At 70.2% G+C, this 57,671-nt stretch carries 38 protein-coding genes and 3 pseudogenes (1 of these 41 running past the window's edge); 22 read left to right on the top strand and 19 right to left on the bottom strand.

The genetic code is table 11. The annotated features are described in order from the left end of the window. Window positions 1-165 precede the first annotated feature (165 nt). The 3 genes from ACH4YL_RS13990 to ACH4YL_RS13980 are packed head-to-tail and all read left to right on the top strand — an operon-like array spanning window position 166 to window position 4,813. Complete coding sequence (locus ACH4YL_RS13990; protein ID WP_398507538.1) at window positions 166-1,860, top strand: ABC transporter ATP-binding protein; 1,695 nt, start codon at window positions 166-168, stop codon at window positions 1,858-1,860. After that, complete coding sequence (locus ACH4YL_RS13985) at window positions 1,857-3,689, top strand: ABC transporter ATP-binding protein (RefSeq protein WP_398507537.1); 1,833 nt, start codon at window positions 1,857-1,859, stop codon at window positions 3,687-3,689. The genes ACH4YL_RS13990 and ACH4YL_RS13985 overlap by 4 nt, the downstream gene beginning before the upstream one ends. Window positions 3,690-3,742: 53 nt before the next feature. Continuing rightward, entirely contained in the window at window positions 3,743-4,813 is a 1,071-nt protein-coding gene (locus tag ACH4YL_RS13980; RefSeq protein ID WP_398507536.1) for an iron-siderophore ABC transporter substrate-binding protein, read from the top strand. Window positions 4,814-4,878: 65 nt separating this feature from the next. On the opposite strand, the gene ACH4YL_RS13975 is transcribed toward ACH4YL_RS13980, so the two are convergent. Together ACH4YL_RS13975 and ACH4YL_RS13970 are read right to left on the bottom strand one after the other, a co-directional pair. After that, complete coding sequence (locus ACH4YL_RS13975) at window positions 4,879-5,088, bottom strand: MbtH family protein (RefSeq protein WP_398507535.1); 210 nt, start codon at window positions 5,086-5,088, stop codon at window positions 4,879-4,881. 57 nt (window positions 5,089-5,145) lie between these two features. After that, complete coding sequence (locus ACH4YL_RS13970; protein ID WP_398507534.1) at window positions 5,146-24,018, bottom strand: amino acid adenylation domain-containing protein; 18,873 nt, start codon at window positions 24,016-24,018, stop codon at window positions 5,146-5,148. A gap of 265 nt (window positions 24,019-24,283) precedes the next feature. Here ACH4YL_RS13970 and ACH4YL_RS13965 point away from each other — a divergent pair, with 265 nt between their 5' ends. From ACH4YL_RS13965 to ACH4YL_RS13955, 3 genes are read left to right on the top strand one after another with little or no spacing between them, the layout of a single operon-like run. Then, the gene (locus ACH4YL_RS13965) at window positions 24,284-25,228 is read left to right on the top strand and encodes a FecCD family ABC transporter permease (RefSeq protein WP_398507872.1); all 945 of its coding nucleotides are present in this window, start codon (window positions 24,284-24,286) and stop codon (window positions 25,226-25,228) included. 2 nt (window positions 25,229-25,230) lie between these two features. Then, window positions 25,231-26,298, top strand: coding sequence for a FecCD family ABC transporter permease (locus ACH4YL_RS13960; RefSeq protein ID WP_398507533.1), 1,068 nt, complete (start codon window positions 25,231-25,233; stop codon window positions 26,296-26,298). A 4-nt stretch (window positions 26,299-26,302) separates the two neighbouring features. Next, on the top strand, window positions 26,303-27,175 hold the full coding sequence (locus ACH4YL_RS13955) for an ABC transporter ATP-binding protein (RefSeq protein ID WP_398507532.1): 873 nt from the start codon (window positions 26,303-26,305) through the stop codon (window positions 27,173-27,175). Window positions 27,176-27,218: 43 nt separating this feature from the next. Here ACH4YL_RS13955 and ACH4YL_RS13950 read toward each other — a convergent pair whose 3' ends face one another. Further along, entirely contained in the window at window positions 27,219-28,160 is a 942-nt protein-coding gene (locus ACH4YL_RS13950) for a methionyl-tRNA formyltransferase (RefSeq protein WP_398507531.1), read from the bottom strand. 75 nt (window positions 28,161-28,235) lie between these two features. Here ACH4YL_RS13950 and ACH4YL_RS13945 point away from each other — a divergent pair, with 75 nt between their 5' ends. Continuing rightward, complete coding sequence (locus ACH4YL_RS13945; protein ID WP_398507530.1) at window positions 28,236-29,546, top strand: lysine N(6)-hydroxylase/L-ornithine N(5)-oxygenase family protein; 1,311 nt, start codon at window positions 28,236-28,238, stop codon at window positions 29,544-29,546. Window positions 29,547-29,617: 71 nt separating this feature from the next. Here ACH4YL_RS13945 and ACH4YL_RS13940 read toward each other — a convergent pair whose 3' ends face one another. Genes ACH4YL_RS13940 through ACH4YL_RS13905 form a run of 8 tightly spaced genes read right to left on the bottom strand, consistent with a single transcriptional unit; the run spans window position 29,618 to window position 38,807 of the window. Continuing rightward, window positions 29,618-31,129, bottom strand: a complete 1,512-nt coding sequence (locus tag ACH4YL_RS13940; protein WP_398507529.1) for an amidohydrolase — start codon at window positions 31,127-31,129, stop codon at window positions 29,618-29,620. After that, entirely contained in the window at window positions 31,126-31,761 is a 636-nt protein-coding gene (locus tag ACH4YL_RS13935; RefSeq protein WP_398507528.1) for an FMN-binding negative transcriptional regulator, read from the bottom strand. Before ACH4YL_RS13935 ends, ACH4YL_RS13940 begins: the two co-directional genes overlap by 4 nt. Before the next feature lie 27 nt (window positions 31,762-31,788). After that, window positions 31,789-32,796 (bottom strand): ABC transporter ATP-binding protein, encoded by a 1,008-nt coding sequence (locus ACH4YL_RS13930; protein ID WP_398507527.1) that lies wholly within the window; start codon window positions 32,794-32,796, stop codon window positions 31,789-31,791. Beyond that, a complete protein-coding gene (locus tag ACH4YL_RS13925) occupies window positions 32,786-33,823 on the bottom strand; it encodes an ABC transporter ATP-binding protein (RefSeq protein ID WP_398507526.1) in 1,038 nt (345 codons plus the stop codon). The genes ACH4YL_RS13930 and ACH4YL_RS13925 overlap by 11 nt, the downstream gene beginning before the upstream one ends. 2 nt (window positions 33,824-33,825) lie before the next feature. Beyond that, window positions 33,826-34,737, bottom strand: a complete 912-nt coding sequence (locus ACH4YL_RS13920; protein WP_398507525.1) for an ABC transporter permease — start codon at window positions 34,735-34,737, stop codon at window positions 33,826-33,828. Continuing rightward, on the bottom strand, window positions 34,730-35,656 hold the full coding sequence (locus ACH4YL_RS13915) for an ABC transporter permease (RefSeq protein WP_398507524.1): 927 nt from the start codon (window positions 35,654-35,656) through the stop codon (window positions 34,730-34,732). Before ACH4YL_RS13915 ends, ACH4YL_RS13920 begins: the two co-directional genes overlap by 8 nt. Further along, window positions 35,653-37,149, bottom strand: coding sequence for a M14 family zinc carboxypeptidase (locus ACH4YL_RS13910; protein ID WP_398507523.1), 1,497 nt, complete (start codon window positions 37,147-37,149; stop codon window positions 35,653-35,655). The genes ACH4YL_RS13915 and ACH4YL_RS13910 overlap by 4 nt, the downstream gene beginning before the upstream one ends. A 50-nt stretch (window positions 37,150-37,199) precedes the next feature. Further along, the gene (locus ACH4YL_RS13905; protein ID WP_398507522.1) at window positions 37,200-38,807 is read right to left on the bottom strand and encodes an ABC transporter substrate-binding protein; all 1,608 of its coding nucleotides are present in this window, start codon (window positions 38,805-38,807) and stop codon (window positions 37,200-37,202) included. Window positions 38,808-38,982: 175 nt separating this feature from the next. On the opposite strand from ACH4YL_RS13905, the gene ACH4YL_RS13900 reads away from it, so the two are divergent. Beyond that, complete coding sequence (locus ACH4YL_RS13900; RefSeq protein ID WP_398507521.1) at window positions 38,983-39,936, top strand: transposase; 954 nt, start codon at window positions 38,983-38,985, stop codon at window positions 39,934-39,936. A 22-nt stretch (window positions 39,937-39,958) separates the two neighbouring features. Here the strand turns inward: ACH4YL_RS13900 and ACH4YL_RS13895 are convergent, their stop codons facing one another. Further along, on the bottom strand, window positions 39,959-40,258 hold the full coding sequence (locus ACH4YL_RS13895) for a hypothetical protein (protein ID WP_398507520.1): 300 nt from the start codon (window positions 40,256-40,258) through the stop codon (window positions 39,959-39,961). 142 nt (window positions 40,259-40,400) lie between these two features. On the opposite strand from ACH4YL_RS13895, the gene ACH4YL_RS13890 reads away from it, so the two are divergent. Continuing rightward, window positions 40,401-41,615, top strand: coding sequence for an RNA-guided endonuclease InsQ/TnpB family protein (locus tag ACH4YL_RS13890; RefSeq protein WP_398507519.1), 1,215 nt, complete (start codon window positions 40,401-40,403; stop codon window positions 41,613-41,615). Window positions 41,616-41,627: 12 nt separating this feature from the next. Here ACH4YL_RS13890 and ACH4YL_RS13885 read toward each other — a convergent pair. Beyond that, window positions 41,628-41,825 (bottom strand): annotated as a pseudogene (locus ACH4YL_RS13885) (DUF2785 domain-containing protein); the annotation flags it as partial. Between the two features lie 199 nt (window positions 41,826-42,024). Between ACH4YL_RS13885 and ACH4YL_RS13880 the strand changes: the two are divergent. From ACH4YL_RS13880 to ACH4YL_RS13870, 3 genes are all read left to right on the top strand, one after another. Beyond that, a complete protein-coding gene (locus ACH4YL_RS13880; RefSeq protein WP_398507518.1) occupies window positions 42,025-42,201 on the top strand; it encodes a CsbD family protein in 177 nt (58 codons plus the stop codon). 38 nt (window positions 42,202-42,239) lie between these two features. After that, window positions 42,240-42,608 carry a low affinity iron permease family protein gene (locus ACH4YL_RS13875; RefSeq protein ID WP_398507517.1) on the top strand — a complete coding sequence of 123 codons (369 nt, stop codon included), beginning with the start codon at window positions 42,240-42,242 and terminating at the stop codon, window positions 42,606-42,608. A gap of 132 nt (window positions 42,609-42,740) precedes the next feature. Next, on the top strand, window positions 42,741-42,932 hold the full coding sequence (locus tag ACH4YL_RS13870) for a DUF6381 family protein (RefSeq protein ID WP_398507516.1): 192 nt from the start codon (window positions 42,741-42,743) through the stop codon (window positions 42,930-42,932). 34 nt (window positions 42,933-42,966) lie between these two features. On the opposite strand, the pseudogene ACH4YL_RS13865 reads toward ACH4YL_RS13870, so the two are convergent. Next, window positions 42,967-43,185: pseudogene (locus ACH4YL_RS13865) on the bottom strand (aldo/keto reductase); the annotation flags it as partial. A gap of 162 nt (window positions 43,186-43,347) precedes the next feature. Between ACH4YL_RS13865 and ACH4YL_RS13860 the strand changes: the two are divergent. From ACH4YL_RS13860 to ACH4YL_RS13815, 10 genes and pseudogenes are all read left to right on the top strand, one after another. Continuing rightward, window positions 43,348-44,430, top strand: coding sequence for a dihydrodipicolinate reductase (locus ACH4YL_RS13860; RefSeq protein ID WP_398507515.1), 1,083 nt, complete (start codon window positions 43,348-43,350; stop codon window positions 44,428-44,430). Next, on the top strand, window positions 44,427-44,906 hold the full coding sequence (locus tag ACH4YL_RS13855) for a carboxymuconolactone decarboxylase family protein (RefSeq protein WP_398507514.1): 480 nt from the start codon (window positions 44,427-44,429) through the stop codon (window positions 44,904-44,906). The genes ACH4YL_RS13860 and ACH4YL_RS13855 overlap by 4 nt, the downstream gene beginning before the upstream one ends. Before the next feature lie 120 nt (window positions 44,907-45,026). Beyond that, a complete protein-coding gene (locus ACH4YL_RS13850; protein ID WP_398507513.1) occupies window positions 45,027-45,848 on the top strand; it encodes a DUF427 domain-containing protein in 822 nt (273 codons plus the stop codon). Window positions 45,849-45,942: 94 nt separating this feature from the next. Next, a pseudogene (locus ACH4YL_RS13845) lies at window positions 45,943-46,776 on the top strand (alpha/beta fold hydrolase); the annotation flags it as partial. A gap of 393 nt (window positions 46,777-47,169) precedes the next feature. After that, a complete protein-coding gene (locus ACH4YL_RS13840; RefSeq protein WP_398507512.1) occupies window positions 47,170-47,772 on the top strand; it encodes a DUF5994 family protein in 603 nt (200 codons plus the stop codon). Between the two features lie 5 nt (window positions 47,773-47,777). Next, window positions 47,778-48,047 (top strand): hypothetical protein, encoded by a 270-nt coding sequence (locus ACH4YL_RS13835; protein ID WP_398507511.1) that lies wholly within the window; start codon window positions 47,778-47,780, stop codon window positions 48,045-48,047. After that, the gene (locus ACH4YL_RS13830) at window positions 48,044-48,514 is read left to right on the top strand and encodes a DUF5994 family protein (RefSeq protein ID WP_398507510.1); all 471 of its coding nucleotides are present in this window, start codon (window positions 48,044-48,046) and stop codon (window positions 48,512-48,514) included. The genes ACH4YL_RS13835 and ACH4YL_RS13830 overlap by 4 nt, the downstream gene beginning before the upstream one ends. A 433-nt stretch (window positions 48,515-48,947) precedes the next feature. Then, complete coding sequence (locus ACH4YL_RS13825; RefSeq protein WP_398507509.1) at window positions 48,948-49,361, top strand: STAS domain-containing protein; 414 nt, start codon at window positions 48,948-48,950, stop codon at window positions 49,359-49,361. 41 nt (window positions 49,362-49,402) lie between these two features. Beyond that, window positions 49,403-50,002 carry a hypothetical protein gene (locus ACH4YL_RS13820; RefSeq protein ID WP_398507508.1) on the top strand — a complete coding sequence of 200 codons (600 nt, stop codon included), beginning with the start codon at window positions 49,403-49,405 and terminating at the stop codon, window positions 50,000-50,002. A gap of 358 nt (window positions 50,003-50,360) precedes the next feature. Then, window positions 50,361-50,633 (top strand): hypothetical protein, encoded by a 273-nt coding sequence (locus tag ACH4YL_RS13815; RefSeq protein WP_398507871.1) that lies wholly within the window; start codon window positions 50,361-50,363, stop codon window positions 50,631-50,633. 225 nt (window positions 50,634-50,858) lie between these two features. Here ACH4YL_RS13815 and ACH4YL_RS13810 read toward each other — a convergent pair whose 3' ends face one another. The 5 genes from ACH4YL_RS13810 to ACH4YL_RS13790 all read right to left on the bottom strand — a co-directional run. Next, the gene (locus ACH4YL_RS13810; protein WP_398507507.1) at window positions 50,859-51,578 is read right to left on the bottom strand and encodes a heparin lyase I family protein; all 720 of its coding nucleotides are present in this window, start codon (window positions 51,576-51,578) and stop codon (window positions 50,859-50,861) included. Between the two features lie 32 nt (window positions 51,579-51,610). Continuing rightward, on the bottom strand, window positions 51,611-52,336 hold the full coding sequence (locus ACH4YL_RS13805; protein WP_398507506.1) for a heparin lyase I family protein: 726 nt from the start codon (window positions 52,334-52,336) through the stop codon (window positions 51,611-51,613). Window positions 52,337-52,420: 84 nt separating this feature from the next. Further along, window positions 52,421-54,841 carry a polysaccharide lyase 8 family protein gene (locus tag ACH4YL_RS13800; RefSeq protein WP_398507505.1) on the bottom strand — a complete coding sequence of 807 codons (2,421 nt, stop codon included), beginning with the start codon at window positions 54,839-54,841 and terminating at the stop codon, window positions 52,421-52,423. Between the two features lie 157 nt (window positions 54,842-54,998). After that, window positions 54,999-56,099 carry a substrate-binding domain-containing protein gene (locus tag ACH4YL_RS13795; RefSeq protein WP_398507504.1) on the bottom strand — a complete coding sequence of 367 codons (1,101 nt, stop codon included), beginning with the start codon at window positions 56,097-56,099 and terminating at the stop codon, window positions 54,999-55,001. 220 nt (window positions 56,100-56,319) lie between these two features. Beyond that, window positions 56,320-57,671 carry the 3' portion of a GMC oxidoreductase gene (locus tag ACH4YL_RS13790; protein ID WP_398507503.1) on the bottom strand. Its footprint extends 283 nt past the window's final position, so 1,352 of the gene's 1,635 nt are visible here — the last part of the coding sequence; the start codon falls outside the window, past its right edge — the gene reads right to left on this strand; its stop codon occupies window positions 56,320-56,322.

Genomic DNA, 57,671 nt, shown 5'->3' with positions numbered 1-57,671 from the left:
CTGCTGTAGCGGCACGATCCGCCTGGACGAACTTGTCACCTGGGACGAGGCGTTGTCGCTTCCGGTTGCTCGGCGGGGTAGCTCGACAGGGCGAACTTAGTCTAGCCTTACCTAAGTTTTCGTGCTTGGTCCGTGGGTGCTGCCAGGCGGGTCCGGAGGGGTGCGGTGGGTGCTGGAGGCCTGTCGGGGCGGGATGTCCTGCGGCGTGCGATCAGAGGGCAGCGACGCGACGTCGCGCTCGGCTCGGTGCTCGGAGCCGGGCACCAGGCGGGCGAGGCGCTCGTTCCCGTCGTCATCGGATACGTGATCGACCGTGCCGTCTCCCGCGGCGACGGCGGCCAACTCCTGCTGTGGATCGCGGCCTTGGCCGTCGCGTATCTCGGGCTCTCCTTCAGCTTCCGCTTCGGCGCCCGTGCGGGCGAGCGCGCCTCCGAAGTGGCCGCCCACGAACTCAGGACCGAAGTGGTCGAGCGGATCCTGGATCCGGCGGGTGGAGCCGACGACGGACGTCTGCCCGGCGCCCTGACGAACATCGCAACCGAGGACGCCAGACGCGTCGGCGCCGTCAACATGGCGCTGGTGCTCGGGATTTCGGCCCTGACCGCCCTGTTCGTCGGCGCACTGTTTTTGCTGCGGATCTCCGTGCTGCTGGGACTGGTGGTCCTGCTCGGCACGCCCCTCCTGCTGTGGCTGGGCCATCTGCTCAGCAAGCCGCTGGAGCGGCGCAGCGAAGCCGAACAGGAGCGGGCCGCCCACGCATCGGGCATCGCCGCCGACCTCGTGGCCGGACTGCGGGTACTGAAGGGCATCGGGGCCGAATCGGCAGCGGTGGCGCGCTATCGCCGTACGAGCCGTGACTCGCTGACCGCGACCCTGCGCGCGGCCCGGGCACAGGCATGGCAGAACGGCGTCGTCCTCACGCTCACCGGCGTGTTCATCGCCCTCGTCGTCCTCGTGGGCGGACGCCTGGCGGCACAAGGGGACATCAGCCTCGGTGAGTTGGTCTCGGCGGTCGGACTGGCCCTGTTCCTGCTCGGACCGCTCTCCGAATTCCCCTGGCTGAACTCCGAGTACGCACAGGCCCGCGCCTCCGCCGCGCGGATCGCCGACGTCCTGGCCGCCCCGCCCGCCGTACTGCCGGGCCCCGGCCGGATGCCCCGGCCGGTCGAAGGTCACATCCGGCTCCGCCGCGTCTCGTACCGGACGCTGATCGACGTCGAACTCGAAGCGGGGCCGGGCGAGGTGATCGGAGTCGTCGCACCCGACGCCGCCGACGCCGAGGCACTGCTGCGCTGCCTGAGCCGCCGGAGCGACCCCGAGAGCGGCTCGGTCGAACTGGACGGCGTCGACCTCGCCACCCTCGACCCGGCGGACATCCGTACCGCGGTCCTCGTGGCCGAGCACGACGCGGACCTCTTCGAAGGCACACTCGCCGACAACATCTCGGCCGCCGCGCCCCCTTCGGCCGACATCGGCCGCGCGATGGCCGCGTCGGGCGCCGACGAGGTCGCCCTGACCCTGCCGCACGGCGTCGCATCGACGGTCACCGAACGAGGACGCTCGCTCTCCGGCGGCCAGCGCCAGCGTGTCGCGCTGGCCCGCGCCCTGGCCGCGGATCCACCGGTCCTGGTGGTCCACGACCCGGCGACCGCCGTCGACGCGGTGACCGAGGCGAGGATCGCCGCCGGGATCCGGGACACCCGGCGGGAACGGACGACGGTGCTGGTGACCACCAGTCCAGCGCTGCTCGCCGTGACGGACCGGGTGGTGCTCGTCGAAGGCGGACGGGTGACCGACACGGCCGGCCACGCCGACCTCGTCCACCGGCGCGCGAACTACCGTACGGCGGTGCTCTCATGACGTACGAAATGGGCGCCGACGCCCACGACGCAGGCACTGAAGCCCACGACGAAGGCGCCGGACGGCAGTTGCTGCCGATCGCCACCGCCGCCCGCACCCGGGGCGCCGTCGGCGAGGTTCTGCGCGGCTACCGGCCGCTCGCCCTCGGCGGGTTCGGGACCATCGTCGTCGCCACCGCCATCGGCCTGCTGACCCAGCCGCTGCTCGGCCGCATCGTCGACCTGGTCGCCGACCGCAGGCCGCCCGACGCGATCACCCTGACCGTGGTCCTGCTCGTCGCCGTCGCCGTCGCGCAGGGTGTCACCACGGGGCTCGGCCTGTCCCTGGTCTCCCGGCTCGGCGAGTCCGTACTCGCCCAGCTGCGCGAGCGGTTCGTCGAGCGGGCTCTCGGTCTGCCGCTGGAGCAGGTGGAGAAGGCGGGCTCGGGCGATCTGACCGTGCGGGTCACCGGCGACGTCTCACTGATCGCCGGCGCCGTGCGCAACGCGCTGCCCGAGCTGGCCCGTTCCATGGTGGCGATCGTGCTCACGCTGGGCGCGCTGGCCGTGCTCGACTGGCGCTTTCTGCTGGCGGCGCTGCTCGCGGTACCCGTGCAGGTGCACACCGCGCGCTGGTATCTCCGAGGAGCGGTGCCGCTCTACGCCGAGCAGCGCGTCGCCACCGGCGCGCAGCAGCAGCAACTGCTCGGCACGATCGGAGGCAGCTCCACCGTTCGGGCGCTGCGGCTGGAGAAGGACCACGCCGCCCGGGTCGGGCAGCGGTCCGCGGCCGCGGTCGATGTGACGATGCGCGGCGTACGGCTGGTGCTGAGCTTCTACTGCCGGCTCCACCTGGGGGAGTTCATCGGCCTTGCCGCGGTCCTGGCCACCGGTTTCTGGCTGGTACGCGGCGGTTCGGCGTCACTGGGCACCGCAACGGCAGCGGCCCTGTACTTCCACAGTCTGTTCACCCCCATCAACTCCGCGCTCGTCCTGCTCGACGACGCGCAGAAGGCGACCGCGGGTCTCGCCAGGATCGTCGGCGTGGCCGATCTGCCGCTGCCCGTCCAGCCGGAGCGGCCCGCCACCCCGCGCGACGCGTCCGTCACGGTGACCGGCGTCGGCCACTCCTACCAGCCCGGCCACCCCGTCCTGCACGAGATCGACCTGGACCTGAAGCCCGGCGAGCGCGTCGCCCTCGTCGGCGCGAGCGGCGCGGGCAAGACCACGCTGGCCAAGCTCATCGCGGGCATCCACCGGCCGGCCACTGGCGCCGTGCGGCTCGGCGGCGCCGGCCTCGACGCACTCGGCCCCGACGCGACCCGACGAACGGTCGCCCTCATCACCCAGGAGGTCCATGTCTTCGCCGGCCCGCTCGCCGACGACCTGCGGCTCGCCCGGCCCCGGGCGACCGACGCCGAACTGCGCGAAGCCCTCGACCGTGTCGACGCGCTGTCCTGGGCCGAGGCACTGCCCGAGGGACTTGCCACCGTCGTCGGCGACGGCGGCCACCGGCTCACCAGCGCACAAACACAGGCGCTGGCGCTGGCCCGGCTGATCCTGGCCGACCCACCGGTCGCGGTCCTCGACGAAGCCACCGCCGAGGCCGGAAGCACCGGCGCCCGCGCTCTGGAGAAAGCCGCCGCCCGCGCGGTGGACGGCCGGACCGCACTGATCGTCGCGCACCGGCTGACCCAGGCCGCCAGTGCCGACCGCATCGTCGTGATGGACGCCGGACGCATCGTCGAAACCGGCACGCACGACGAACTCCTGGCCGCCGGGGGGCGCTACGCCGCCCTGTGGGAGGCGTGGTCCGACACCCGCAACGACACCCGTAACGCCGACTCGTAGCCCGCCCCCCACATCACGTCCGCTGTACAGGAACCCGAACCGAAGGACCACCGATGGCCCGTACCTCCAGAGCCCCCAGGCTCGCCGCCGCGCTCGCCTCCGGCCTGCTGCTCCTCGGCACAGCCGCCTGCGGCGGTGACTCCGGCTCCGGGAGCGACTCCGGATCGGACGCGGCCGGATCCGCGAAGAAGGACTCGTCGGCCTATCCGGTGAGCATCCAGCACAAGTACGGCACCACCACCATCAAGGCCGAGCCGAAGCGGATCGTCACCGTCGGGCTCACCGACCAGGACGCCGTGCTGGCACTCGGCAAGGTCCCGGTCGGCACGACCGAATGGCTCGGCGGCTATCCCGGCGCGATCGGCCCCTGGGCCAAGGACAAGCTGGGCGGCGCCGCGGCGCCGACCGTGCTGAAGGACACCGGCACCGGACCGCAGGTGGAGAAGATCGCGGCGCTGAAGCCGGATCTGATCCTGGCGCTGTACGGCGGGCTCACCAAGGAGCAGTACGCGACGCTGTCCAAGTTCGCTCCGGTCGTCGCCCAGCCCAAGGAGTACAACGACTTCGGCATCCCGTGGCAGGAGCTGACGAAGAAGGTCGGCACCGCGCTCGGCAAGTCGGACGAGGCCGCCAAGGCGGTGGCGGACACCGAGGCGAAGATCGCGGCCGCGGCCGCGGCGCACCCGGAGTTCAAGAACGCGAGCGGCGTGATGGCGACCCCGTACGAAGGCATGTTCGTCTTCGGCAGCCAGGACGCACGCTCCCGTATCCTGACGGGCCTCGGCTTCAAGCTGCCGACGGATCTGGACAAGGCCATCGGCGACCAGTTCGGCGCGAACATCAGCAAGGAGCGCACCGATCTGCTCGACCAGGACGCGATCGTGTGGATCGTCGGCGATGTCGCCAAGGACACGGCGAAGCTGCACAAGGACGCCTCGTACCGTGATCTGGGCGTGGTGAAGGACGCCCGCGAGGTCTTCGTCCACGAGACCGGCGACTACGGCAATGCCACGTCGTTCGTCTCGGTCCTGAGCCTGCCGTACGTCATCGAGCGACTGGTTCCGCAGCTCGCGGCGGCCGTCGACGGCAAGCCGGCGACGAAGGTGGAGCAGCCCGCCGCCTGAGCACGGTTCGCAAGAAGGGGCCGGTCCGCGCGTCGCGGACCGGCCCCCTTTGCGTTGCGCGGATGTCAGCCCTTCATCGACTCCTGAAGGCTCTTGGGACGCATGTCCGTCCAGTTGGCCTCGATGTACTCCATGCAGGACTGACGCGTGGCGGGTCCATGGGCCACGTGCCAGCCCGCCGGCACGTCGGCGAAGTCGGGCCACAGGCTGTGCTGGTCCTCGTCGTTGACCAGCACCGAGTAGACGCCTTCAGGGTTCTCGAACGGGTTGCTCATCGTGGACTCTCCTCGGTACGTAGGTCGGCAAGCAGGTTCGGTACGCGGGTGTGGGGACTAGTCGGTGGCGGTACGGGAAGCGGCGCGGCGCACCAAGGCCTCCAGGGCGCGGAACCAGGTCTCGGCAAGGTCCTGCACCGCCGCCTCGGACAGCACGCCTGCCGGGTAGGACCAGTGCGCGGACATGACCGGCCCGCCGGGACGGTCCTCGGTCACCACGTTGATGCTCAGTGCATGGCCCGCGCGCATCGCGGGTTCCGAGCCGATGTCGGACACGTCCTCCTCCGGCGCGTAGGACCAGTCGGTCTCCTCCGGGATCCCGAACCGGCCCAGGTAGTTGAACTCGATCTGCGGTGCGTCCAGCGCCGCGAGCACGGCGCTCGTACGGGGGTTGAGGTGCCGCAGCATGCCGTAGCCGACGCCGTTCGCGGGCAGCGAGGCCAGATGCTCCTTCACCCGCTCCACCGCCTCCTCGACGGCCGCGCCGCCGGTGAGCGCGTCGCCGAGGTCGACCGGGCCCGGGTCCAGGCGTACCGGGTAGACGCTGGTGAACCAGCCGACCGTACGGGACAGATCCGCGCCCGGGGCATCTGCTGCGAGTTCCTCCTCGCGGCCGTGGCCTTCGAGGTCGACCAGCACCGAGGCGTCCGAGCAGCCCTGACGTTGCTTCCAGTCGGCCACGGCCAGCCCGAGTCCGGTCAGCAGCACGTCGTTGACGGTCGCGCCGAAGGCGGCGGGCACCGCGGACAGCAGCGGGCCTGTCCGCTCCGGCTCCATCCGCAGCACCAGCTCGCGCACCGTGCCGGCCGTGTCGCGTGCCGTGTCCAGCGGCCGCTCCAGCGGCAGCGGCGCCGCGCCGTCGAGGACCGCCGTCCACAGCGGCAGCTCCGCCTCGCGGGCCGGGTCCTGCGCCAGTTCGGTGAGCAGCCGCGACCAGCGGGCGAACGACGTGTCCACGGGCGGGAGTTCGGCGGCTTCCGCGATGGACACGTGCTGCCAGGCGGCCGCCAGATCAGGCAGCAGAATCCGCCAGGACACGCCGTCGACGACCAGATGGTGCGCCATCAGCAGCAGTCGACCGGGCTCGTCTCCGGCGTCGAACCAGACTGCCTTGACCATGGTCCCGGCATCCGGGTCCAGCGCCGCACGGGTGGTGTGCGCGTAGTGCGAGACCGCGCCGCGCAGCGCGTCGCCGTCAATTCCGGCCACGTCGACCCGCTCGACCCACGCACCGGCGTCCACCGCACCGGCCGCCGGAACCTCGAGAGACCACTGCCCACCGTCCGTACGCACGAGCCGGGCCCGCAGCAGGTCGTGCCGGTCGGCCAGCGCCTGGAGCACGGCAGCCAGCTTGAGGCCGTCCAGCGTTGCGGGCGTCTGGACGAGCGCCGCCTGGTGGTAGCTCCGGAACGGGCCGCCGAGTTCGCGCAGCCAGTGCATGACCGGCGTCAGCGGCACGGTGCCCGTGCCGTCGTCCGGCGTACGGGCCGCGCCCACCGCTTCGGCCGCCTCGACGGCGACCGCGGCCAGGCCCGCGACCGTACGGTGCCGGAACACCAGCCTCGGCGTGATCCGCAGGCCCGCGGCCCGGGCGCGGCTCACCAGCTGCATGGCCACGATGCTGTCGCCGCCGAGCGCGAAGAAGTCGTCGTCGACGCCGACCTGTTCGAGACGCAGCACCTCGGCGAAGACACCGCTGAGCGTCTTCTCCACCGGAGTGCCGGGTGCCCGGCCCGAGGAGATCGCGGTGAAGTCGGGTGCGGGCAGCGCTTTCCGGTCGAGCTTGCCGTTGGCGAGCTTCGGCAGCTCGGCGAGGACGACCACCGCCGCCGGCACCATGTAGTCCGGCAGCTGCGCGCCGACATGGGCGCGCAGCGTCCCGGCGTCCGCCGACGTGCCGGCGGCCGGGACGACATACGCCACGAGCTGCTTGCGCGGACCGTCCTGACGTGCCGTCACCACGACCTGTGCGACAGCCGGATGGCCTGCCAGTACGGACTCGATCTCGGCCAGTTCGATGCGGAAACCGCGGATCTTCACCTGGTCGTCGGCGCGTCCGAGATAGTCGATCCGTCCGTCGGCGGTCCAGCGCGCCAGGTCACCGGTCCGGTACAGCCGTGAGCCCGGCGCGCCGAACGGATCGGCGACGAACCGCTCGGCCGTCAGCGCCGGTTGGCCGAGGTAGCCGCGGGCCAGGCCGCCGCCCGCCAGATACAGCTCACCCGTCACTCCGGGCGGCACCGGTTGCAGCAGGCCGTCCAGCACATAGGCCCGCGTACCGGCCACTGGGCGGCCGACGAGCGGCCGCTCGCTGTCCGCCACGCGCGCCACCAGCGCGTCGACCGTCGACTCGGTGGGTCCGTACAGATTGAAGGCCTCGGTGCCGCGCAGCCCGCCGAGCCGCTCCCACAGCGCGGCGGGCACGGCCTCCCCGCCGACGCCGACCACCGCGAGCGGGCACGCTTCGTCCTGTACGAGCCCGGTCTCGGCCATCTGCGCGAAGAACGAGGGCGTGACTTCGAGGAAGTCGAAACCGTGCTCCACGACGGCCGCCGCCAGCAGCTCCGGGTCGCGCTGGAGCTCCTCGGACACCACATGGACGCAGTGCCCGTCCAGCAGCCACAGCTGCGGCTGCCAGGACGCGTCGAACGAGAACGACCAGGCGTGTCCGGCGCGCAGATGACGCCGTCCCGTGGCCGCCATCGCCGGCGTGTACAGCGTCTCGCGATGGCTGTGGAAGAGATTGCCGACCGTCTCGTGAGTGACGACGACGCCCTTGGGCCGGCCCGTGGAGCCGGAGGTGTAGATGACATACGCCGGGTGCTGCGGGGTGAGCGCGGCGTTGCGTTCGGCGTCGGTGAGATCGGTCGCGACCTGGCCGATCAGCCGGACGAGGGTGTCCGGCGCGTCGATCGCCAGGACCGGCGCACCGGGGGTGTCGGGGAGGACGTGGGCGAGTTCGGCGGTGGTGAGGATCAGCACCGGGCGGGCGTCGTCGAGCATGTCGGCCGTACGGCCCTGCGGGCTCTCGGGGTCGAGCGGAAGATACGCGGCACCCGCCTTCTGCACCGCGAGGATGGCGAGCAGGGTGTGGGCCGTACGCGGCAGCGCCAGCGCGACGATCCGCTCGGGACCGGCGCCGTGCGCCACGAGCAGCCGGGCCAGCCGGTTGGCCGCGGCGTTGAGCTGGCTGTAGGACAGCTCGACACCGTCGGATGCGACCGCCGGTGCTCCGGGCGAGCGGCGTACCTGGTGCTCGAAGAGCGCCGGGACGGTGGTCGGCGTGGCCGTCAGCGGCCGGGCGTTCCACCCGTCCACGATCCGGCTGCGCTCGGACTCGCCGAGGATGTCGAGCCGGCCGAGCGGAGTGTCCGGATCCGCGGCCACGGCCCGCAGGATGCGCAGCAGCCGCTCGGCGAACGACTGGGCCGTCGCGGTGTCGAAGAGATCGGTGCTGTACTCCAGCACCCCGTCCACGCCGTTGCCGTCGGCCCGCTCCACGAAGTCGAAGGACAGGTCGAACTTGGCCGAGCTCTGGCCGACGTCCTCGCGGCGGGCCTGCAGTCCGGACAGGCCGACATCGTCTCCACCCGCCGCCAGATAGACGACCATCACCTGGAACAGCGGATGCCGGGCCAGCGAGCGCGCCGGATTCAGCACCTCCACAAGCCGCTCGAACGGCACGTCCTGGTGGTCGAAGGCCGCCAGATCGGCCTCCCGTACCCGGCCGAGCAGTTCGCGGAACGTCGGGTCGCCCGACGTGTCGGTGCGCAGCACCAGCGTGTTGAGGAAGAAGCCGACAAGATCCTCCAGCGCCTGGTCGGTGCGGCCGGAGATCGGTGAGCCGAGCGGGATGTCGGTGCCCGCTCCGAGCCGGGTCAGCAGCGCGGCCACGGCGGACTGGATGACCATGAACATGCTGACGCCGCCGGCCCGGGCCAGCCGGTGCAGCTCCTGCGCCAGTTCCTCGTCGATCGACAGGTCGGCCGCGCCGCCGCGGTAGCTCGTCTCGAGCGGACGCGGACGGTCGACGGGCAGCACCAGCTCCTCGGGCAGACCGGCCAGAGCCTGCTGCCAGAAGGCGATCTGACGAGCCGCCAGGCTCTCGGGATCCTTCTCGTCCCCGAGCACCTCGCGCTGCCACAGCGTGTAGTCGGCGTACTGCACCGGCAGTGGCGACCAGTGCGGCGCGCGGCCGGCCGAGCGTGCCGCGTACGCGGTGGCCAGGTCGCGGCTGAGCGGCAGATCCGACCACTCGTCACCGGCGATGTGGTGCAGCAGCACCAGTAGCGCGTACTCGTCGTCGGCGATCCGGAACACCTGCACTCGCAGCGGCGGTTCGCGGTCCAGCTGGAAGCCGTACGCGGCGGCCTCGGCCAGCCGCTCCGCGAGTGAGTCCTCGTCGGCCGGCGCCACCTCCACCGGGATCCGTATCTCCTGCATGTCCAGGACCAGCTGGCGCGCCCGGCCGCCTTCCTCGGGGAAGACCGTGCGCAGCGTCTCGTGCCGCTCGGCGAGATCGTGCACGGCTGCGCGCAGCGCGTCGATGTCCAGGCTCCCGGAAAGCCGCCAGGCCGCAGGGATGTTGTACGTCGCGCTCGGGCCCTCCACCTGGTAGAGGACCCACAGCCGTTGCTGCGCGGAGGACAGCGGAAGCTGCCCGGGCCGGGGACGGGTGGTGAGCGCGGGCCGGGCGGTGCGGGCGGCACCGTCCAGCCGCTCCGCAAGACCGGCCACCGTCGGCGCGTCGAACACGTCGCGCAGCGACACCTCCGCGGCGAGCGCGGCACGGATCCGGCTCACCAGGCGCATCGCCAGCAGCGAATGGCCGCCGAGCGCGAAGAAGTCGTCGTCGACGCCGACCCGCGGCAGACCGAGGACGGCGGCGAACTCCTCGCAGAGGATCTCCTCGCGCGGGGTGCGGGGCCTGCGCTCCGATGCCGCAGCGGAGAAGTCCGGTGCGGGCAGCGCGCGACGGTCGAGCTTGCCGTTGGGGGTCAGCGGCAGCGTGTCGAGAGTGATGAAGGCCGCGGGGACCATGTGGGCGGGGAGCGCGGCTGCGACGTGCCGGCGCAGTTCTGCTCCGTCGGCGGCGTGCCCGGCGGCGGGCACCACATATGCCACGAGTCGCTGGTCGTGCGCGACGACGACGGCGTGGGCGACGCTCTCGTGCCGGGCGAGCGCCGTCTCGACCTCGCCGGGCTCGACGCGGAAGCCACGGATCTTGACCTGGTCGTCGGTACGGCCCAGATACTCCAGCACGCCGTCATGGGTCCACCGCGCCAGGTCGCCCGTGCGGTACATCCGGCTGCCGGGCGGGCCGTAAGGATCGGCCGTGAACCGCTCGGCGGTCAGCACGGGGCGCGCCAGATAGCCGCGGGCGAGCTGCACCCCGGCGAGATACAACTCGCCCGCCACGCCCGGCGGTACGGGTCGCAGCGCGCCGTCGAGCACGTACACCCGGGTGTTCCAGACCGGCCGGCCGATCGGGACGGCTGCCGCGCCCGCCGGAATGCGGACGGCGGTGACGTCGACCGATGCCTCCGTGGGCCCGTACAGATTGTGCAGCTCGGCGGAGAGGACCTGGTGGAAGCGGTCGGCCAGCGGAGCGGGCAGGGTCTCGCCGCTGCAAATCACCCGGCGCAGCCCGCTGCAGTCCGCCGCGGACGGCTCCTCCAGGAACGCCTGGAGCATCGACGGCACGAAGTGCGCGGTGGTGACGCGCTGGTGCCGGATGAGCCGCGCCAGATACGCGGGGTCCCGGTGCCCGTCAGGCCTGGCGAGCACCAGCGTGGCACCGGTGATCAGTGGCCAGAAGAACTCCCACACCGAGACGTCGAAGCTGAGCGGAGTCTTCTGCAGCACGCGGTCACCGGAGTCGAGATCATAGGCGCCCTGCATCCACAGCAGTCGGTTGACGATGCCTTCCTGCGGCACCACGACGCCCTTCGGGCGGCCCGTGGAACCGGAGGTGTAGATGACATACGCCGGATGCTGCGGGTCGTATGCGGTGGGCAGTTCGCCCGCGGGTCCCTCGGGCAGCCGGTCCCGGATGACGCAGACAGGTTCGGCGTCCGCCAGCATGAAGGCGATCCGCTCCGCCGGGTACTGCGCGTCGAGAGGAAGATACGCGGCCCCGGCGCGATGCACCGCGAGCAGCGCCACGACCAGGTCGGCCGAGCGCGGCAGAGCGACGGCGACCGTGTGCTCCGGGCCGACACCCATTCCCGCGAGCACCCGTGCAAGCTGCTCGACACGGGCGTCCAGCTCGGCGTAGCTGAGCTCCTCCGCGGCCTCTTCGGCGCCGTCGTGGCCGCCGACGACGAGCGCGGTGGCGTCCGGCGTGCGGGCGGCCTGGGCGCGGAACAGTTCGGGCAGCGTCGTCGCCACCACATCGTGCGCGGTGTCGTTCCACGCCTCGACGACGGTGCGACGCTCGTCGTCGACGAGCAGATCGAGCATGCCCACGGGCCGTTCCGGAGCGGCGGCGATCCGGCCGAGCAGGGCGATCAGGCGTCCGGCCATCCGCTCGGCGGTGGCGGCTTCGACCAGATCGGCCGCGTACTCCAGCAGCAGCACCAGCTCATCGCCGGCCGGATCCACAAAGGTGAAGTGGAGGTCGAACTTGGCCATGCCCGTGTCCATGTCGAACCACTCGGTCGGCAGACCGAACACGTCCGGGTCGCCGTCAGGCCGGTAGTGATAGCCCAGCATCACCTGGAACAGCGGATTGCGGCCCGGCACCCGCACCGGATTGACCGCCTCCACCAGCCGGTCGAACGGCAGGTCCTGGTGCTCGAAAGCCTCCAGCGCGGACTCCCGCACGCGGGCGAGCAGTTCGTCGAACGTCGGCTCGCCGGACAGATCCGTACGCAGCACCAGCGTGTTGACGAAGAAGCCGACCAGATCGTCCGCCGCGCCGTCCGTGCGCCCGGCGACCGGGGCGCCGAGCGGGATGTCGTCACCTGCCCCGAGCCGGTGCAGCAGTACCGCCGTCGCCGCCTGGACCAGCATGAACATGCTGACACCGCGCTCGGCGGACAGCTCACGCAGCGCGCTGCTCACCTCGGCACTCAGCTCCCGGCGCACGGTGCCGCCGCGGCCCGTCGGCTGCGCCGGACGCGGCCGGTCCAGCGGCAGTTCCAGGCTCTCCGGCAGGTCGCGCAGAGCCTCGGTCCAGTACGCGAGCTGCCGGTCGCCGACTTCATCGAGGAGCTGTTCCTGCCACAGCGTGTAGTCGGCGTACTGCACCGGCAGCGGATCCCACTGCGGAGCCCGGCCCGCCGCGCGCGCCGCGTACGCGGCGTTGAGATCGGCGAGGAAGGGCCGGTCCGACCACTCGTCCGTGGTGATGTGGTGCAGCACCACCGCGACCACCTGGTCGGCCGGGCCGAGCCTGAACACCTCGGCCCGCAAAGGAAGTTCGCGGCTCAGGTCGAACGGACGGCGCTGCGCCTCCTCGACACGCCCGGCCAGCTCGCCCTCGGTGCAGTGCGACACGCCGAACGCCGGATCGGCCTCGTCGGCCGCGACGATCCACTGGTACGGCTCGCCGTCGAACTCCACGAACCGCGTACGCAGCGCCTCGTGCCGTCCCGCGACATCGCGCAGCGCAGTGCGCAGAGCGTCCAGGTCCAGCTCGCCGCGGAGCCGGAAGACGAGCGGGAAGTTGTAGGCGACACCGCCGCCGGTGATCCGCTCCACCAGCCACAGCCGCCGCTGCGCCGCCGACAGCGGAATGCGCTCGGGCCGCACCGCCGCCCGCTCCAGCGCGGGCCGTGCGGGCCTGCCGCTGCCGGCCCGTCCGGCCAGCAGCTCCGGTGTCGGGGCCTCGAACAGATCGCGGATGGCCAGTTCGGCGCCGAGTTCGGTGCGGGCCCGGCTGATCAGCCGGGTGGCCAGCAACGAGTGACCGCCGAGGTCGAAGAAGTTGTCCTCGGCTCCCGCCCTGGGCAGTCCCAGCACTTCGGCGAAGAGCCGGCACAGGACCTCTTCCTGCGGCGTCTCGGGGCCGCGGCCGGCCGTCAGCGCGACGGCCGGTTCGGCGTCGGGCAGCGCCCGGACGTCGAGCTTGCCGTTGTCGTTCATAGGCAGCCGCGGCAGGACGACAAACGCCGCGGGCACCATGTAGCCGGGCAGCCGCCTGCCCAGGTCCTCGCGCAGCTGCCGCACCAGAGCACCGGTGCCGCGTGCCGTCGTCGGCGTGTTGGCGTACGCGGCCTTCTCCTCGCCGCATCGGTACAGACCGGCCGTGAACCGGAGGCCGGAGGACAGCGCGTCGCGAAGGAACACGGCGTCAAAGGTGCCGAGTTCGTCGGACCAGGTGGTCAGTGTCCGGTAGCCCAGTCCCTTCGCCAGCTCGCGCAGCGCGTCGGGCTCGACTCCGCTCGCCTCACCGCGGTGCAGCCGGCCTTCCTCCAGGGCGCGCAGGGCGGCCAGTTCGCCCGCCGTACGGGCGTCCGGGACACGCCGGACCCGCAGCCGCTCCGGACGCCGCTCCTCCAGGAGGGCCGCGAGCGCATCGGCACCGGCCCAGTCGACGACCGTCGAGTCGCCGGCCTCGATCGCCTGCGCCCGGTCCTGGTACAGGACCACGTCGTACCGGTGCTGCGTCAGCTCGTTCTGGTGCTTCCCGGCCTTCGTCCGCAGATCGACCTCGAAGCCGAGAGTGGTGAAGTAGTCCGGGTCGACGAGGAGTTCCTTCTCCAGCGCGATGCCGCGGTCCACGGCGCGGCGCAGCTGCTGCGGATCCGCGTCCGCACCCGCCCGGGCCAGTTGGATACCCGTCTGGAAGGCACGGGCCAGCCGCAGGTTGCGTACATCGCCGACGAACAGCGCTCCGCCCGGTGCGAGCAGATCCATCGCACCGGTGATGACCTCGGTCAGATGGTCCAGGCTCGGGAAGTACTGGACGACCGAGTTGACGACGATCGTGTCGAAGTAGCCGGCCGGCAGACCGTCCGCCACATCGGCCGGTTGGCAGCGCAGTTCGACCTTGGCCGCCAGCTCCGGCGCGCGTCGCAGATCCTCGCCGATCTTGCGGATGACGGGCTCGGCGAAGTCGGTGGCCCAGTACGCCTCGGCGTCCGGAGCCAGCTGAGACAGCAGCAGACCGGATCCGACACCGATCTCCAGGATCCGGCGCGGCCGCAGCTCGCGGATCCGCTCGACGGTCGCGGACCGCCACTCGCGCATGTGCTCCAGCGGAATGGGCTCGCCGTCGTAGGAGCTGTCCCAGCCGGCGAAGTCCTCGGTGAACACGGCGGTGCTGATCTCGGTGTACTCGGCGGAGTAGATCTCCTGCCATTCGCCGATCTGCTCGCGCTCCGCCGCCTGACGCGCCTCGCCGGTGAGTTCGGCCGGCACGACATAGCCCACCAGACGCCGGGTGCCGGGCGCGGAGAGGTCGTCGCGGGCCACGACCGCCGCCTGGGAGACCTGCGGGTGCTGGGCCAGCGCGGTCTCGATCTCGCCGAGTTCGACGCGGTGGCCGCGGATCTTGACCTGGTCGTCGGTGCGGCCGAGGAAGTCCAGATTGCCGTCGGGACGCCGCCGTACGAGATCCCCGGTGCGGTACATCCGTTCACCGGGCTCGCCGTCCGGGTCGGCCACGAACCGCTCGGCGGTGAGGCCGGGCCGGTCGAGATAGCCGCGGGCGAGGCCGACACCGGCGATGTACAGCTCACCGGGCACCCCGTCCGGGACCGGCCGCAGCCAGGTGTCCAGGATGTGCGCGCGGGTGGAGCGGATCGGGCGGCCGACGGTCGGCGTCGCGCTGTCGTGCGTGCCGCCGCCGAGCGTGTTGATGGTGTACTCGGTCGGCCCGTACAGGTTGTAGCCGTACGTGCCGTCGGTGTCCCGCAGTCGGTTCCACACGGCCTCCGTGACCGCCTCGCCGCCGAGCAGCACCAGCGGCGGACGGTGTCCCTCCAGCAGGCCCTCCTCGATCAGCACATGGGCGTACGTCGGCGTGACGTTGACGACGTCGATGAGATGGGCCTGGCAGTACGCCACCAGCGCCGTGGCGTCGCGGCGCAGCTCCTCGTCGCAGACATGCACCTCATGCCCTTCGACGAGCCACAGCAGCTCCTCCCAGGACATGTCGAAGGCGAACGACACGGTGTGGGCGATCCGCAGGCGCCGGCCGCCGGCCGAGGCGATCGCCGGGGCGAAGATCTCCGTCTGATGGTTGAGCTGCATGTTCGTCAGCCCTCGGTAGGGCGTGACCACGCCCTTGGGGCGGCCCGTGGAGCCGGAGGTGTAGATGACGTACGCCGGGTGCTCCAGGCTGAAGGTGACCTGCACCGGCTCGTCCGGCAGCGCGGCCAGCTCCGCAGCGACCGCCGGATCGTCCAGCAGGACCCGTGGCACCTCACTGTCCAAGGTCTCCGACACCGCAGCCGTGGACAGCAGGAGCAGCGGCCGGGCGTCGTCGAGCATCAGCGCGAGCCGCTCGGCCGGATGGTCCAGCTCCAGCGGCAGATAGGCGGCGCCGGTGCGCAGCACCGCGAACAGCGCCACCACCATGTCGATGGAGCGCGGCAGCCCGAGCGCTACCACCTTCTCGGGCGCGGCACCGCGTGCGAGCAGCAGACGGGCCATGCGGTTGCAGCGGGCGTCGAGTTCGGCGTATGTCAGCGACTGCGCGCCGAAGACGAGCGCCGTCGCGTCGGGCGTACGGGCGGCCTGCGCGGCGAGCATGTCGGCGACGGTCTCGTGCGGAACGGGTGCACGGCTGGTGGCGTTCTCGCGTGCCAGCGCCTCGTGTTCGGCGGGCAGCAGCGGATCGAGCGAGCCGATACGGGCGGCGGGATCGGCGATCAGCCGCTCCAGCAGCAGCGTGAACCGGTCCAACAGGCGTTCCGCGAAGACACCGCTGATCAGGTCCTGGCGGTGGGCCAGCGTGATCCTGACCCGCTCGCCCGGAGTGACGACAAGGTTGACCGGGTAGTGGGTGGCGTCGACATTGGCGACCGCGGTCGCGCCGTGCCGGTCGCGCAGTTCGGCGAGCCGCTCGTCCGTGTCGGCGTTGCGCAGCACGAACAGCGTGTCGAAGAGCCGCCGGTGACCGGTCTCGGCCTGAAGCACACCGAGACCCAGATACTCGTGCGGCATCAGCTCCAGACGCTCGGACTGGATGCGGCGCAGCAGACCCAGCACCGGCTCGTCCGGATCGAAGGCGATACGGGCAGGCACGGTGTTGAGGAACATGCCGATAACGTTCTCGACGTCCGGGACCTCGCTCGGCCGGCCGGCCACGGTGGTGCCGAAGACGACGTCGGTGCGGCCGGTCGCACTCGCCAGCGCCAGACCCCAGGCGGCGTTGAGCACGGTGTTGAGCGTCAGACCGTGACGGCGCGCGGTGTCCCGCAGCCGCTCGCCGGTCTCGGCGGGAAGCACGGCGTCGAGGCTTTGCGGGATGACCGGCTCAAGCCCTTCGCCCGCCGCGTCCGGCACCAGCAGCGTGGGCTCGTCAAGACCGTCGAGCGCGGCGCGCCACGCCCGGGTCGCGTCACCGGTGTTCTGCCGGTCAAGCCAGTGCAGGTAGTCGCGGTAGGAGCCGGGCTGCGGCAGCTCGCGCGCGTCGCCGCCTGTCTCGTACAGAGCGAAGAGCTCGTCGAGGAACAGCCAGGCGGACCAGCCGTCCCAGAGGATCAGATGGCGGCCGATGACCAGCCGGTCGCCGCGCTCCTCACCGAGCCGGACCAGCAGCAGCCGGAACAGCAGCGGCCGGGTCAGGTCGAACCGCCGGGTCCGCTCCTCGTCCATCAACTCCCGCAGCCGGATGTCCTGTTCGTCGCGTGTGAGCGCCGAAAGGTCCGCCTCTTCGAGCGGGATCTGCGGGTCGCGGACGATGAACTGGACCGGCTGGCGCAGGCCTTCGCTGGTGAACCCGGCGCGCAGGCCGGGGTTGCGGGCGAGAAGCGATGTCGCGGCGGCACGCAGCCGGTCGGCGTCGACACGCGTGGCGAAGTCGAAGGACTCATGGACGGTGTAGACGTCGAGGCCGCTGTCGTCGTACGTGGAGTGGAAGAACAGGCCCTCCTGGAGCGGAGCGAGCGGCCAGATGTCCTCGATCCGGCCGGGCGCGAGCCGCTCGACGTGCGCTGTTTCCTCCGCCGTCAACGCGAATGACGCCGGTGGAGTCTCGTGTGACGAGGGCTCGGCGGCGACGGTCGCGGAGGCGGCCAGCGCGGCCGGTGTCCGGTGCTCGAAGATGTCCCGCGGGCTCAGCTCCAGGCCCGCGCGGCGGGCTCGGCTGGAGACGCTGATGGAGCTGATGCTGTCGCCGCCGAGCAGGAAGAAGTCGTCGTCGATGCTGACCTCGTCGAGCTTCAGGACGGCGGCGAAGACCTCGGTGAGCAGCTGTTCGCGGGCATCGCGTGGTGCGCGGGCGGTGGCGCGTACGGCTTCGGGCGCGGGCAGGGCGGCGCGGTCGAGCTTGCCGCTCGGCGTGAGGGGCAGGGCGTCGAGCACGACAAACGCGGTGGGGATCACGGACGCCGGAAGGACGCCGGTGAGGGCGGCCTGGAGCGAGAGGGAGTCGGGACGGGCCTCGTTGGCCGGCACGACATACGCGACGAGTGCGTTGTCCCGGACCGTGACGGCCGCCTGCGCGACCGACGGCTGACGCACCAAGCCGGCCTCGATCTCGCCGAGTTCGATGCGGTTGCCGCGCAGTTTGACCTGTCGGTCGGTGCGGCCGAGGTACTCCAGCGACCCGTCCGCGCGTCGCCGCACGAGATCGCCGGTCCGGTACATCCGGCTGCCGGGCGGACCGTACGGGTCGGCGGTGAACCGCTCGGCGGTCAGCGCCGGGCGCGTGTGATAGCCGCGGGCCAGCTGGACGCCGGTCAGATACAGCTCACCGGGCACGCCGGAAGGAACCGGCCGAAGACAGGAGTCGAGCACGTGCAGCCCGGTGTTCCACACCGGACGGCCGATGGGCACGGTGAGGCCGGTGTCTGCTTCGTAGGGGTGGTGGGTGACGTCGACGGCGGCCTCGGTGGGGCCGTACAGGTTGTGCAGCGGCACACCGGTGAGAGCGTGCCAACGGGCGGCGGCGGAGCCGGTCAGCGCCTCGCCGCTGCTGAAGACATGCCGCAGCGACGCGGCCCAGCCGGGATCGTCGGTGACCTCGGGGGCCTGGAGGAACGCTTCGAGCATGGACGGCACGAAGTGCATCGTGGTGATCCGCTGCTCACGGACGAGCCCGGCGAGATAGGCCGGGTCGCGGTGCCCGTCGGGCTTGGCGAGAACGACGGCCGCGCCCTCGATGAGGGGCCAGAAGAACTCCCAGACGGAGACGTCGAAGCTGGACGGCGTCTTCTGCAGGACCCGGTTGCCGGCGCCGATGCGGTACTCGTGCTGCATCCAGGCAAGCCGGTTGACGATGGCCCGGTGTGTGACGAGCACACCCTTGGGCTGTCCGGTGGACCCGGAGGTGTAGATCAGGTAGGCGGGACGGTCCGGCCCGCTGTCTGGAGTCCGGGACGGAGCCGCCGTTTCGGCATGGGGCGGGGTGGGTGAGTTCTCCGGGTCGTCGAGCACCAGCACGTCGAGGCCCTCGGCCTCGGGCAGCCGCTCCACCGCGGCCCCGACGGTCAGCACCACTTGCGCACCCGAGTCACGCAGCATGTACGCGACCCGCTCGACCGGATAGTCCACATCGACCGGCAGATACGCCGCGCCGGACTTCAGCACACCGAGCAGCGCCACCATCAGCTCGGCCGAGCGCGGCACGGCGACCGCAACGACGGACTCGGCGCCCGCGCCGCGCGCCCGCAGCCGAGCCGCCAGCGCATCCGCTCTCGCGTCCAACTCCGCGTAGGTCAGCGCCTCGTCGCCGTACACAACGGCGACGGCATCCGGCGTACGGGCCACCTGCTCCTCGAACGCCGCGGACAGTGTGGTCTCGGGGACCTCGTGCACGTCACCGGCGAGCGGAGCCTCGGCCAGCTCTTCGTGGCCCAGCAGCTCGACCCGAGCCACCGTCTGAGACGGATCGTCCGCAAGCGCATCCAGAATCCGCGTCAGCCGCCCGGCGACCGCGCGCACCGTCTCGCCGTCGAGCCGCTCGGCGTGGTGCTTGAGCCGCAGGTCCAGCCGGCGGCCCGGTTTCACGATCAGCGCGAGCGGATAGTGGACGGCGTCGTAGAACTCGTGGCCGGTGATTCGGACCTGTCCCGCGGCGTCGCGCAGATCGGAATCCGCCGGGTAGTTCTCGAACACCACGAGCGTGTCGAAGGGTTCACCGCTGCCCGCGAGTCCTGCGATGCGCTGGATCTCGGCCAGGCCGAGATGCTGGTGGTCCAGGAGCTGGGCCTGCTCGTCCTGCAGTCGGGTGAGCAGCGCCGAGAGCGCCTCGCGGGGCTCCCAACGGAAGCGTGTCGGCAGGGTGTTGATGAACAGGCCGACCATCGACTCGATGCCGTCGACCTCGCCGTCCCGCCCGGAGACCGTGGTGCCGAACACCACGTCCTGGCGGCCGGTCAGCCGGCCGAGCAGCAGACCCCAGGCGGCCTGGACGACGGTGCTGAGCGTGACACCGTGCTCGCGTGCCCGGTCGGTCAGCCGTGCGGTGGTCCGCTCGGAGAGCTCGACGCGTACCTGCTCGGGCCGCAGCGGTGAACCGTCCGCCGCGGCCGTCACCAGGTGTGTCGGCTCGTCGAGACCGGCCAGCGCGGCGCGCCAGGCGTCCCGGGCCGATTCGTGGTCCCGCCCGGCGAGTCGACGCAGATACGCGCGGTACGGCGCCACCTCGGGCAGCGGTGCACGGTCCTGGCCGTAGGACGCCATCAGCTCGCGGTGGAGGACCGGCAACGACCAGCCGTCCGCCGCGATGTGATGGAACGTCAGCATCAGACTGCTGCGCTCGGGCCCGAAGCGTACGAGCGCACAGCGCAGCAACGGCGGCCGGGCCAGATCGAAGCGGGACGCCCGCTCGTCCGCGCCGACGGCCGCGGCCAGCGCATCCCGTACGGATTCGTCCTGCGCGGACAGATCGACCTCACGCCACGGCAGCTGCGCCGCTTCGGTGATCAGCTGTACGGGACGGCCGTCCGGGCGCTGGCGGAATCCGGCGCGCAGCGGCGCGTGCCGGTCGAGCAGCGCCTGAGCTGCGCGCCGCAGCGCTTCGCCGTCGACCGGCCCGGCGAACTCGATGACCTGCTGGACGACATACGCGTCGCGGTCGGAGCCGCCGACGAGGGCGTGGAAGAAGAAGCCTTCCTGGAGCGGTGTGAGCGGCAGTGCTTCCTGCACCGCCAGCGGGTCCGCGCCCTGGATCTCGGCCAGTTCGGCCTCGGTGAGGCGGACGAGCGGGCCGTCGGCCAGAGGTGCGCTCTCCGTGCGGTCGACAGCCACGGAGGCGAGCGCGGCGACCGTACGGTGCCGGAACACATCGCGCGGGGTGACCTGAAGTCCGGCTCCGCGGGCCCGGATCAGCAGCTGGATCGCGGTGATGCTGTCGCCGCCGAGAGCGAGGAAGTCGTCGTCGACGGTGACCGAACGCAGCCCCAGCACCTGTGCGTACAGGCCGCAGAGCAGCTCCTCACGAGCGTTGCGCGGCGCGCGGCCGGAGCTGAGCGCGCCGTAGTCCGGCGCGGGCAGGGCATGCGCGTCGAGCTTGCCGCTCGGGGTGACGGGCAGCCGGCCGAGCGGCACGAAGGCGGACGGCACCATGTAGTCGGGCAGCCACTCGCCGGCGTGCGCGCGCAGGGTCTTCATCAGCGCGGTGACATCGCGGAACGGCACGGGCCGGTTGGCGTGCGGGAAGGCACGACCGGGCCGGTAGAGGCCGCGGACCGGCTCGTCCGCGTGAGTGAGGACGATGTCCAGGCCACCGTCGTCGGCATGCGCGTTCCAGGTGACGGCGGTGCGGTAGCCGTGCCGAGCGCCGAGCGCGTGGAAGTCCTCCGGGTCGACGCCGCTCACGGCGGACCGGCTGCTGTCCTCCAGGGCGCGCAGGTCGGCGAGATCGTCGACGAGCCTGCCGTTGGGCACATGGGTGACGCGCAGCCGAGCGGGCCGGTCGGCCAGCAGGCGCTCCAGCCCTGCTGTCCCGCCGATCTCGCTCCAGGGCACCTCCTGTTCGACGTGCCCGGGCTGCTCGACATGTGCGGGCGCGGCCTCACGAGGCCGCAGCACCACGTCGTACCGATAGCGGCTCAGCTCGTTGTGATGGTGGGCCCGCTTGACCCGTACATCCGCGTCGAACCCCTCCAGCGCCGCGAAGAATTCGGGATCGAGCAGGAGCTCGCCCTCCCACTCCACGGACTGCTCCACCGCCGCGCGCAGCGCCGTCTTGTCGGCCTCGTCGTCCCCGACGGCGGCCCGACGGCTCTCCACCGCGGCGCGCAGGCAGCGCAGCAGCCGCAGATTCCGTACGTCGCCCACGAACACGGACCCGCCCGGCGCGAGCAGCCCGCCGACCTTGCGCAGCACGTCCGCCAAGTAGTCCGCGCTCGGGAAGTACTGGGCCACGGAGTTGATGACGACCGTGTCGAAGTAGCCCTCCGGCAGGCCGTCGACGTCGTGCGCGGGCCGGGCCAGCAGCTCGACGCGGCCGGCCAGCTCCGGCACCCCGGAGACCTGTGCGCGCAGCGCGCGCACCGCCTCGTGCGAGACGTCGGTGCCCCAGTACGTCTCGCAGCCGGGCGCGATGCGGGACAGTACGAGCCCGCTGCCGACGCCGATCTCCAGGACGCGGCGGGCCGGGCCCAGTTCCCGGATGCGCTCGACGGTGGCGTCACGCCATTCGCGCATCTCCTCGACCGGGATCGGCCGGCCGTCGTACATGCTGTTCCAGCCCGCGAAGTTCTCGCGGAATCCGTCGGACGCCGCGGCGCTGTAGAGCAGTTCGTGCAGGTCCTTCCACTCCTCGACCTGCTCCCGCTCGTCGCGTCCGGGCTCGGCGTCGAGCGAGGGGACGATGTAGGCGGCGAGCCGCCGGTCGCCGGGACGGTCCTCGCGGGCGACGACGGCCACCTGGTCGACGGCGCTGTGGCGGCGCAGCACGGACTCGATCTCGCCCGGTTCGATGCGGAAGCCGCGGATCTTGACCTGGGTGTCGGCGCGGCCGAGGAATTCGAGCCGGCCGTCCGTCTTCCAGCGGACCAGGTCGCCGGTGCGGTAGAGCCGTTCGCCGGGAGAGCCGAAGGGGTCGGCGATGAAACGCTCGGCGGTGAGGCCCGGCCGGCCGAGGTATCCACGGGCCAGGCCCGCGCCGCCGAGGTACAGCTCTCCGGTCACGCCGACCGGGACCGGCTGGAGGCGGGCGTCGAGCACATAGGCGCGGGTGCCGGGGTCGGGGCCGCCGATGGGCACGATGGTGCCTGACGGGGTGTCGGGGTCGCAGAGGCCGAGCGTGGAGTTGGTGGTGGCCTCGGTCGGGCCGTACGCGTTGAACATCATCCGACCACGCGCATAGCGTCCGACCAACTCGGGAGAGACGCGTTCCGTGCCGGCCAACAGCGTTGCCTGCGACGGCAGGTGCACATCGTCGGGCATGGCCGCCAGCAGGGCCGGCGGCAGAATCATGAAGGTGATTCCGTGCGCGTTGGCGTAGTCGGCGAGCGGCGCTCCTGGCACACGGCGCTCGGCCGGCACGACCACAAGACGGCCGCCGGACAACAGGCCGAGGCACAGGTCCCAGAACGCCACGTCGAAGCTCGGGGAGGCGAACTGCAGGACACGGCTGTGCGGCCCGATGCCGAAGCGTTCGCTCTGTGTGGCGACGAGTTTGGCCACACCACTGTGCGCCAGGACGACGCCCTTGGGCCGGCCGGTCGAGCCCGAGGTGTAGATGACGTACGCGGCGTTCAGCACGGTCAGCGGCCCGCCGCGGTCGGCGTCGGTCGGGTCGTGCACCGGCCGGCCGGCCAGGTCGTCGGCGGTCTCGGAGGTGTCCAGCAGGAGGCGGGTCATGCCGTCCTGCTCCGGGATGTCCCGCGCGGTGTCGGCCGTCGTGACCAGGCATGAGGGCCGGGCGTCGGCGAGCATGTACGCGATCCGGTCGGCCGGATAGTCGTGGTCGACGGGAAGGTAGGCGGCACCGGACTTGAGGACGGCGACCTCGGCGACGATCAGCTCGGCGGAGCGGGGGAGCGCGAGGGCCACGATGCGCTCGGGACCGGCGCCGCGCGCGATCAGCGCGTGCGCGAGCCGGTTGGCGCGCTCGTCGAGTTCGGCATATGTGAGCCGCTCGTCCTCGAAGACCAGCGCGATCTCTTCGGGACGTTGCCGCACCTGCTCGGCGAACATGGCGGGCCAGGTCGCGAGCGGCACGGAGTGCTCGGTCGCGTTCCAGTCGAGCACCACGCCGCGATGCTCGTCCGGCGTCATCAACTCCAGCGCGCCGACCGGTGCATCGGGCCGTGCCAGACCGTCCGCCAGCAGACTCTCGTAGTGCCCGAGCAGCCGGTCGACGGTCCCCTCGTCGAAGACATCGGGACGGTACGTGGCCCGTATCTCGCCGCCCGCCGCATCCAGCACGAGGTCCATCGGGCCGAAGCTCCCGGCTTCCCCGAAAGCGGTGTTGAAGAACAGCCCGCCGCCCCGGGTCGGCTCCGGCCGCAGTTCCTCCACGAGAACCGCCGGCGGCACACGGTGTGCCCGGCCCTCCTCGCAGACCGAGGCCAACCGCTCCACCAGCTCCCGGAACGGCACCTCGCCGCCGAGCCCCACCCGGACCGGCAGCCCGTCGTGGCCGACCGTGACCTCACGGGCGCCGCTGTACCGGTGCAACAGGGCGCAGTACGCGGCGAGTCGGACCTCGTCGGCCGCCTCCGTCACCGTGCGCCGGGTCCGTACGGCCCGTTGACCGGTCGGCGTCAGCGGATAGGGACGGTCGGTCGGAAGTGCCGTCTCCTGTGCGAGCGGTGTGAGCAAGTGCCGCCAGTACGCCACGACTTCATCGATACCGGACAAGGTGGCCGTGCCTCCCAGCAGGTAGGTCCCCCGGATCTCGGAACCGGGGATCGGCGCCATAGTAAGGTAAGGATTACCTAATCCAATAGGGGGTTCGCCTGCTGGTAGGCCGCGTGACGGCTCCAGCACTACAGTGCTCTGGTTAAGGCCCGCCTAACCTAAGGAAATTCACGTGGCGCAGTCGGCGATCCGGTCGCGAAGCACCCGTGCGGTGTTCCTCGTGGCCGTGCCCGGCGCTGTTCTTCTCGCCCTGTGCCTGCTCTCAATGGCCTACGGAGCACTGAGCGTTCCGCCCGGCCAGGTCGTCGACACGCTGCTCGGCCATGCGCCCAGCACCAGGATCGAGAACGTCATCTGGTCCGTACGCATCCCGCGGACCGCACTCGGCCTGGCGGCCGGTGCGGCACTCGGACTGTCCGGGGCCCTGATGCAGGCGCTGACCCGCAACCCGCTCGCCGACCCCGGTGTGCTCGGCGTCAGCGCGGGCGCGGCCTTCGCCATCGTGCTGGCCGTCGGAGTCCTCGGCCTCGGCTCGCTCTACGGCTACATCTGGTTCGCCTTCGCCGGCGCCATGGCCGCGAGCGTCCTGGTCTATCTGCTGGGCGGGCTCGGCCGGTCCGGCGCGACACCCGTCAAACTCGCGCTCGCCGGAGTCGCCGTCACCTCCCTGCTGTTCTCGCTGACCAGCGCCGTCGCGCTGACCAACCCCGACGCGCTGAACCGCTACCGCTTCTGGTCCGCCGGATCGCTCGCCAACCAGAACGACGACGTACTGATGCGCGTGCTGCCGTTCCTCGCCGTCGGCGCGGTCCTCGCGCTGGCCTGCGCGCCCGCGCTCAACAGCCTCGCTCTCGGCGACGACGTGGCGGCATCCCTGGGCGTCAGGCTCGGACTCGTACGCATCCAGGGCGTGCTCGCGGTCACCCTGCTCACCGGCGGTGCGGTGGCCGTCATCGGGCCCGTGGTCTTCGTCGGCCTGGTCGTCCCGCACATCGCACGGGTCCTGGCCGGGGCCGCCGGAGTCGGTCCCGACCACCGCTGGCTGCTGCCTCTGTCGGCCGTGCTCGCGCCGTGTCTGCTGCTCGCCGCCGACATCGTCGGACGCCTGCTCGCGCGGCCGGTCGAGATCCAGGCCGGCATCCTGGTCGCCTTCATCGGCGGCCCGTTCTTCATCGCGATGGTCCGCCGCCGCCGACTCGCGGAGCTGTGAGCATGACCGACCTCCTGACCGGCCGCAGCGCCGGACGCATCACCTTCCGGCTCGCCGTACCGCCGGTCTCCGGAGTGATCCGGCCACGGCTGCTGGCCCTCTGCTCCGTCATGGCGGCCGTCACCTTCCTCGTCTTCTGCCTCGGGATATCCGTCGGCGACATCCCGCTGTCGCTGACCGACGTGATGCGCGCGCTCGTGGGCGCCGGCGACCCGGGCACGCAGCTCATCGTCGAGGAACTGCGCCTGCCGCGGGCGATGACGGGGCTCCTCGTCGGCATCGCCTTCGGCATCTCCGGCGCCCTGTTCCAGACCATGACGCTCAACCCGCTGGCCAGCCCCGACATGATCGGCATCACGCAGGGCGCGGGCGCGGCGGTCGTCGCCGGGATCGTGCTCGGCTGGGACGCCGGCCTGAGCACCCAGTCGCTGGGGCTGCTCGGCGCGCTGGCCGCCGCACTGCTGGTGTACGTACTGGCCTGGAAGCGCGGCACCACCGGCTACCGCATCGTCCTCGTCGGCATCGGCGTCGCGTGGATCTGCACCAGCATCACCGACTATCTGATGGCCCGCGGCGGCCAGTTCCAGGCGCAGGCCGCGCTCGGCTGGCTCGTCGGCAACCTGAACGGCCGCGGCTGGGACCAGGTCGGCCCGCTGGCCGCGGCGATGGCCGTACTGGTCCCGGCGGCGCTGCTGCTCGGCCGCCTGATGCGCACGCTCCAGCTCGGTGACGATGTCGCGAGGGGCCTCGGCACGCCGGTCCAGCCGGTCCGGCTCGCCGTACTGCTCACCGGAGTCGGGCTGGTCGCCTTCGGCACCGCGGCGGCGGGCCCGGTCGCCTTCGTCGCGCTCGCCGCGCCGCAGATCGCCCAGCGCCTCGCCCGCACCGCGTGGCCGCCGCCGGTGCTGTCCGGACTCACCGGCGCGCTGGCCGTGCTCTGTGCGGATCTCATCGCGCGCAAGCTGATCCCCGGTACGGAGCTCCCCGTAGGAATCGTCACCGGCGTCCTCGGAGCTCCCGTCCTGCTCTGGCTGCTCGTCCGTGCCAACCGTGCCGGCTCAGGAGGCTGATCGCGTGTCATCGAACCCCTCGAACCCCGCCGGACCGGAGTTGCGCGCGGAAGGTCTGCGGCTCGCCTACGACAACCGCATCGTCGTCGACGGCCTCGACGTGGCCGTCCCGCCGGGCCGTATCACCGCGATCGTCGGCGCCAACGCCTGCGGCAAGTCCACCCTGCTGCGGGCGCTTTCCCGGCTGCTGGTGCCGCGCGCCGGATCCGTACAACTCGACGGCCGCGCGCTGCACTCCATCCCGACGCGGGAGCTGGCGCAGCGGCTCGGCATCCTGCCGCAGTCGCCGGTCGCGCCCGAGGGACTGACCGTCATCGACCTGGTCGGCCGCGGCCGTTCGCCGCACCAGACCTGGTGGCGGCAGTGGTCCAAGACTGATGAGGAGGCCGTGCACGACGCGCTGCGCGCCACCGCGATGACCGATCTCGCGGACCGGCCCGTCGACGAACTCTCCGGCGGCCAGCGGCAGCGCGCCTGGATCGCGATGGCGGTCGCGCAGGGCACACCGGTGCTGCTGCTCGACGAGCCGACGACCTATCTCGATCTGGCCCACCAGATCGACGTACTGGATCTGATCACCGACCTCAACCGGCACCAGAACCGTACGGTCGTGATGGTGCTGCACGACCTCAACCAGGCCTGCCGGTACGCCGATCACGTCATCGCGATGAAGTCGGGCCGCATCGTCGCCGAAGGCGCGCCCGCCGATGTGATCACGGCGCAGGCGGTGGAGGAGGTCTTCGGCCTGCGCTGTCAGGTCGTCGCCGACCCGGTGAGCGGGACGCCGATGATCATCCCGATGGGCCGCCATCACGACACCGATGACTCCGACAGCTCACCCGAGGACGCGGTGGCGGTCACCGGAACGGCGGGCTGACGGCCCCGGGCCTCCTCGTCGAGGCGAGGCCCGGGGGCGGCTTTCACCGCGTCAGATAGCCGCCCATCGTACGGAAGTAGTCCGTGGCGGCGTGCTCCGTACCGTCCTCGGTCCGCACCCGCTTGACCAGCAGACCGTGCCGCTCGCCGGAGCGCGCGTCCGCGCCGGCGACGATGACCACGCCGTCGCCTTCGCGGATGAAGATCCGGCCCGGTGTACCGCCGTAGCGGCCCTCGGAGACGGCCGCGGACACGATGCGTATGCGCTGCCCGCGGTGGTGGGTGAAGGCGTTGGGATACGGGTCGGACTGGGCCCGGACGAGCCGTTCCAGGTCCTCCGCCTGCCAGTTCCAGTCGATCGCGCTGTCCTCGATGGCCCTCTTGTGGAAGAAGCTTGCCTTGGACCGGTCCTGCTCGACCCAGACCGCCGTGCCCGACTCGATCATGTCCAGGGCGTCGCGCACGATCGGCTCGATGAGATCCACCGTGCGGTGGAACAGGTCGGTGGCGGTGTCGGTGGCACCGACCCGCACGGAGCGCTGGAGCACGATGTCGCCCATGTCGAGCTCGCTGTCCATCCGGTGCGCGGTGACGCCGACTTCCTGTTCGCCGTTGATCAGCGCCCAGATCAGCGGTGAGAAGCCGGCGTAGGCGGGCAGCAGCGAGTCGTGCACATTGAGCGTGCCGTGCGGCGGCAGATCGAAGATCTCCGGCGGCAGCCAGGTCCGCCAGTTGTTCGCCACGATGATGTCGGGAGCCGCTTCGCGCAGGGTGCGCAGCAGTTCGTCGTCGCCGGGCCGGTTGCGCAGCAGCACCGGCACACCGTGCTTCTCGGCGAGGTCGGCCACCGAGTCGTCCCAGATTTTCTCGTAGACATGGTCGCTCTTGGGATGGGTGACGACCAGTACCACTTCGTGCTCGGAGTTCAGCAAAGCCTGGAGGGTTCGATGTCCCCAGGTCTGGTAGCCGAACATGACGACCCGCATGTGACTCCTCCTCAGACATTGCAAGGTAAGCCTAACCTTATCTAACATGTGGCTGCTTAGGGAGGCGATGACGCGGTGAACGCACTGCACAGTGATCCAGGCACCATCTACGACGTCCTCGGCATTGGTTTCGGGCCGTCAAATCTGGCTCTTGCGATAGCGATTCACGAGTACAACGACCAAGTTCCGGCGGACGACCGGATCGTGGCCGGGTTCCTTGAAAGGCAGCCAGGCTTCGGCTGGCACCGCGGCATGCTGATCGACGACGCGACGATGCAGGTGTCCTTCCTCAAGGACCTTGTCACGATGCGCGACCCGACCAGCGACTTCAGCTTCCTGTGCTACCTGCGGGAGCGGGACAGGCTGGTCGACTTCCTCAACCAGAAGACGCTGTTCCCGCTGCGCATCGAGTTCCACGACTACTTCGAGTGGGCCGCCGCCCGTGTCGAGGATCTGGTCGAGTACTCCGCCGAGGTCGTCTCGGTGAAACCGGTGACGGTCGACGGCGAGGTGCGCTGGTTCGACGTCGCCAGCCGTGACCCCCGTGCGCCGGGCGGGCTGACCGTACGCCGCACCCGCAACCTGTGCGTGGCCACCGGGATGGAACCCCATCTGCCGCCAGGCACCGTCCTGTCCGACCGCATCTGGCACAACAGCGAGCTGATCCCCAAGGTCGCCGAGCTGGTCGCCGACGGATCACCGGTCCACCGCGCCGTCGTGCTCGGCGCCGGCCAGAGCGCGGCGGAGACGGTCGACTACCTGCACCGCAGCTTCCCGGACGCCGAGGTCATCTCGGTCTTCTCCAAGTACGGCTACACACCGGCCGACGACAGCCCGTTCGCCAACCGGATCTTCGACCCGGAGGCCGTCGACATCTACTTCAACGCGCCACGCGAGGTGAAGCAGCAGCTCTTCGACTACCACCGCGGCACGAACTACTCCGTGGTCGACATGGAGTTGATCGAAGCCCTGTCCCGGACCATGTACCAGGAAAAGGTGGCGGGCAGCCAGCGGCTGCGGATGCTGAACGTCTCCCGCATCCGCGAAGTGGAGACGAAGCCGGACAGCCTGGACGTCACGGTGGAGTTCCTGCCGACCGGCGAACGGAACGTGCTCACCGCGGACTTGCTGGTCCACGCGACCGGCTACCGTCCGCAGGACCTCGGCGAACGCCTCGGCGAGCTCGGCAAACTCTGCCTGCGTGACGAGGAGGACGCGCTGCTGGTCGGCCGTGACCACCGGATCGTCACCACGCCGAATGTCGTCTCCGACGTCTACATGCAGGGCGGCACGGAGCACACGCACGGCATCACGTCGACGCTGCTGTCCAACACGGCGGTCCGGGCCGGCGAGATCCGCGCGTCGCTGGTCGCACGGCGGGGCTGAGGCCCGGGACCGGGGGTGGGCGCCGGCCCACCCCCGGGAAGATCACGAACTGCTCGTCCGATACGGCCGGTTCAACCGGACCGGTACGTCCAGCGCCCCGCGAGCATCGTGGCGTGCACCGGCATCTCGCGCAGCGTCGGCGCGTCCGCGGTCAGCGGATCGGTGTCGACGATCACGAGGTCCGCGGTGTCCCCGACCCGGATCAGCCGCCGGCCGCGGGCGGCCGCCGTGAGCGCGGCGTGCAGGGGCAGTTCCTGCTCCGGGTGCCAGGCGGGCCGGTCGTCGTCGGTGCGGCTGACCGCGGACGCGATGCCCACCCACGGGTCGAGAGGGGAGACCGGCGCGTCCGAGCCCAGCTCCAGGCGTGCTCCTGAGGCCAGCAGATCGGCGTACGCGAACGCCCGGCCGGTCCGTCCCGGCCAGTGCCGGTCGGCGACGTCCCGGTCGTCCGTCGCATGCGCGGGCTGCACCCCGACCGTGATGCCCAGGGCCGCGTAGCGCGGCAGGTCGCGGTGGTTGATCAGTTGCGCGTGTTCGATCCTGCCGCGGCAGCGCACCTCCTCGAACGCGTCGAGCGCGATGCCGTTGGCCCGATCACCGATCGCATGGACCGCGGGCTCGATTCCGTGTGCCGCCGCCCTTCGCATCAACCGGACCAGTTCCTCGGGTGATATCGCGGCAATGCCGCGCGCGTCGGCGCCTTCCAGGCCCGGATACGGCTCGTGGCACAGCGCGGTGCGGGTGTTGAGCGAGCCGTCGGTGAACAGCTTCAGCGGTCCGACCTCCACGAGTCCGCGGGACTCCGGGAGCAGTTGGCCGGTGCGCAGACCACGCTCGATCGCGGTCTCCAGATAGTCGGGGTAGACGGCCGCGGCGATCCGGACAGGCGTCGGCGCCTCGGACGTACGCCGGGTCCAGTCGGTCGCGTTGTCGGCGAACTCGAAGTCGAGGAATCCGGTGACGCCCCGGGCCGCCGCCGCCTCGCATGCTTCGCGCACCCACCGGTCGGTCACTGCCACAGGTACGGCGGGCAGTGCCTCGGTGGCCTCCAGGGCATCCCGCTCGCGCAGCACCCCCGTCGGATGGTCACCGCGGCCCAGCAGGGAGAGTGCGGCCGAGCTGATCCAGGCGGTGTGCAGATCGGCGCTGACCAGCACGACCGGCTGACCGGGCAGTAGCGCGTCCAGCAGGTCCTTGTGCGGGCGGTCTGGCCACAGGCCGTCCCGGAAGCCGTACCCGACGAGAATCTCACCCGGGGGCAGCGACCGGGCGCCGTCCTGCGCCGCCGCGGCAACGGCGCGCGCGGTCGCCAGGCCCGACAGGTCGAGGCGTCTGCGGGTGCTCGCCCACTGGGTCGCGTGCACATGCGCGTCCCACAGGCCGGGCAGGACGGTGCGCCCGTCGAGGTCGACGGTGCGCGTGCCGGGCCGGTGCGGTGGCTCGGTCGTCGACACCGCGGTGATCCGGCCGGACTCGATCTGCACCGAGCACAGCGGCCCGCGCGCGCCGAGCCGCACTCGGCTCAGGATCAGCGGTTCCGTGTCGACTTCGCCGGCGGGCAAGGTCGTCGTCGTGGTGGTCATGAGGTGCTCCAGGTGTTCCGCATGGCCTCGGCCAGTCGGCGGTTCGCGTACGGCTGGTCCGACTCAAGTGCCCGGACGACTCTGCGGGCTACCTGCTCCGGCTCGTTCTGGCTCAGTTTCGCCTTCGCCACGGTCCGTGTGGCGCGCAACCGGAAACCGGTGGTCGCCACGGCGATACGGCGTGCATAGGCGTCGACCTCCTTGAGCCGCCACGGGTCCGGCAGCTCGTCCTCGAAGCGGTCCACGGTTGCCGACAGCACCGCGAAGGTGTCCTCGTCGTCGAGCACTTCGGGGCGGCCGTGGACATGGACGACGACGAAGTTCCACGTCGGGACGTGCGGCGAAGCGCCGTACCAGCTCGGCGAGACATAGCCGTGCGGACCCTGGAGGACCAGCACCGCGTCGTGCGCACCCAGTTCATGGAGCTCTGCGTCGGTCCTGGCGAGATGGCCCAGCAGAGTCAGCTCCTCCCGGCCGTCGTCGCCGCACGCCCCGTCCACCAGGACCGGCAGATGCGAGACAACCAGACCGCGGGACGCCGTATGGCTCGCCAAAGTCGCCCAGGGATGCTTGCGCGCCAACTCGCGTATCCGGCACGGATCATCGATCTCGAAAACCTTCTGCTCAAGCATGCAGCCGCCTCGCTCGTTCCGGTCGGTTCACGCCTCGGGGAAGTGACATGCCGCCTCCTGCCTCCCGGCTCCGCCCTCCGACCGCCCCGCGCCCGCCGCTGCGAGCACCGGCCGGGTCTCGGAGCACACCGCCTCGCTCTTCCAGCACCGGCCCGCGAACGCGCAACCCGCGGGCGGGTCGGCGGGGTTCGGCGGGTCGCCGTCCAGCAGAGGGAGGCCTTCGTGTCCGCGCCTGCGCGGATCGGGAACGGGGGCGGCGGCGAGCAGGGCCCGGGTATACGGATGCGCCGGGTGTCCGTACACGGTCTCGGCGCTGCCGCGCTCGACGATCCGCCCCAGATACATCACCGCGATCTCGTCGGCGACATGCCGCACCACCGCGAGGTTGTGCGCGATGAACACATAGGCGAGGCCGAACTCCCGCTGGAGATCCGCGAGCAGATTGACGACCTGCGCCTGGATGGAGACGTCCAGCGCGGACACCGGTTCGTCGCAGATCACGACCCGAGGGCGCAGGGCGAGCGCACGGGCGATGCCGATGCGCTGGCGCTGTCCGCCGGAGAACTCGTGCGGGTGCCGGTGGACGGACCGCGGATCGAGACCGACCATGTCCAGCAGCTCACGCACCCGGTGCTCCCGCTTCGCCTTCGGCACCAGGTCGCGGTGGATCTCGAAGGGCTCGGCGATGATCTGACCGACTGTCATCCGGGGATCGAGCGAGCCGAACGGGTCCTGCATGACCAGCTGGATGTCGCGCCGCATCCGGCGCAGCTCCGCCCGGGGGAGCGAGAACAGGTCACGGCCCTCCACCAGTACCGACCCCGACGTGGGCCGTTCGAGGGCCATGAGCAGCCGGGCCAGCGTGGACTTGCCGCAGCCCGATTCCCCGACCAGCCCGAGGGTGGTGCCCGGGCGCAGCGTCAGGTCGACTCCGTCGAGGGCCTTGACGGCCGGTCCGCAGCGCCCGGGTCCGCGTACCGGATAGTGCTTGACCAGCCCCCGGACCTCCAGCGCTGGAACGTCTTCAGCCGGCACGGGACACCTCCGGTACGTGATGGCAGGCCGCCGTCCGGCGCCCCGGCAGAACGGGAAGCAGCATGGGTGTCTGCTCCTGGCAGGACGGCCCGGCCGAGGGACATCTGGGGTGGAACGCGCACCCTGAGGGCAGGTCGCCGGGGGCGGGCGGGCTGCCCGCCACGGGTACCAGGCGATCGTGGCCGCCACGGGGGTCCAGGCGCGGCACGGCCGCCAGCAGCCCTCGTGTGTAGGGGTGCAACGGCCGGTCGTACAGATCGAGTACGGGCGCCTCCTCGACGATCCGTCCCGCGTACATGATGGCGACGCGGTCGGCCACGCCCGCCGCGAGCCCGAGGTCATGGGTGATCAGCAGCAGCGCCATGCCTGTCTCCCGCTGCAGCCCCACCAGGAGTTCGACGATCTGAGCCTGGACGGTGACGTCCAGGGCCGTGGTGGGCTCGTCGGCGATGAGGACATCGGGGCGCAGCGCCACCGCCGACGCGATCATGATGCGCTGCCGCATTCCGCCGGAGAACCGGTGAGGGTGGTCGTGGTACCTGCGGGCCGGGTCGGAGATCCGGACCCGGGCCATCAGGTCGATGGCGCGCTCCCGGGCCTCCCGGCGGCCGAGGCCCTCGTGCACGCGGAGCGTCTCGGCGATCTGGAAGCCCACGGTCAGCGTGGGGTTCAGCGCGGACAGAGCGTCCTGGAAGATCATCGCGATGTTCCGCCCGCGCTGCTCGCGCAGCCGCGCCGGAGGCAGGGTGAGCAGGTCCGTGCCGCGCAGACGAACGCTCCCGCCCACCCGCGTGGTCCGGTCGGGCAACAGCCCCATGGCGGCCATCGCGGACATGCTCTTCCCGGAGCCGGACTCTCCGATCAGCGCCAGCGTCTCACCCTCGTGCAGGGTGTAGCCGACGCCGTCGACGACCCGCAGGTCCGCGCCTCGGTGCACGACATCGACGGTCAGGTCCCGCACGTCGAGCACGGGGGCTGGGGCGGTTGCCGGCGCGCTGCCCGGCGGAGTTCGAGGTGCTGTGCTCATGTTCAGCGGCCTCTCGGGTCGAGGACGTCGCGCACGGTGTCGCCGAAGGTGATCAGGGCGAACACCGTGAAGGACAGGAAGAGTCCGGGGAAGACCAGCAGGTGCGGATGTGCCTGGAAGTCGTTCTGCGCGCTCGCGAGTTGCAGGCCCCACGAGATCGACGGGGACTGAAGTCCCACGCCCAGGAAGGTCAGTGCCGCCTCGGCGACCACGACTCCGCCCACGGTGATCGTCGCCAGGACCAGGGCCGGCGCGAGGATGTTCGGCAGGACGTGCCGCTGGGCGATGCGCCACTCGCCGGCCCCGAGCGCGCGCGCCATCACCACGTAGTCGGCCTCCCGCACCGAGCGCACGGCCCCGCGGACGACCCGGGTCATCGCCGGCCAGCCGAACAGCGCGAGCACCGCCGCCACCGTCGGCACGTTCCGCTCGGGCAGGGAGTTCAGGACGACTATCGCGCCCAGCAGGAAGGGGAAGCCGAGGAACACGTCGGTGAGCCTGGCGATCACACCGTCGACGACGCGTCCCGACATCCCCGCCAGAATGCCGAGGACCAGGGCGATACCCAGGCAGCAGGCGGTGGTGAGGAGCCCGACGCTGAGGGAGGCGCGGGCGCCGTGGATGACGTTGGCGTACAGGTCGCAGCCCTGGATGTCGAAGCCGAACGGATGCCCCGAGGTGGGGCCCTGCGAGCTGCGCCGAAGGTCGCACACGCGCGGGTCGCCGTTGCCGAACCATCCGGCGAACAGGCCGGGCGCGGCAGCCAGGAGCAGCAGGAGGAGTATGCAGCCGCCGGTGAGGGCGAACGCGGGCCTGCGGAGAAGCAGTTGACGGATTTCGGTGCCCCGCATCCCGGTTCGGGCTTCGGATGCCGCTTCGGTCCGGGACGGCGCGGGGGCCAGTGATTCAGTCATGGCGGATCCTCGGGTCCATCAGTCCGTTCAGGAGGTCGACCAGCACGCTGGAGGCGAGGAAGACCAGGATCAGTGCGGTGGAAACGCCCACCACGGTGGGTCCCTCATGTCCCTTGATCGCTTCGAAGAGCAGCAGTGCCATGCCGGGCAGGTTGAAGATGCCCTCTACGATGACGGTGCCGCCGAGCAGATAGCCGAGGTCGACGGCGAGGTAGGTGACGGCGGGAATCAGGGAGTTGCGCAGGACATGGACGATGACGACGCGGCGCTGGGACAGCCCCTTGGCGGTCGCGGTCCGGACGTAGTCCGCACGCAGGTTCTCGATGACTCCGGCCCGGACCAGCCGGGAGACGGAGGCCAGGCCGAACGCCGCGATAACCATGGCGGGCAGCAGATAGCTCGACGGCCAGCCGAAGGCGTCCCCGGCGACGGGGAAGAGCTTCAGCTTCACACCGAAGACGATCTGCGCCGTGTAGCCGAGTACGAACACGGGGACGGAGACTGCGGCGATGGTGAACGCGAGAACGGCGTGGTCGGTCCAGGTGCCTCGGCGCAGGGCCGCGACGACGCCGAGGCCGATGCCGACGACGATTTCGATCGCCCAGGCGGTCAGCGCCAGGGTCAGGGTGACCGGCCAGCGGTCGGCCATCTGCTCGGCGACCGGCCGTCCCGTCAGGTCGGTGCCCAGATCGCCCTGGACGAGCGAGGCCAGGTAGTGGCCGTACTGGACGAGGAACGGATCGTCGAGGTGGTGCTGCTCGCGCAGCGCGGCGGCCACGCTCGGCGGCAGCGGGCGCTCGCCCGCCAGGGCGACGATCGGATCGCCGGGGAGGGCGTACACCATCGCGTAGACGAGAAGAGTGACGCCGAGGAAGACGAGCAGGACCTCGGAGAGGCGCTGGGTCAGGTAGCGGGTCATTGGGGCTCCTGTCCGCCGGCATTGTCTGCGGCCGGTGCCGGGCTCGTACGGTCCGCGGCCGGCGCCCCTTCGCTCTCGATCGTGGTGGCTGCCGTCGCGAGGATGGCGGCGTACTGGATCCCGGCCAGCGTGCTGATGGGGATGGGGCGACCCGCGGTGGCCTCGGCCTGGGCCTCCCACCGCTCGCGGACGGCCAACAGTTCGCGGTGGCAGCGGCGTACCTCCGGTGCCGCGACGCCCGCGCCGATCTCCGCCTCCAGCGCGCGCAGCAGGATGCCGCCGAACCGGATCCGGAAGCTGTCCACCGAGGCGTCACAGCCGTACCGCTCGGCCACGGTCGCCCGGCGTCCGTCGGTGAGGGTCTCGGCGCGTGCCTCCTCCGCGTCCGCCCCGTTGACGAGCGACGGTATGAAGGCACGCGCGGCGCGCAGGAACGGTGAGGGGATGGTCAGCCGCGGGCCGGCCGTCTCGAGGATGCGGCTGAGCACGTCACCGGTCTCCCGGAGCCTGTGGCCCCTGCGCCGCACCACCTCCGCATAGGTCTCGGAGGTGAGCGCCTCGTCGTCGGCGTCGGGGTGCGTCCAGTGCGGCACTTCGGTGACGAGGTACAGGGTGCCGTGCCGCTCGGCGTAGGCGGCACTGGAGGTGCCGGCGATCTCGGCGGCCGGATCGACACCGAGGCCGTCGAGGTACTCGTAGGCGTCCGCCATGTCGATGCAGCCGTACACGGCCGGCGCGTACCGCGGGATGTGCGGGGCTTCCGGCTCGCCGGTGTCCAGCGGAATGCCGAGCGAGGCGGGAATGGCGTGAAGGGTGCCGTACAGCTCTGGCATCGGGCGGTTGAGGTAGTAGTAGACGCCGCCCAGCTCGCCGTTGTGCAGTGTGGTGAGGAACTGCGGGCGGACGTCGTCGAGCAGCCGCATCAGGGCGAGCGTCTCCGGCATGACCCGGTCGAACCAGACGTCCTTGTAGGCGAACGGGAAGGTCCACTCGACCTGTTGGTCGAAGGCCGGGCGGTAGAAGTGGCGTCCGTAGGCCCGCTTGTCGAAGGGCGTGGCGAACCAGCCCTCGTTGAGACGGGCCCCGTCGGGGTCGATGCAAGGGACGATGTGCCAGACGGCGCCGAACGTCTCGCGCAGGGCGCCGTCCTGGCACAGGGCGGTGGCGAGGTGCAGTGCGGTCACCGCGCCCACCGGTTCGTTCGGGTGGACCCCGCCGACGACCACGAAGTTCCGCCCGTGACCGTCGCGTTCGCCCCTGCCGCCCGCGCCGGGATCGCCGACGCTGAAGCAGTACAGGGGCTCGCCGAGCCGGGAGGTGCCGATCCTGCGCTCCGCCACCAGATCTGGGTGGGTGGCGGCCAGCGTGCGGAAGGCGCCGAGGAGTTCGTCGACTCCCGGGTAGGCGTCCGTGTCCGGGACCTCCGTGGCGCGACTGACCCACGGGGAGCCCGGACGGGCGGTGGCGGTGGGTGCGGTGGTGGACGTGGCCATGGCGAGGCTCTCCTGGGGCAGGGGTGCGGGTGACCGGGATCGGCGGACGGTCAGCGGACGGTGACGCGGTCCAGCTCGACGTTGGACTGGCTGATCTTCACGCCGGACACGCGGTCGCTGGTGGCGTACACGTAGGCGCCGTAGAAGAGCGGGATGACGGGGAAGTCCGCCAGGATTCGCTTCTGGGCGTCGACGTACAGCTCCTGCGACGCGCTCTGGTCCGGTTCGCTGTCCGCCTTCAGCAGCAGTGCGTCGACCTCGGGATGGCTGTAGTAGCTGCAGACGTAGCAGCCGCCCTTCTCGGTGAAGATGGCGCGCAGCGTGTTCTGCATGCTGGGGTACAGAGCGCCCCAGTGGCCGAAGTGCGGTCCTGTGACCTTCTTGCCGTAGAGGGCGTCGGAGTACTCGGCCCAGTCGGCGGTCGGGCGGGGCTTGGCGCCCTCGATGCCCAGGTTCTGCCGAAGCTGGTTGGCGACCGCCTTGTACAGCTCGTCGAGTCCGAGGCCGCCCGGGTACCACAGCTCCATCGGCCCCGACCAGCCGCCCGCCTCGGCCAGCAGCCGTTTGGCGGCTGCGGGGTCGTACACGCAGTCGTCGCAGATCCCGGTGGGCGCGCCGACCTCGGAGGCCGGGGTGAAGGAGGTGGCGGGGGAGTAAAGGCCGCCGTACATGGCCTTGTTGACGGCCGTCCTGTCGATGGCCCGGGACAGCGCCTTGCGCAGCCGGACGTCTTGGTAGCGCTTGTCGTACAGGGGGAGGCCCAGGAACTCCAGTGCGGGAGCGTCGTATGTGTGCAGCCGCTTCCCGAAGTCGGCCTTGGCGTTGCCGAGTTTGCTGGCCGGGACGGCGACGATGTCGGTGTTCCCGGCGAGCGCGTCGGTGTACGCGGTCTGCATGTCCTTGTATGCCTTGAACGTGATCTCGGACGCGGCCGGCTTGGTGCCCTTGTAGCCCTGGTAGGCCGTGACGGTTGCGCCCTTGCCCGTCTCCCAGGCGGAGTTCATCCGGAAGGGGCCGTTGCCGATCGGGTTCTTGTCGTACGCCTTGAGGTCTTTGAAGGCGGCCTTGGGCATGGGGTAGAAGGCGCCCTGGTCGGCGGTCAGCTGGACGGGGAACTGGCTGTCGGGAGTGGAGAGCGTCACCTCCAGGGTGGTGCCGTCGACGACCCGTACACCCGAGAGGGTCTTGGTCTTCGGCTTGCCCTTGGCCGGGTTGAGGGCTTCGTAGCCCGCGATTCCCGCGAGCTGGCCGTTGTTGGCCCAGGCGTTGGGGGCGTACGCCGCGTGATTCCAGGCGTCCGCGTACGACTGGGCGGTCACCGGCTCGCCGTTGTGGAACGTCCAGCCGGCGCGGAGCTTGACGGTCCAGTGCACGGAGTCGGAGGAGGTGACCGACTGGGCCTGGACGTAGGAGAGTTCGCCCTTGTCGTCGATGCGCACCAGGGGCGCGAACATGGCGTGCATCTGGTCCATGGCGACCTGGCTGCGTCCGGGGGTGAGATGGTCGGGTTCGCCGACGGCGAAGGAGAAACCGCCGCCGCCCGACTTCTTGTCCTTGCCGGTGCTGCCGTCCTCGCCGCCGCCCGCGCAGGCGGACAGCGCGAGGACGAGCGAGATCCCTACGGAGACGGTTTTCCAGGTGGATGATCTACGCGTCATGAGTCCCTCACTCGGGCAGAGCGCACGGGTATCCGGCTCGGACGGGGTCTCCACGGAGGCGCATTCTTGCCGGGAGCCGGGGTGCGTGCTGAAATCCTGGAGCGCGGAGAATGCCGTGTCAACGAAAAGATGCAAAACTTTTAGCGTGAGATGAAAGTTTAACTTGGAGGAGATCATGTCGCCCGCAGTGGAGGACCGGCCCGCAGGGGACCACGGAGGCTGGGACCGCAGCGCGTTCGTCGAGGAGATGGGTCTCGCCTGGGAACTGGCGGGCGCTGGGCGGATGGACGGCCGCATCATCGGCTATCTCATGATCATGAACGTTCCGCATGTCTCGTCGGCCGAGTTGGCCAAGGCGCTGCGGGTCAGTGCCGGATCCATCTCACTGGCCACTCGGCGCCTGTCCGAGACCGGTTTCATCAGGCGCTATGCGGTTCCCGGCGAACGCGGCCACTTCTTCGGCGTGGACGAGGACGTCTGGGGCGGATTCCTGGCGGGCGAGCGCCGCTATCTGCGCCGCCAGGAGGACCTGGCCGCACGAGGGCTGGAACTGCTCGGCCCGGACGACGAAGTGCCGCGCAGACGCCTGGAGATCATGCGCGAATACATGCGGTGGCTCATCGCCAGCCACCGCAAGACGCTCCAGGAGTGGAACGAGTACCGGCAGCACGGCGGAGACGGCAGTGCGGCCCCAGGTGAGACGGTGGAGCAAACCCTGTCCGAAGTGCCCGTCTCACGTGGTGGGGACGAGGAGAGCGGCGGCACGGCCACGCTGGACGCCGTACTCGCCGAGCGGCTCCTGCCCGACATCCTGTGGGAGGCCGCGGAACCGCTGCTGCCCACCTCGTCCTCAAGGCCGCAGGGCGGCGGGACCAGAACGCGCGACGAGCGGACCGCACTCACCGCAGTCGTGTACGTCCTGACGTCCGGCTGCGGCTGGCAGCAACTGCCCCCGCAGTTCGGGATCTCACCGGCCACCGCACACCGGCGCTTCGTCGCCTGGGGCCGCGCGGACCTGTGGGAGCGGTGGCGCAAGGCCGTGGAACTCGGCTCCGGTGCCGGCCACCCGGACACGCAGTGGTGCGACAGGGTCGCCGACGCGGCCGCGGGCAGGCAGAGCGGAAGCTGAACCGGCAGGAGATCACCAGCTGCTATCCGGCGTACGGCGAGGCGATGGCGAGCACCGCCGCCACCGCTTCACGTACCGCTCCGGCATGCGGCGGGGTCAGCGGATCGCCGTCGTACGGGTGTGGCCGGACGCCTCTGTCGGCGAGCAGGTAGAGCACCCGCAGCGTCCGCATCGTGTTGGAGGCCTGCGCGGGAACGGGGCCCGGCTGCCCGGCCGCGAACTCCTCGGCGATGGGCTTCAACCAGTCCACTGCCTGCTGTTCGGTCAGCTCCGGCCGGGTCAGCGTCAGAGCGATCGCGAGGCCCAGCCGGTCGTCCTCCATCCCTGATCTTGCGTGGGTATCCCCGGCTTCAGCCGGGGGAGGGAAACGCATCCTGAGACCGGGGGCCGCGGAGCGCCGGAGTTCGCTGCGTTGTCAGTGACGGCCGGTAGGTTGATCACAGCATTGGAAGGGGGTGGGCCGGGTGATTCGTGCGTACAAGTTCCTCATGCGGCCCACCGTGGGCCAGCAGGTCGCGCTGGGTGAGATGCTGCGTGATCACTGCTCGCTGTACAACGGGGCATTGCAGGAGCGCCGCGACGCCTGGCGGCATGTGTCGAAGACGAGCGTCAAGTACGGGCAGCAGTCCGCGCAGCTCAAGGAGATCCGGGCGCTCGACCCGGACCGGCAGGGCCGGTGGTCGTTCTCTTCTCAGCAGGCCACCTTGCGCCGTCTCGACAAGGCATTCGCGGCGTTCTTCCGCCGGATCAAATCCGGGGAGACGCCCGGCTACCCGCGCTTCCGGGGTGTGAACTGGTTCGACACGGTGGACTTCCCGAAGGACGGCGACGGCTGCGGGTGGGATGCCACCCCGCAGGATCCGGTGACCCGCGTCCGCTTCCAGGGTGTCGGGCATGTGAAGGTGAACCGGCACCGGCCGGTGGTGGGCGAGGTCAAGACCGTGTCGGTCAAGCGCGAAGGCCGACACTGGTACGTCGTCCTGACCGTCGAGCGGCCGCAGCCCGAGCCGCTGCCCGCGACCGGCAGTGTGGTCGGCATCGACATGGGCATTTCCAACTTCCTCGCCGACTCGGGCGGCGGATTTGTCGAGAACCCCCGCCACGGCCGACGTGCCGCCGCGAAGCTCGAAGCCGCGCAGCAGGCTCTCAGCCGGTTCCCGCGTGTGCGCCGGGACAAGCGGACCGCCAACCACCGGCGGGCCGTCCAGAGGGTTGCCGACCTGCACCGCAAGGTCCGCCGCCAGCGGCTCGACCACGCGCACAAGACCGCCCTGGGCCTGGTGCGCGAACACGATTTCATCGCGCACGAAGACCTCAAGATCCGCAACATGGTGGGTGCCCCCGCGCCGAAGCCCGATCCCGAGACGCCGGGCAGCTTCCTGCCCAACGGGGCCTCCGCGAAGGCCGGGCTCAACCACTCGATCTCGGATGCCGGATGGGGGGTGTTCCTGACGATCCTGCACGCCAAGGCTGAGAGCGCCGGACGGGAAGTGGTCGCCGTGGACCCCCGCAACACCTCCCGGACCTGCCCCGCATGCGGGCACGTCGCGAAGGAGAACCGGCCCACACAGGAGAAGTTCCACTGCGTCTCGTGCGGCCACACCGCGCACGCGGACACGGTGGGTGCACTCAACGTTCTACGGGCCGGGCTGGTCCGTCGCGACGCCAACCCGGCATAGCGAGAAGCCCCCTCATTTATGAGGGGGAGGAGTCACGGCGTCGAAGAGATGCTCCGTCGGCCCGAGCAGCCGCGCGCGGGCGAGTTCCAGCAGCGGCACGGGGTCGGCCTGCGCGCACCGGCCGAGGGCGCCCAACAGATCGGCACCGTGGGCAATGGCGTGCAGCCAGCCGAGCCTCACGTCGTATCCGCGAAGATCCGTCTCGGCCGGATACCAGCGGGCGCCGCATGCATGTTCATGCTCAGGTTTCTACGCCGACGGGTGGGTACCCGGATGTCCCCGGCATGCGCCGGATGGCGGAGCCCGGCAGCCGGTCGCACGCTGAAACAGCTGAAACAACTGAAGCAGTCGCACGGCGAACAAGGTCCGCGACCTCGGCGGGCCGCGCCCCAGACGAGAGGATGTCCCGATGACCATGAGCAAAGCCAAAGTGCAGCAGATGAAGGGCAAGCTCAAGGAGGCCTTCGGCAAGGCGACGGGCGACAGGTCCATGCAGCGAGAGGGCCGCGGCGATGTGCTGCGCGGCAAGGCACACGCGGTGGCGGACAAGGCCGCTGACCGGTTCCGGAGGAGGCCGGGGCACTAGCGGCACAACGGAATGGTTGTCCGAGGCATCGAGGTCCCATGACGATTCAGCACCCCGCCGACCGCGGCGGCGCCGAACGCGGGCGGTTCGAGCGCCTGGCCGAGAGCGCGTCGCGGCTCACCAGCTCACCGGCCTTCTTCTGCTTCTGCCTGCTGCTGGTCGCCGGTGTCATTGCCGTGCACGTCGCGGGGCTGGAACTGAAGTGGCAAGTTCTCGCCGGGGAATGCATGACGGCCGTGACGCTGATCCTTCTCGCCCTGCTGAAGAACTCGGAGCAACGGGCTGAGCGCGCGATCCAGCGCAAGCTCGATGCCATTGCCGCCGCTCTCATCGAGGCACAGGAGGCCGGACCCGGCACGGCCCGCGACGACCTCAAGGCCGCGATCCGGATGGAGGAGGACACCTGAGGACACCTGAGTGCACCGCGGGTGACGCGCAGGAGCTCACCGTGACGGCATCGCGCAACTGCTTGGGATGCGAGACCGGTGCCGCGCTGGTTCGCTGAGAGTGCCCTCTATTTCGACGTCCGAGGAGTGACCATGGGCGTGGCGGACGAGTCCGGCAGCAGCGTCCGGCGGCTGCGGCGAGAGGCAGACGAGCTGCAGCAGAAGGCGGAACAGGTGAACGACCCGGAGGAGCGGAAGCGGCTCCAGGACAAGGCCCGCAGGCTGCGGGACCGGAGCGAACAGGAAAGTGCCATGCGTGCCGGGGACATCTACCCCCAGGAGTGATTGCGTGAGGCCGACTGCCCTCGGCCGGCGGGACTCATGTCGCCTGGTGGCCGGACGAGTCGAGGAGCGTCAACTCCTCGTCCGTCAGCCGCAATGCGCCTGCCGCCAGGTTGTCGACCAAGTGATCCGGGTTGACGGTGCCCGGAATGGCCAGCACATGCTCGCCCTGCGGGAGCGTCCATGCGAGCCGGATCTGCGCGGGTGACGCGCCGTGGGAGCGTGCGACGGCGAGTACCCGCTCGTTCGGAGCGCGCCGAAGTGCTCGGCGACGGAATCCTGTCCGAGAGCCGCGTTCCTGGAGGCTGCCCGGCTCGACAGGACCGAGGTCGCGGCCCTGTGATCGACCGCCCGGCCCGGGCAATCTGCTCCGGTCACGGCACTATGAAGTGATACGCCCTCTCGCTACCCTCCGCGCATGATTTCCACGGTTGTATGGGGTACCGGCAATGTGGGCCGCGCGGCCATCCGTGCCGTCGACGCCCACCCGGCGCTGAAACTCACCGCCGTGCTCGTCCACAATCCTGACAAGGTCGGCCGCGACGCGGGCCAACTCTGCGGACTCACCCACGAGTTGGGGATCACCGCGACCGACGACATCGACGCGGTGCTCGCCGCCGGTCCCACCGCCGTGGTGTACGCGGCGTCCGGCGACATCCGCCCCGACGAAGCACTCGCCGACATCACCAGGGCGATCAGCGCCGGCGCGGTGGTCGTCACCCCGGCCCTGTACCCCCTCTACGACCAGCGCAACGCCCCGCCGGAGTTCCGGGATCCCGTCCTTGCCGCCGTCGCGGACGGCGGCGGCTCCCTGTTCGTCTCCGGTGTCGACCCCGGCTGGGGCAACGACGTGCTGCCACTGCTGATCAGCGGCCTCGGCACCACCATCGATGCGATCCGCTGCCAGGAGATCTTCGACTACTCCACCTACGACCAGGAGGATTCGGTCCGGTACCTGGTCGGCATGGGCCAGCCGATGGACTACCAGCCGCTCATGCTCGTCGAAACGGTCCCGACCATGGTGTGGGGTGGGCAGATACGGCTGATGGCCAGAGCGCTGGGCGTCCAACTCGACGAGATACGCGAGACCTCGGACCGGCGCCCGCTCGACGCCACGGTGAGCACCAGGACGATGGGGGAGTTCGCGGCCGGCACTCAGGGCGCCGTGCGGTTCGAGGTCCAGGGCATCGTCCAGGGCGAACCCCGCATCGTCATCGAACACGTCACCCGCATCCACCCGTCCTGCGCACCGGACTGGCCGGCACCTCCCGGCGGCGGCGACGGGGCACACCGGGTGGTCATCGAGGGCCGCCCGCGCATCGAAGTCACGGTCGAGGCCACCGACGAGGGCGAGAACCGGTCCGCCGGCGGGAACGCCACCGCGGTGGGCCGCCTGGTCGGCGCCATCGACTGGCTGGTGGGCGCGGAACCCGGGCTCTACGACGCGCTCGACATCCCGCTGCGCCCCGCAGTCGGCAAACTCGGAAGGAAGCAGTCATGATCATCGACATTCCCGAGGGCCAGGAGCCGATCGGGTACGTGTGGGGCGACATGGTCCCCGGCATCGGAATGGCAGCCGCGAACTTCTCGCTGTCGGTGTACGCCCATACGACCTTGGGGCTGCGCGAGTTCGAGGCAGCGCGGCTGCGGATCGCGCAGATCAACGGCTGCCTGTTCTGCCTCGACTGGCGGACCGACCGGGACGGCGAGAAGGTCGAGGACGACTTCCCCGACGCAGTCACCCAGTGGCGCACCACCGACGCCTTCGACGACCGCACCCGCCTTGCCGCCGAGTACGCCGAGCGGTACGCGCTGGATCACCACAACCTCGACGACGAGTTCTGGACCCGGATGACCGCGCACTACAGCCAGGTCGAGATCGTCGAGCTGAGCATGAGCATCGGCTCCTGGCTGGCGTTCGGCCGGCTCAACCATGTGCTGGGCCTCGACGCGGTGTGCGTACTGCCCACGAGCTGAGCCGCCTCGGCGTTTGCGGCGAGCCGTGAACCGGAGCAGCGTGGACATGGATGCCGGCGCGCCGCCGTGGCATCGGGCGTACCGGCCCTCAGAGGCCGCCGGAGCGAGGAGGAGAGACCGATGACCACACCGAATGAGGGCGCGGAAGCCGTGCCGGCCGTACGCCGTCGGTCCGAATCGTTCGACAGCGTGGTGTGGGAACCGAGCGAACGCTGGGTGCGTGCGACGAAGGGCGATGTCACGGTCGTGGACAGCCGCCGGCCGGTCCTTGTGTGGGAGCCCGCCCGTCCCGTACCCCTGTACGCCTTCCCGGCCGGAGACATCCGGATGGATCTGCTGCGAAGGACCGAGCGGCCCGCCAACCCGCGGCGGCACGCGGGAGCGACGGTCTTCTACGACCTTGTGCTCGCCGACCTGAAAATCGCGGCAGCGGCCTGGACCTATCCCGGCGAGGAGCTGGCCGGTCACGTCAGCTTCGAATGGTTCGGGCGCGAGGTCCTCGACCACTGGTACGAAGAGGAAGAGGAGATCTTCGTGCACCCGCGTGACCCGCACAAGCGGGTGGACGCGCTGCCCAGCACCCGGCACGTACAGGTCGAGATCGAAGGCACCGTCGTCGCTGACACGCGTGCGCCAATTCTGCTGTTCGAGACGCATCTGCCGGTCCGCTACTACTTCCCGCGGGAGGACGTCCGCCTCGAACTTTTCACCAGGACCGATGCGCGAACCCGTTGCCCGTACAAGGGTGTGGCGACCGAGTACTGGTCGTGGGCGGGCGGTGGCGATGTGCGACCCGACATTGCCTGGAGCTATCCCGATCCGCTGCCCGGCGTGCGGATCATCAAGGACCTGGTGGCCTTCTATGACGAGTCCGTCGACATCGTCGTCGAGGGAGAGCGGCAGGAGCGTCCGGTCACCTTCTTCAGCAAGCCGTCGCGATAGAGGTCCTGCCGGCGGCGTTGGACGATCAAGGCCGGCTCAGCATGCCGGGTAACCCGGTTGCTGTGCCCGAGGGCTGCTGACAGGGTCTTGGAACATGCCTACCTTCTCCGCTCATGACGGAACCGAGCTTGCGTACCACGTGTTCGGGGAGGGCCCTCCGGTCGTCTGCCTGCCCGGGCCGATGCAGGCCTCCGTGTACCTCGGCGAGCTCGGCGGCCTTTCCGCGCACCGACAGCTGATCATGCTGGATCTTCGGGGCACCGGTCGGTCGGCGGTACCGCAGGACGCCGGTTCGTACCGCTGCGACAGACTCGTCGACGACGTCGAGGCGCTGCGCGAGCACCTTGGCCTCGAGAGGATGGACCTGCTCTCGCATTCCGGAGGAGCGAATCTGGCGGCGCTGTATGTGCGCCGCCATCCGGAACGCGTCAGCAAGCTCGCGCTGATCACGCCGAGTACCAGGGCTGTAGGGATCGCGATCACCTCGGACATGCGGCTCGAGACCGCACAGCTCTGCAAGGACGAGCCATGGTTCGCCCCAGCGTTCGCGGCCTTGGAGGCGATCGTCGCGGGCAAGGCAACGGACGACTCCTGGCGGGCCATCGCGCCGTTCGGCTACGGCCGCTGGGACGAGACGGCTCGGGCCCACAAGGCCGCTGAGAACGAGCAGTCGAACCAGGAGGCGGCGATTGCCTTCGGCGCCGACGGAGCCTTCGACCCGGACGCCACCCGTGCTGCGCTGGCACGGTTCGGGTCGCCGGTGCTCGTGCTCGCCGGAGAGGTCGATCTGAACTCTCCGCCTGCCGCGGTGGAGGAGTTCGGTGGGCTGTTTCCGAACGCCGAGCTCGTCGTCCTGCCCGGAGCCGGACACTACCCGTGGCTTGACGACGCCGACCGGTTCGTGACGACCACCGCGGCGTTCCTGGGATGGGCGACATATCCGGGCGCCATTTTCAACACCCGCCCCGTCAGCCCGGACGGCGGCCGTACCAACGGCGCCGACGCGCAGGACCCCACGATCAGCGTCCAGGATTACACGGGACATACGGGCCAGGTCTGCGCCGAGGGCTGGGACTGGGTCGGCGACCGTTACGTGCCGGTCGGCCATCCCTGCCAAACTGTTTCGTAGCCGTCCGCGGCAGCGGACGACCGGCCTTCTGAATGCCGTTCAACTGGTATCTCTGCAACGGTCCGTCGGGCCGTGACCAGGAGTACCCTGGAGTTACCGAGAACACTTCGTACACCAGCTTCGCGCTCGTGTCGTTCTCGGCGATTCACAACACCGGGCCGGTCATGACCGGCCCGGGGCAGGGTCGGCGTCATGACCGCGACCATTCTGTATACGCCTGCGGCCGAGGACCGGCCCTCTTCTTCTGTGCTGCCGCTCCGACTCATGCTGGCGCCGGTCGGCGCCGCTCCTGCACTGATCGATGGTGCGTGGTGGCCTCGCACCCGCGATCTCACGGCGGAACTTCCCGCGCTGACGGCCGTACTGGACCCGTTGTGGGGGCGGATCACGCGTGTCACGGTGAACCCCACATTCTGGCCGGTCGTCCCCCGCAAGGTGCCCGTCGCCGGGCACGTGGTGCATGTGGGCTGGTTCAAGGCCGAGCAGGACCCCCACAAACTGCTGCTCCTCTCCTACACCGCCGGCCGCTTGGACCTGCTGGTTATCCCGCCCGAGACCAGCCCCGGCACAGCCGCCCGGCTGATGGCCACGGCCACTGATCCGCAGCGCTGTCTCACAGCGAGCGGCTTGATCCAGGAGGCAGAGCTCTTCCGGATGGCGGCCGAGGCTGACTGGGACTCGACCCGCGAGAGGGTCTGGGACTCCGAAGGCGGGCATGACACCCGCCGCACGGACTCTCGCAGCCCCCACGGTGCAGTCATTGACCGTGGGCCGATTCCGGCGGAAGGAACGTGAGTGGCGTGGTGACCTTCGCGACCGTGATCGTGCTCCTGGCGATGATCGCCGTGGGCGTGCTCGCGCTTCAACTGTTCACCACGCGGCACGACGACCGCATGGCGGCCTTGCCCTCCGGCCGTTCGCAGCCGCTGGGCAAGGGTTCGGGGCGGGCCGCCGCAGCACGCAGTGTGACGGGCGGACTGTGGCGGCGCCGGCCGTGGCGTCGTACCGAGGAGAAGTCTCTGCGGAACCGGTCCGGCAGAGGGGGGCCACCCGAGGACAGCGCCCCATGACAGCCGACCTACCGCGTCCCGTACGGCTCCTGGACGACACGAGCAACCAGCCGGTGGAGCCGGGTGTCGCTGTGCTGAGGATGGAGACCACCTCCAGTCGTGTGGGGTTGTTCGACGGGGCGTGGTGGCCGCGCACCCGCAATATCGAGACCCAACTGCCCAGCCTGATCACCGCCTTGGCCGCCCGCCTGGGACCCGTCGCACGCGTCGGACTGGACACGAGCGCCTGGGACGGCGCTCCGGGCCACCTCGTCATCGACGACCGCATGATCCGTATCGACTGGTCCGCCGTCGACGACAGCACCATGCTCATCACTCGCGGACCCCAGGACCACTTCTCCTTCCTGGTCATCCCGCCACAAGCCGACGCCGTTGCCGCCCGCGCCGCGATGACCATGGCCGTGGAGGACGGCAACTGCACCTCGGCAGAACAGATCCTCACTGACACCGGCATCACCCCCGCCTAGTGGACGTCCGTCCGCCACACCAGCCGCACGCGCGCACCGAACAGCCGGGCCCCGACCCGCCGCGTCCTGCGTGTCCAGATTCAGACACTCCGCCGGCACGGCTCGGACACCGGGATACCGGTCGCCCACCAGGCCGAGAAACGGCAGCTTCTGGCCGCCCCCTTCGCTCGGACCGCGGACTATGCTGCATAGAGACGTCGACGCCCCCATACCGACGCGCATTGCTTTTGGCACTGATGCCTGCGGGCTGCGGACTCCGTCCGATCACCCGGTGCATCCCTGAGGGAACCAGCTGGACCTCTGCCTGGAACACAGGCTGCTGGACCGACCGTTCGCCTGCCCGCACGAGAGTACGACCGTAAACGGAGCGCGCAGGAGCCGGGAATCCGGCACCGCATGGCGCTGCCCGGCCGGTCTCCTGAACCGAGGCACTATGCCACTTCCACAGCTGACCCTCTACCGGCACGACAAGAACAGCCGGGCGTTGATCACCCTGGCCGGCGAGATCGACCTGGCGACGGCGCACCTGGTCCGCCGCACGCTGGCGCAATGCCTGCACGACGGCATCCGCACCATCGACATCGACCTCACCACCCTCACCTTCTGCGACTTGACCGGCCTCAACGCTTTCCTCGACGCGTCGCACGCAACCTCCGCCGCCGGTGGATCTCTGCGGTTGCACTACCCGCCCCCCGTGGTGGCCCGGCTCCTCGCCCTCACTGGCACCGGCACCCTGCTCCTCGGCCTCCCGGCCGTCCCTCTCGGAAGGCCGACGGACCTGCCGCGTGTGTCCGGCGCGGATCTCATGGAACGAAAATCTCCTGCCGTTCCGGCGGGTGTGTTGTGAGAGAGCAGTCCCGGGCAGGGCAGCCGGACAAACCTGCCCCCATGGATGCGGTACGCCTACGCCCACTGAACCGCTGGCAGGCCGAGGGCGTGAAGGAGGACCTGGCCGACCTGTACGTCGAGTCCTCCGACACAGCCGCCGGTGAGGAGTACCGCAACCGTCAGGACTTTCTGCGCCGCCTCGCAGACGATGTCCGCAGGCCGGGGTTCGCGATTCTGATCGCGGAGACGACGGCTCTTGCAGGATGTGCCTTCGGATTCCCGCTGAGGCGTGACAGCTCCTGGTGGCGTGGCTTCGACGGCGCACTGCCGCAGAACATCGAGCAACTCACAGCATCCGGGCATGTCTTCGCCATCACCGAGATCGTGATCCACCCGCACGAGCAGGACCGTGACCTCGCCCGCCGGCTGCAGGCACGCCTGCTCGCCGACAGCCATGCCTCACTCGGCGCCACCCTGGTGCCGTCAGGAGACCGTGCAGCCCTTGCCACCTTCCAGTCCTGGGGCTGGCAAGAGATCGGCGAAGTACACAGGCCACCCGGCCCGGCAGTGTTTCGGGCACTGGTCCTGCCCATCGGGCAGCGAACAGCGGCCACCCCGGACGGCCTCGCGCACAACGCCCGCACGCAGCGGGCCGAATAGCCCGGCCGTCTGCGTTGCCAGCAATTACCTCCAGCCAGGGGACACGATTTCTCCGCCGGGCGTCGCCGAGCCAGTGGATGCGGATCCGAATAATGCCTGGTCATGCGCGCGTCCCTGCACCGCCGACGGAGTAGGGTGAAATTACCGGGAGCGCTTCGCGTCTCGGCTCCCGACGCCGCTCGTCAGGTCGCAGAGATGCTCAGAGCCGGCGCGGTCCTGGCTGGTGACGAGTCAGTCCTCGGAGCAGGACCGCACGCAGATGGACCAAGTCTGAAGCGATGCCCCTGTACGGGGCGGCAGGGCACCGCCGCCCCGGCTCATGGCCACCTCCGGTGCCCGGCACGAGTCGGCGGCAATCATGGCAACACTCCACGAGCGGAAGCACTACCGCGAAGCGATCATGAAAGCCCTGTACGAGACCACGGAAGGCAATCGCCTCCTTGGCGTTACCGGGGCGAAGCTGCGCGACGACCTCCAGGTTCCTGAGCAGGACCTGGCCGCCGCCTGCGCGTATCTGGTGGGAGAGGGGCTCATCACGGTCGAATGGGCAGAAGGCAATACACCGGCGATGGTCACGCTGACGCATCACGGGATCCGGCTCATGGAGGCCGAAGAGGAGGAACGCGGCTGACGCGACGCGGGGGCCGTTTTTCGGGCGCCTGGCAATGTATTGCCCAAAGAACTCCTGATGCCGGGACAGCTCCTCGGGCATAGCATGGAAAGCGGGCCGGAGCACTCTCACGTGCGACCGACCCGGAAGGGCGACCCCGGTGTGTATACGCCGGGGTCGTTGTGTTGCCGCCGACGTGCTCCGGCCAGCACGGCCGCCATTACTGGCCAGAGCCGAACGTGAGGGCTACCAGTCGACGTCGGCGTACGTGGTGCCGAACTTGATGTCGTCGATGCGGTTGGTCGCGGCGTGCTCGGGCGCATCGCGGTCGTAGACGCCCCACTTGGGATCGTTGTAGGTGTTCCAAGTACGGCCCGTGAAGCGGGTGGTGCCGTTGCTGAACGTCTGCTTGGCGCCGTTGTACCAGAGGTCGACCCAGCCGCCCGAGGCCGTGTCCGATGTGTGGATGCCCAGGACGATCCGGTCCCACTGCCAGGCGGACACCGGTGTCGACCAGATCAGCTGCCAGCTCTCGGTCGCGCCCTGCGGGATGTGGAACAGCCGCAGCGAACCGTCCCTGACCGTCATGATGAGCGGATAGTTCTGGTCGCCGTTGGGATACGACTTCCACTGGAAGGTGACGAAGTCGCCGTCGACGACATTCAGATTGCTGGTCCAGCCCAGGTAGTGGGTGCTGTTGTTCTGGAAGGTGTAGGCGCTGCCGCCGACCCTGATGCCGCGGGCCTCACAGCGCGGGAGTCCACTGGGCTTGTCCATCTTCCAGTAGGTGAGCCCGTCGGAACTGGCGGCCGTGACGCTGCCCGGGGAGTCGCACTCCAGAGTTTTGAAAACGCCTGTGCCGTTGACGGCGTCACCGTTCCAGATGAGGGCGGCACTGGCAGGGGAGGCGGTGACGAGGGACCAGGCGATTGCGAGGGCGGGCAGTGCCATGAGACGTCGGCGCATGAGGTTCCCTTCATGAGTGCTGTCAGGCGGGACTAGTCGACGTCGGCGCGGGTCGTGCCCATCTTCAGGCCGTTGACCCAGTGGACCGATTCCACGCTGTTGATCGTGGTGCCGTAGGTGCCCCAGCGGGGGACGTTCCCCTTGAGGTCCCACGTCCGTGCGCTCTGCCGGTCGACCACCAGCCGGCCGTTGACGTACAGGGCGAAGGAACCGCTGGTGGATGTCTGGGCGTTGATGCCCAGTTCGATCTTGTTCCAGGTGCCCGGTGTCCAGGCAACACTCCCGGCGGAGATCCACTGCTCGCCCGGCGCGACGTACCAGATCTTCAGCCGGCTGTCCTCGACCTTCATGAGCACCGGGTAGTTCTGGTCCTGCTCGTCACCGGTGCCCCACGACTTCCATTGGAAGACGGTCTGGGCGTTGCCGGTCTTGGTCATGGACTCCCAGCCGAACCAGTACGTCCTGCCGGATGTGAGCGTGCGTCCGGCGATGCCGTGTCCCTCGCAACGGTCGGAGCCTGCCACCTTGGTGAAGCCGAAGATCTTCCCGCGGCCGTCGTTCCAGTCCGGCTGGTAGACGTACGACGGCGCGTCGCAAAGGATCGAGGCGAATACGGCGGTGCCTCCGTTGTCCGCGTCGCCGTCCCATTCCACCGCGGCGTGCGCGGGTGTTGCCAGGACGAGCGAGAGCGCCGCGGCGACCGCGGTCGGAGCGAGCAGTCGCCCGCTGGGGACCGATCGGACGTTGCTTCGATGCACTGTCTCCTCCTTGCTGAGGGGAATTTGGTGGGGGAGTACCTAAGGAGACGGGCTGGCAACGATGTCAACCCGTCGTTCAAGGGATCAGCCGAGGCGGACGGTGATCTTCTGGGGTGCGCCGGCGGCGCCGGTGAGGTCGCTGAAGGTGAGCCTCAGCGAGGACCCGGTCGTGGCGGAGGCGACGGTGGCGGGCTTGGAAAGCACCCTGGAGACCCGCCGGTTCCAGGTGACGTCCAGGGAGGTGGCCCGGCGGGCGGGGTCGGAGACGACGATGACGGCGGTGCCGTCGCGGTTCTCCCGGACGAGTACCGAGGCAGGGGCGCTGGCGGTGAGCCTGTCCACCGTGCCCGCGCTCCAGAAGTTGACCGCGGTGAAGCCGAGTCTGGGGACGCGTACGCCTTGCTGGTCACCGGTGTTCGCGAGAATCCGCAGCCAGCCCTTGTCGCAGGCGCGTTGCGCGGTGGACTTCGCGCCGGCGCCCGGCAGCAGGATGTACGCATAGCCGCCATCGACCGGGTCGGTGCCGTGGTCGGTGAACAGGGTCAGATAGCGACGCGTGATCGGGTCGGGGGAGCCGCCGGTGTTGATGTCGCGCCAGGCGCCGGTACGTTCCTCCCGTACCGCGCCGACCTTGGCCCCGCCCGGGAAGACGTAGCCGGCCTGGCCCTCGATGTGGGCCCACTCGGCGTCGTCGAAGGTGCCCGTCCAACCCTGCGCCGTCGGCTGGGACTTGCCGTCGACCGTCAGGGCCGGTGCGCCGCTCGTACCGAGGTGGCGGTTGTCGATCGTGGTCTCGACCGGGTAGCCGTCCGTGGAGGTGACGCCCGCGCCCAGGCAGACGATGGAGTCGTCGAGCCAGAACCAGGACTTCTTGGCGTTCATGGTGCTGGAGATGCCCTTGAGGTGCTGGCCGGTGGCGCCGAACTCGCCGTCGGTGGTGCCGCCGACCCAGGCCGAATCGGGCATCGGCTGGCCCCAGTTGCCGCCTTCTCCGTCGGCGAGGGGCTTGCGGGAGGCGGTGATGCCGGGCAGGCGGTACGGGTCGACGGTGGGCCAGTAGGCGTCGGAGTACTGCTCGAGGCCGAAGTCGCTGCCCCACCAGGAGAGCCAGCCGGCGCCGGTGTGGTAGCCGCGGGCGTGTTCGCCGTTGCCGAACTCGTAGTGGGCGATGCGGTTCGAGGCCATGGAGACGGAGGCGGCCCAGGTGCGTCGGCGGTGCGTGGCGCGGTCCATGTTGTGGAACAGCCGGTGCTCGACGGGCTCGGGGGCCGCCTTGACGGACGTGTCGTCCTGCACGCCCTGAAGCAGAGATGCCCGGATCAGGCTGAGGCCGGGGTTCGTGAGAGCCGGGAAGTGGTAGTCGCGCCGCAGCCAGCCCTTGACCATGGCCCGCCAGCGCGCGTTCTCCTCGGGGCTCGCGCCCTGGCCGATGAGTACGAGGGTGGCAAGGAGGCCGTGCGCTCGCAGATGGTCGCTGCCGCCCTGACGGCTGATGCCGCGGGACGAGACGTTGTCCATCATCAGGCCGTTGTAGATGAACGGCGCGACGGCCGTCTCGACGGTGTCGAGGAAGAGCTGGGTGCTCGGGTCGTTCAGCTCCCAGGTGGACCCGCGCAGCAGCGCGAGGAGCCGGCCCACACCGTCGTGCAGCACCGAGCCGTAGCCGCCGATGTAGGGGACGTTGCGGTGCTGGATGAACGAGCCGTCGGAGTAGAAGCCGTCGCCTGCCGTGACATAGGGGAAGACCGGCGTCAGTGCCCGGGCGGCCAGCGCGACCTTGTCCGGGGTCTGGCCGACGATGCCGCGCAGGATGATGCCGCGGCACAGGTCGACACGGTTCGCGCCGGTGCTGGTGCCGGTGTACTCCGCCACCGCCGAGTCGGGCAGGAAGTGGTCGACTGCCGTGCAGTAGCCGGCCATCCGGTCTTCGGACAGCTGGTCGTGGAGCAGTACGCAGATGTCCATGAGCGCCTGTGCGGAGCCGATCTGCCAGTTCCACCAGTTGCCGTATCGCGTGGTGCTCTCGTTGTAGACGTCGGTGTGGATGTGGTCGAGCCCGGCGATGATCGCTTCGAGGAGCACCGCATCTCCGGTGAGCCCGGTGCCGGGCTGGCAGTAGGCCTGTGCCATGACGCTCAGCCTGTTGTAGCTGTCGTTCATGCGGCCCGAGAAGGCGTACGACTCCGCGTCGAGATCCGGCTCCGGGTCGGCCCACACCATGCCCGGCCACAGCGAACCGCTCGCAGGAGCCATGGTCGACAGGTATCCGCGGGCCGTGTTGCCGAGGTCGGCGAGCAGGGTCTTGAACGGTTCGGCGGTCGGGCTGAAGCCCGTACCCAGCACGAGGTCACGCCACTTCCCGCGCAGGACCGCGAACTCCTCGGCAGAGTCGGCTGTTTCACTGGCGAAGGCCGGACGGAACGTCACTCCGGTGAGCCCCGTGGCCGGGGCGGTGCCGCCGGCGGCTTGCAGGAAGGCGCGGCGATGCCAGGTGGAACCGGTCATGGAGGACCCAATCTCTGCGGGGACGCCGTCGGGGGCGGGCACGTGAGTCCGCCGCAGCACGTGCGCGTAGCGGCCTCATTGGTTGGCCAGATTGGGATTCCGGATGACTGAAGTCAATACTCCGCTGTCAATCGGTCAAGTATCGGTCAGTCACTGGTCACTTGGATGGGGCTCCGCACGACTCCCGCACATGGAGCTGAGGCAGCAGCTCGATGTGCGTGCTCTGGACCGCGGGGTTTTCCAGCCGGCGCAACAGAAGCTTTGCGGCCGACTCGCCGATGGCGCGCTTCGCCGGTGCGATCGAGGTCAGCGGCACATCCGCCAGCTCGGCCAACTCGTCGTCGTAGCAGACGATCGCGAAGTCCTCGGGCACGCGGTAGCCCCGGATCAGCAGGCGTTGGAGCAGGTTGATCGCATCGGTGTCGGTGTGCACGATCGCCGCCCGCACCCCGTCGGATTCGATCAGGTCGAGCAACCGGTCCGTGTCGCTCTCGAAGGTGTCGTAGTAGCCCGTCGGGGCGGAGTTCAGGGCCGAGAGGTCGTCGTCGGGGAGGCCGAGTGAGCTCATCGCGGCCCGGTATCCACGGCGGATGCGGGGCCGGCTGTGTGTGGTCCGGGACATCAGCGCGATCCGCCCGTGGCCGATCCCGGCCAGATGGCGCACACCTGCCGCGGCACCCTCCGCATGGTCGGAACTCACCCGGTCGAGCCCTGCTCCGGACGCGCCCATCGGTATCTGCCGCTCCATCAGCACCACGGGAACCCGCAGCTCGCCGAGCTCCTGCAGATCCGCTTCGCTCGGGCCGTCGATGCTCCAATTGGGCGTCAGCAGCAGGCCGTCGACGCCGGCCTCGATCAGGGTCTTGATCTGTGCCGGATCGCGCTCCCTGCGGTAGTCGGTGATTCCGACGCGCAGACGCACACCGGCGGCGGCTGCCGCGGCGCGAGCGCCGCGGATGACCGACGGGTAGAAGTAGTCGGCGGCCGGTACGACCATCCCCAGCGTGAGGCCGCTGGGCGGCGCGGGCGGCGCCTGACGGGCGAGCCTGACGTCTCGCGCACTCAGCTCGGCCGTCGGCCAGACCACCGACCCGTGCAGCCTCCGTACGCGGCCCACGTCGGCCAGTGCGGCCACGTCCCGCCGGGCGGTCTCCACCGAGATCCCGAGCTCGACCGCGAGGTCGACGACCCGCACGCTCTCACGTTCCCGCACGAGCCGCAGTACCCGCTTGTGCCGCTCGTCCACGCTCTCCCGCACTGTTCCCCCTGGGCTCGTCCCGTCGGCGACGCCGTGACAGTTTGCAGCGTATCGAGCTCGATCGAGGATTGAGTGCCCGGAAAGTGACCGAACCGGCGTACTCAGGCCCAGCAAATCCAGTACTTCCAGAAACGGGATCGCACGGCCCCATCTGGCAGGAACGAAAGGGCCGCGCGAGTTCGAGTACCTACGGGGCGACTACTGGGGGACTACCGGGCGGCTACAGGTCGGTCGCGATGATCTTCTCGATGTTGCGTTCGGCGAGCGCCGTGATCGTGACGAACGGGTTCACGCTGGTGTTCCCGGGGATCAGCGCGCCGTCGATCACATACAGGCCCGAATAGCCGTGCAGGCGGCCGTAGTTGTCCGTGGCCTTGTTCAGTACCGCGCCGCCGAGTGGGTGGTACGTCAGGTGATCGCCCCAGATCTTGTACGTGCCGAAGAGATCGGTGCGGTAGATCGTCCCCTCCTTCGCGTTGATCTTGTCGAAGATCGTCTTCGCCATGTCGATGGACGGCTGTTTCCAGGCGGTCTGCCAGTTCAGGTCGACCTTGCCCGCCGCCGCGTTCCAGGAGAACTGTGCACGGTTCGGGTTCTTCGTGATCGACAGATAGAACGAGGCGTACGTCTCGATCCCGGTGGGCAGTGGTGCGACCTCGGCGAACGCGCCGCCCGCAGCCCAGTTGTCGATGCCGGAGCACGGGATGCTCGACTGGACCTTGCCGGTCGGGTCCCACAGGTGGTTGGCGCGGCCGCACATGACGTTGCCGTTGTCGCCCCATCCCATGCCGATCTCGTTGTTGAGGTTGGGCAGCGCGCCGGTGGCCTTCAGCCTGGTGAGCAGCTTGCTGGTGCCGACGCTGCCGGCCGCGAAGAACACCCTGTCCGCGGTCACGGTCTTGGTGGTCGTGGTGTCACCGCTGGTGTTGATCTGGTCGATGACGACCGTGTAGCCACCGTCGGCCGCCGGGGCGACCGAAGTGACCTTGTGCAGCGGCGAGATGGTGACCCTGCCGGTGGCCTTGGCCAGGGCGATGTAGGTCTGCTGGAGCGACTTCTTGCCGTAGTTGTTGCCGTACAGGATTTCGCCGGCCACCGCCGACTTGGGGACGGTTCCGGCCGCCTCCTGCTTCATGTAGTTCCAGTCGTATACGTCCGGTACGAAGACGAACGGGAAACCGGAACGCTGGGCGTGCTTGCGGCCGACCCGGGCGTACTGGTAGCAGTCGACGGTGTCGAACCAGGCCGGGTCGATGGTGGAGACCCCGAGCCCGGCGTTGGCGCGCGGGTAGTAGGTGCCGTACATCTCGTCGGGGTTCACCGACGGGAGCACGGCGGCGAAGTTCTCCCGCTTGGGCGTGACGGCCATGCCGCCGTTGACCAGTGAGCCGCCGCCGACGCCACGGCCCTGGTAGACGATGATGCCGCCCATTTCCTCGGCGTCCAGGATCCCGGTGTAGCGGGGGATGGTCTTGTCGAGCGGGAAGCCGAGGAAGTTGCTCAGGGGCTGTTTGGTCTTGGTCCGGAGCCAGTAGGACCGGTAGTCCGGCGTGGTCGTGTTGCAGAAGATCT

Origin of the sequence: Streptomyces sp. NPDC020681, from assembly GCF_044334895.1 — a bacterium.
Lineage (GTDB): Bacteria > Actinomycetota > Actinomycetes > Streptomycetales > Streptomycetaceae > Streptomyces.
Note: the sequence above shows the minus strand (reverse complement) of the source record. Positions and strands in the feature narration are given on the sequence as shown.

Excerpts from the sequence above, each read along its gene's own strand:
- ACH4YL_RS13985 (WP_398507537.1), top strand. The coding sequence starts at position 1,857 with ATGACGTACGAAATGGGCGCCGACGCCCACGACGCAGGCACTGAAGCC.
- ACH4YL_RS13980 (WP_398507536.1), top strand. The coding sequence starts at position 3,743 with ATGGCCCGTACCTCCAGAGCCCCCAGGCTCGCCGCCGCGCTCGCCTCC.
- ACH4YL_RS13975 (WP_398507535.1), bottom strand. The coding sequence starts at position 5,088 with ATGAGCAACCCGTTCGAGAACCCTGAAGGCGTCTACTCGGTGCTGGTC.
- ACH4YL_RS13965 (WP_398507872.1), top strand. The coding sequence starts at position 24,284 with ATGGCCTACGGAGCACTGAGCGTTCCGCCCGGCCAGGTCGTCGACACG.
- ACH4YL_RS13960 (WP_398507533.1), top strand. The coding sequence starts at position 25,231 with ATGACCGACCTCCTGACCGGCCGCAGCGCCGGACGCATCACCTTCCGG.
- ACH4YL_RS13950 (WP_398507531.1), bottom strand. The coding sequence starts at position 28,160 with ATGCGGGTCGTCATGTTCGGCTACCAGACCTGGGGACATCGAACCCTC.
- ACH4YL_RS13940 (WP_398507529.1), bottom strand. The coding sequence starts at position 31,129 with ATGACCACCACGACGACGACCTTGCCCGCCGGCGAAGTCGACACGGAA.
- ACH4YL_RS13935 (WP_398507528.1), bottom strand. The coding sequence starts at position 31,761 with ATGCTTGAGCAGAAGGTTTTCGAGATCGATGATCCGTGCCGGATACGC.
- ACH4YL_RS13925 (WP_398507526.1), bottom strand. The coding sequence starts at position 33,823 with ATGAGCACAGCACCTCGAACTCCGCCGGGCAGCGCGCCGGCAACCGCC.
- ACH4YL_RS13920 (WP_398507525.1), bottom strand. The coding sequence starts at position 34,737 with ATGACTGAATCACTGGCCCCCGCGCCGTCCCGGACCGAAGCGGCATCC.
- ACH4YL_RS13915 (WP_398507524.1), bottom strand. The coding sequence starts at position 35,656 with ATGACCCGCTACCTGACCCAGCGCCTCTCCGAGGTCCTGCTCGTCTTC.
- ACH4YL_RS13910 (WP_398507523.1), bottom strand. The coding sequence starts at position 37,149 with ATGGCCACGTCCACCACCGCACCCACCGCCACCGCCCGTCCGGGCTCC.
- ACH4YL_RS13905 (WP_398507522.1), bottom strand. The coding sequence starts at position 38,807 with ATGACGCGTAGATCATCCACCTGGAAAACCGTCTCCGTAGGGATCTCG.
- ACH4YL_RS13900 (WP_398507521.1), top strand. The coding sequence starts at position 38,983 with ATGTCGCCCGCAGTGGAGGACCGGCCCGCAGGGGACCACGGAGGCTGG.
- ACH4YL_RS13895 (WP_398507520.1), bottom strand. The coding sequence starts at position 40,258 with ATGGAGGACGACCGGCTGGGCCTCGCGATCGCTCTGACGCTGACCCGG.
- ACH4YL_RS13880 (WP_398507518.1), top strand. The coding sequence starts at position 42,025 with ATGACCATGAGCAAAGCCAAAGTGCAGCAGATGAAGGGCAAGCTCAAG.
- ACH4YL_RS13875 (WP_398507517.1), top strand. The coding sequence starts at position 42,240 with ATGACGATTCAGCACCCCGCCGACCGCGGCGGCGCCGAACGCGGGCGG.
- ACH4YL_RS13870 (WP_398507516.1), top strand. The coding sequence starts at position 42,741 with ATGGGCGTGGCGGACGAGTCCGGCAGCAGCGTCCGGCGGCTGCGGCGA.
- ACH4YL_RS13860 (WP_398507515.1), top strand. The coding sequence starts at position 43,348 with ATGATTTCCACGGTTGTATGGGGTACCGGCAATGTGGGCCGCGCGGCC.
- ACH4YL_RS13855 (WP_398507514.1), top strand. The coding sequence starts at position 44,427 with ATGATCATCGACATTCCCGAGGGCCAGGAGCCGATCGGGTACGTGTGG.
- ACH4YL_RS13850 (WP_398507513.1), top strand. The coding sequence starts at position 45,027 with ATGACCACACCGAATGAGGGCGCGGAAGCCGTGCCGGCCGTACGCCGT.
- ACH4YL_RS13840 (WP_398507512.1), top strand. The coding sequence starts at position 47,170 with ATGACCGCGACCATTCTGTATACGCCTGCGGCCGAGGACCGGCCCTCT.
- ACH4YL_RS13830 (WP_398507510.1), top strand. The coding sequence starts at position 48,044 with ATGACAGCCGACCTACCGCGTCCCGTACGGCTCCTGGACGACACGAGC.
- ACH4YL_RS13825 (WP_398507509.1), top strand. The coding sequence starts at position 48,948 with ATGCCACTTCCACAGCTGACCCTCTACCGGCACGACAAGAACAGCCGG.
- ACH4YL_RS13820 (WP_398507508.1), top strand. The coding sequence starts at position 49,403 with ATGGATGCGGTACGCCTACGCCCACTGAACCGCTGGCAGGCCGAGGGC.
- ACH4YL_RS13815 (WP_398507871.1), top strand. The coding sequence starts at position 50,361 with ATGGCAACACTCCACGAGCGGAAGCACTACCGCGAAGCGATCATGAAA.
- ACH4YL_RS13810 (WP_398507507.1), bottom strand. The coding sequence starts at position 51,578 with ATGCGCCGACGTCTCATGGCACTGCCCGCCCTCGCAATCGCCTGGTCC.
- ACH4YL_RS13800 (WP_398507505.1), bottom strand. The coding sequence starts at position 54,841 with ATGACCGGTTCCACCTGGCATCGCCGCGCCTTCCTGCAAGCCGCCGGC.